Here is a 49,986-nt window from a genome sequence, read left to right as displayed (position 1 = left end):
CGCTGCAGCTGCGCCTGAAGGCCGGCAGCCTGCCGCCCGCCGAGCTGGCGGCGCAGTTGCGCGCGGCGGTGCGTGCGGCGCGCGAGGTGCCGGGCGCGCAGCTCTTCATCAACGACCACTGGCGCGAGGCGCTCGACCTGGGCGCCTACGGCCTGCACCTCGGCCAGGAGGACATCGCCACGGCCGATCTCGGTGCGATCCAGGCAGGGGGGCTGCGCCTGGGCGTCAGCTCGCACACGCCGTTGGAGATGTGCCGCGCGCAAGCGCTGCGGCCGTCGTACATCGCGATCGGGCCGGTCTACCCGACGACACTGAAGGCGATGGCCTACGAGCCGGTGGGGGTGGAGCGGCTGGCACAGTGGGTGTCGTGGCTGAAGCCGGAACATCCGGTGGTCGCGATCGGCGGCATCAGCCTGGAACGCGCGCCGCAGGTGGCGGCCACCGGCGTCGATTCGATCGCGGTGGTCAGTGCGCTGACGCAGGCGGCAGATCCGCAAGCGGTGGCCGCGTCATTCGTAGCCCGGATGCCAATCCGGGTGCGGCCGTGATGTGACGAACCATCCCCGGATTGGCATCCGGGCTACGGCTTCGGTTCCGCGACGAAGCCGATGCGGTTCAGCCCGGCCTTCTGCACGGCGCCGATCAGCTCGGCGACACGGCCATACGGCACCGTGCGGTCGGCGCGCAGCTGCACCTCGGTCGCAGGGTTCTTCTGCGCCGCCTGGGCCACCTGGTCGGCGAAGGCGACGGCATCGACCGGCTTGTCGCCGACGAACAACTGGCCCTGCGCGTCGATCGCGACCGCGATGAAATCCGGCGCCTCGTTCGGCGTCGCGGCCTCGGCGCGCGGCAGGTCGAGCTTGAGGCTGCTGCTCATCAGCGGTGCGGTGATCATGAAGATCACCAGCAGCACCAGCATCACGTCGATCAGCGGCGTCATGTTGATGTCGCTCATCGGTGTCGGCCCGGCCGTGCGTTCGAGGCGACCGAAGGCCATGGCCTGTCCTCCGCTCAGGCCTGCGCGGCTGCAACGGCCACAACAGCGTCGCGGCTGTGGTCGATCATCATCTCGCGCAGGTCGTGCGCGAAGCCTTCGAGCTCGGCCTCGCACGCGCCGACGCGCTTGCCGAACACGTTGTAGGCCAGCACCGCGGGGATCGCGACCGCCAGGCCCGCGGCCGTCATCACCAGCGCCTCGCCGACCGGGCCCGACACCTTCTCGATCGTGATCGAGCCGCCCGCCGAGATGCTCAGCAACGCGTGGTAGATGCCCCAGACCGTGCCGAACAGCCCGATGAACGGCGCGGTGCTGCCGATCGATGCGAGCAGCACCTGGCCGAACTGCAGCTGCGCGAGCACCGCGTGCAGTGCGTCGCGCAGGCGGCGCGTGAGCTGCGATTCGAGCCGGCCGAGGCCTTCGAGCGTGCCGGCCGGCGGCGTGGCGATCGCGGCATCGAGCAGCGGGCGCAGCACGGCTTCGCGGTCGAATGCGGCCAGCTGCTCGCGGCCGCCATCGAGCGTGGGCGYGGCCCAGAACGCCGGCACCGCGCGGGCGATGTCGAGCCGCGCGCGGCGCAGCAGCCAGCCCTTCCAGAAGATCAGCACCCAGGCGCTGACCGACATCAGCAACAGCAGCGCCGCGACGCTGCGCGTGATCAGGTCGCCCTGCAGCCAGAAGTGTTCGATGCTCGTCATGCGGTGTTCAGAGGCCCAGCACGTCGTTCATCGAGAACAGCCCGCTCGATCGCGACGCGAGGAAGCGGGCCGCCCGCAGGCTGCCCTGCGCGTAGGTGACGCGGCTGGAGCTCTTGTGCGTGATCTCGATGCGCTCGCCGGTGCCGGCGAACAGCACGGTGTGGTCGCCGACGATGTCGCCGCCGCGCACCGTCGCGAAGCCGATCGTCGACGGATCGCGCTCGCCGGTGACGCCTTCGCGGCCGTAGACCGCGCAATCCTTCAGGTTGCGGCCCAGCGCCTTGGCCACCACCTCGCCCATCGCCAGCGCGGTGCCGCTCGGTGCATCGACCTTGTGGCGGTGGTGGGCCTCGATGACCTCGATGTCGTAGCCCTCGTTCAGCGCGCGGGCGGCCAGGTCGAGCAGCTTGAACGCGACGTTGACGCCGACGCTCATGTTCGGCGACATCATGATCGCGAGGTGCTTGGCGTGGTCGGCGATCGCGGCCTTCTGGTCGTCACTGAAACCGGTGGTGCCGATCACCGCCTTGACGCCCAGCTCGCGGCACACCGCCAGGTGGGCGAGCGTGCCTTCGGGGCGGGTGAAGTCGATCAGCAGCTGGGCGTTCGCGAGGCCGGCGCGCAGGTCGTCGGTGATGGTGACGCCGCTGGTGCGGCCGAGCCAGGCGGTGGCGTCGTGGCCGAGGGCCGGGGTGCCGGCGCGATCGAGCGCACCGGCCAGCACGACGTCGTCGGCCGCCGTGACGGCCTCGATCAGCATGCGGCCCATGCGGCCGCTCGCGCCTGCAACGGCAATGCGCAAGGGACTGGCGCTCATGAACGCTCGAGCGGCGGGTAGCTGCGGATCGGGCCCTCGGGTGCCGATGCGGCGGGCTCGGGCGGCTTCGGCGGCACCGGCAGCGCCTTCAGCTGCTCGTCGGTGAGCGCGAGCGGCGGTGCGTTGCGCGAGGTCTTGAAGGTGTCGATCGATTGCACGAACTCGCGTTCGCCTGGCAGTTCGGGCGCGTTGATGCTGGCCATCTTGTCGCCGTCGAACAGCACGACGACGCTGCGCTGTTGCGGCTCGGCGCCCTGGCGCTTGATCGTGAAGACGTAGTCCCAGCGGTTCGCGTGGAAGGTGTCGGTCAGCAGCGGCGAGCCGAGCACGTCGCGCACCTGGGCGCGGGTCAGGCCCGGCTTCACCAGCGCCACCTGCTCCTTGGTCAGCACGTTGCCCTGCACGACCTCGACGCGGTAGGGGGTGATGACGCCCAGGAAGTTGTCGGAGGATTGCAGGGAGCTGCAGCCGGTGAGCGAGCCTGCAGACAGCGCGGCGCCAGCGGCGGCCAGCGCCAGGAACGGGAAAGAACGCATGGTGATGTGCGTGCGCGCCGGGAAGCGGGCATCAACCTCGATATGATTCGGCGATTCTAGCGGGTGGCTCCGGCCGCCCTGCCCTTGCAGCGCCACCGAGATTTGCCATGTCCAATGCCGACGAACTCAAGAGCAGCGGCCTGAAGGCCACGCTGCCGCGCATCAAGATCCTCGATGTGTTCCAGAACACCACGCAGCGGCACATGACCGCCGAGGATGTCTACAAGGCCCTGCTGCTCGAAGGGGCCGACATCGGGTTGGCGACGGTGTACCGCGTGCTGATGCAGTTCGAGCAGGCCGGCATCCTGTCGCGCAACCATTTCGAGTCGGGCAAGGCGGTGTTCGAGCTCAACGAGGGCAAGCACCACGACCACCTGGTGTGCCTGGACTGCGGCAAGGTCGAGGAGTTCTACGACGCCGAGATCGAGAAGCGGCAGAAGAACATCGCGCACACGCGGGGGTTCGAGTTGCAGGACCATGCGCTGGCCCTGTACGCGGTTTGCACCAAGAAGCACTGCGAGAACAAGAAGTAGATCTTTCCTGCCCGGGGGGGTGTTCACTGCGTGAGGCTGCTGCCGGGTCTCGCCCCGGCGGGCGAGTCACTTTCATTTGAGCCCAAATGAAAGTAACCAAAGCAAAGGGCTTTGAAAACCATACGGTTCGTTCAGTCTGGCTGCGGACAACACGGCCGCTTCGGCTGCACATCCACGTTCATTGGGATTGTTGCTCTCCCGCTCCCCCCGACTCGCTCGCTTCGCGTCGCATCGTCTTGCACCGGCGGTCGCCGCAGCCACTGCGTCATCCCGGCGATGCGCAGCGAGCTGGGTGGAGAAGAACGGCCAACAATCCCAATGAACGTGGAGCCCCAGCCGAAGTGGCAGTGTTGTCCGCAGCGGGACAGAACGAACCGTATGGTGTTGTATTGAAGCGCCTTTGCTTTGGTTACTTTCATTTGGCAAGACAAATGAAAGTGACTCGCCCGCCGGGGCGAGACCCGGCCCCCCCGCCCGGGCAGGGCGATCTCACTCAAGTTCTGGGTTCTGCATCGCCCGCTGATGCCTCTCGATGAACTCGCGATACGTATCGATGCCACGCAACTGCAGGATCGTGTTGCGCACCGCCGCCTCGACCAGCACCGCCAGGTTGCGCCCCGCATCCACCGCAATCACCACCTTGCGCACCGGCACGTTGAGGATGTCCTCGTTCAGCGGCTCATAGGGCAGGCGCTCGAAGTCGCGGTCCAGCGTCTCCTTGCGCACCAGGTGCACGATCAGCTTCAGCCGCATCTTCCGGCGCACCGCGGTCTCGCCGAAGATCGCCTTGATGTCCAACAGGCCGATGCCACGCACCTCCAGCAGGTTCATCAGCAGCTCCGGACACCGCCCTTCCAGCGCCGTCTGCGAAATGCGGAACAGGTCGACCGCATCGTCGGCCACCAACCCGTGCCCGCGCGAGATCAGCTCCAGGCCCAGCTCGCTCTTGCCCAGGCCCGATTCACCCGTCAGCAGCACGCCGACACCCAGGATGTCCATGAACACGCCGTGCCGCGTCGTGCGCTCGGCAAACAGCTGGCTCAGGTAGCCGCGCACCACGTCGATCACATGGCCTGCCGATTCGTCGGTGACGAACAGCGGGATGTCGGCGCGGTCGCACAGCGCCACCAGCCGGTTCGGCGGCACCTGCTTGTCGGCAACGATCACCACCGGCGGCTCCAGCGTCACGATGCGCTGGATGCGGCGCTCCTGGTCCTCGGGCGATGCATCCTGCAGGTAGGCGACCTCGCGGCGGCCGACGATCTGCACGCGGTACGGGTGGATGTAGTTCAGGTAGCCGACCAGGTCGGCCGCCGATTGCGCGTTGCGCACCGCCGCCTCGTCGAAGCGGCGCTCCGGGTGGGCGTGGCCGGCGATCCATTCCCAGCGCAGCGCCGGACGGTGCTCCTCGAACAGCGCCTCCGCACTGATGACCGACGGTTTCACGCGCCGGCCCCGTCGCAGCCCGCAGACGGGGTCATGCCACCGACTTCAGCGGTTCCCAATTGGAGATCAGCTCGTGCACGCGCGCAGCCGGGGCCTCGCTCTTCAGGCGCTCGCGCAACTCGCGCTCGCTGAGCATCTCGGCGATCTCGGAGAGGATCTCGAGATGGCGCTGCGTGGCCGCCTCGGGCACCAGCAGGAAGATCAGCAGGCTGACCGGCTCGTCATCGGGCGCGTCGAACGGAATCGGCTGCTGCACGCGCACGACGGCGGCCAGCGGATTCTTCAGGCCCTTGATGCGGCCGTGCGGGATCGCGACCCCATGGCCCAAGCCGGTGGAACCCAGGCGCTCGCGGGCGAACAGGTTGTCGGTGACCGTGGCACGCGCAATGGCGTGCTGGTTTTCGAACAGCAGGCCCGCATGCTCGAACGCACGCTTCTTGCTGGTGGCCTCCACGTCGATCAGGACGTTGGTCACGGGGAGAATGGCGGCGAGTCGATTCATCGGCGGGTCACTTCTGGCCTCGGATGGAGGCATTCATTCGGCGATGTGCCACAGCGGTATGCCGTGTCAGTCTTAACGGGAAATTATAGAAACCGGGTTGACGGCGCAAGGTCGGACGGCCCCGCCGAAGGCCAAATTCTGCACGCGACGCTGCATTGCAGCAACGTAAGGGCCCGGTTCGAGGGGGTCGACGCACCAAGTGCGGGCGAAACCTTGCCGAAACCCAACCGGAATCTGCGCCGGCCGAAAGAAAAAGCGGCCCGCAGGCCGCTCGACGGTCGCATCCGCGGATCGCACCGCGGGTGGCGGATTCACAAGGTCGCATCGATCCGCTTGGCAGCCACATGGTGGTGGTCCTGCAGCTTGTCCTTGTGGCGGCAGACCTGCCGGTCCAGCTTGTCCATCAACTGGTCGATGGCAGCGTAGAGGTCTTCGTGGCAGTTCTCGACGAAGATGTCCTTTCCCTTCACATGCAGCGTGACTTCAGCCTTTTGCCTGCGTTCCTTCTCCTTCAGCTTCTCGACGGATAGCAGTACGTTGATATCCACCACCTGGTCAAAATGGCGCGTGATCCGATCCAGCTTGGTGAGAACGTACTCACGGAGTGCTGGCGTCACCTCGAGGTGGTGTCCGCTGATCGTCAAATTCATGAGATCTCCTTTCGCAGGGGTGGGGGGAAGCCGGGAGGGGGTCGCCGTGAACGGCATGGGGCGATGCGTGAGGAGAGGGTGGACCGGGAGGTCGTTGAAAACAGTGTGCACCTGCCCGGGGGGTGTGACAAGCTAAAGACACCCGCAAAACCCTGGTATCGGGTGCTCCCGCTGGACGCGGCGCGGCAGGCGTGAGAAGGTCGACGTTTTCAGCGATGTGATAATCCGCCGTTGACCTGAACGACTGCCGGAGCCCTTGCATGCTGAATGTGTTCACGCTGGTCAACGGCCGGCTGTTTCAGGAAGAGATCGCGAGCGCCGACACGCTGGCCCACGTGACGCCGGTGTGGGTCGATCTCGAAGCGCCCACCCCCGAGGAAAAGAGCTGGATCGCCGAGCATTTCGGCGTCACCATCCCCGAGGACGTGGTCGACGACGACCTGGAGGAATCGGCCCGCTTCTACGAAGAAGACAACGGCGAGCTGCACATCCGCTCCGACTTCCTGATCGATGACGACGAGACCCCGCGCAACGTGCGGGTCGCCTTCATCCTGCACAACAAGGTGCTGTTCTCGATCCACGGCGAAGACCTGCCGGTGTTCCGGTTGCTGCGCCTGCGGGCGCGCCGCATCCCGGCCCTGATCGAGGACGCGAAGGACGTGCTGCTGAAGCTCTACGACGCCGATGCCGAGTACAGCGCCGATGCGCTCGAGGGCATCTACGACAGCCTGGAGGCGGTCGGCGCGCGCGTGCTGAAGAAGGAGATCACCGACAGCGACGCCGCGCTGGTGCTGGCCGCGATCGCACGCGAGGAAGACCTGAACGGCCGCATCCGCCGCAACGTGATGGACACGCGGCGCGCGGTGAGCTTCATGATGCGCAGCCGCATGCTGAACGCCGAGCAGTTCGAGGAGTCGCGCCAGATCCTGCGCGACATCGATTCGCTGGACAGCCACACCGCGTTCCTGTTCGACAAGATCAACTTCCTGATGGACGCGACGGTCGGCTTCATCAACATCAACCAGAACAAGATCATCAAGCTGTTCTCGGTGGCGAGCGTCGCGCTGCTGCCGCCGACGCTGATCGCGAGCATCTACGGGATGAACTTCAAGGCGATGCCGGAGCTGGACTGGTCGCTCGGCTACCCGTACGCGCTGGTGCTGATGGCGCTCAGCGTCATCGCCCCCTTCTGGTACTTCAGGCGCAAGGGCTGGCTCTGAGGGTGGACTCGCCTGTCGGCTGAGACCGTCGACCAGCGCGGCCAGGGCCGCGGGCCCTGGCCGGGAATAAAAACCGCTGCACAGCGCCCCGCGGCGAAGGAGGGAGGGAGGAGGGAGGAGGAGAACCGCCTCGGGATTTCAGCCTGCGGAGCAGGCCGGCTGTGCAACGCAAGAACCGGATCCAGAGACGTGCTGCAGGCATTCGCCCCGGCGCGTCTCTGGAGGGATGAGACGCCCAGTGTCCGCGTGAGTTCCGTCATTCATCGAAAAAAAACATGTCCCGATGTGACCCGCCACCGGGCGTGGCCGGTGGCGGTGACATCGAGGCGGCGTGCCGGGCCCATCACTTCGCGCCGAGCTGGCGTTCGATCTCGCGCACGAAGGCCGCGTCGTCCGGCTCGACCGTGCTGGCGAAGCTCTGCACCGCGTTGCCGTCGCGCGAGACCACGTACTTGTGGAAGTTCCACTTCGGCACCGCGCCGGTCCGCCTGCGCAGTTCCACGTACAGCGGATCGACCGGCGCGCCGCCAGACTCGGCCACGCGGGTCTTCGTGAACATCGGAAATTTCACGCCGAAGGTGTTTTCGCAGAAGTCGGCGATGTCCTTGCTTGAGCCCGGCTCCTGCGCGCCGAAATCATTGGAGGGGAATCCCAGCACGACCAGCCCGCGGTCGCGGTAGCGCTGGTACAGCGCCTCCAGGCCCTTGTATTGAGGCGTGAAGCCGCAGAAGCTCGCGGTGTTGACGATCACGACGACCTGGCCGGCGTACTGGCACAGGTTCTGCGGCTTCTCGTCCTGCAGGCGCAGCGCTTGCCGGTCCAGCAAGGCCGGGCAGGCCGGGGCCGCCGAAGCGGCCACGGGTGCCAGCAGCGCGCCGGCGAGCACGGCCCAGGCCAGGGCGCGGGGGAGTCGGAAGTGGTGGAAGTGGCTCATGAGGTGGGCTCGTTCAAGTCAGGATGGGTGTCGATGTCAACGAATCGCTCAATTTTGTCGTCATTGTCCGGGTTTGCCCTGGACAATGTTGAACTGCCCGGGCCGCTTGTCAACCCGGGCGCGCCACGATGAAAGGCCCCACGCTGTCGATCGCCGCCGTCGAACGCGACACCGGGCTCAGCAAGGACACCTTGCGGGTCTGGGAGCGCCGCTACGGCTTTCCGCTGCCGCAGCGCGATGCGCTCGGCGAGCGCTCGTATCCGCTCGACCAGGTCGAGAAGCTGCGCATCGTGCGCCGGCTGATGGATGGCGGGCACCGGCCGGGCCGGGTCGTCGGGATGCCGATCGACGAGTTGCGCCGGCTCAGCGAGAGCAGCCCCGAACCGGTGCGCCGCGCCGCCGCGGCCCGGCCCGTCGAGCCGGTCGCACCGGCCTTGCTCCAGTACCTCGAACTCGTTCGTGCCCATGACCTGGCCGCGTTGCGACGCCTGCTGACGCAGGCCCAGCTGAGCCTGGGCCTGGCCCGCTTCGTGGTGGAAGTGGTGGTGCCCCTCAATACGCTGGTCGGCGACGCCTGGATGCGCGGGCAGCTGGAGATTTACCAGGAGCACGCCTGCACCGAGGTGCTGCACGGCGTGATGCGCCAGGCGCTGTACCTGCTGCCGCCGCCGCCGGCCGAGGCACGCCCGAACGTGCTGCTGACCACCTTCCCGGGCGAGCCGCACGGGCTGGGCCTGCTGCTGGCCGAGGTGCTGCTGGGTGTGGACGGCGCGCACTGCACCTCGCTCGGGCTGCAGACGCCGCTGTGGGACACGGTGCTGGCGGCCAGGGCGTTCCGGTCCGACATCGTCGTGCTGGCCTTCAGCGGCGCCACCAACCCGCAGCAGGTCACCGACAGCCTGGCCGAGCTGCGGACGAAGCTCGCGCCGGAAGTCGAGGTCTGGGTGGGTGGTGCGGCACCGGTGCTGCACCGGCGCACGCCGGCCGGCATCACCGCGCTGGCGACGCTCGGCGACCTGCAGGGGGCACTGAGGCGCTGGCGCGAACCAGCGCCGCGATAACCTTCATGTCGTCTGTCATGTGACTGACTGTCACGATGGCCCGTCTAGAATGCCGCCGGACTTCCACAGGCCCTACCATGCTTTACCCCGAACTGTTCAAGCAACTCGAGGCTGTCCGCTGGAACATGGACACCGACATTCCCTGGGATCAGTTCGATGGCAGCCAGCTCAGCGAAGAGCAAGCCCAGACCATCAAGATGAACGCGATCACCGAGTGGGCGGCGCTGCCGGCCACCGAGATGTTCCTGCGCGACAACCGCGATGACAGCGATTTCTCCGCCTTCATGAGCGTCTGGTTCTTCGAGGAGCAGAAGCACTCGCTGGTGTTGATGGAGTACCTGCGACGCTTCCGGCCCGACCTGGTGCCGAGCGAAGACGAGCTGCATGCGGTGCGCTTCGAGTTCGACCCGGCACCGGCGCTCGAGACGCTGATGCTGCACTTCTGCGGCGAGATCCGCCTGAACCACTGGTACCGCCGCGCCGCCGAATGGCACAGCGAGCCGGTGATCAAGGCCATCTACGAGACGCTCGCGCGCGACGAGGCCCGCCACGGCGGCGCCTACCTGCGCTACATGAAGCGCGCGATGCAGAAGTTCGGCGACGAGGCGCGTGCCGCGTTTGCGAAGGTCGGCGTGCTGATGGCCAGCGCCCGCCGCACCGCGCAGGCGCTGCACCCGACCAACCTGCACGTGAACGTCAAGCTGTTCCCGCGCGACACCATCCAGAGCCGCCTGCCCAACCCCGAGTGGCTGGAGCAGTGGCTGGACCGCCAGATCCAGTTCGACGCGGTCTGGGAGACCAAGGTCGTCGAGCGCATCCTGCACAACATGAGCCTGCTGATGGAACGCAGCTTCGCGAGCGTGCAGGAGCTGAACCGCTTCCGCAAGGAAATGACCGCCGCGCTGACCGCCGCCGCCAAGGGCGGGCCGGGGACCCAGCCGGCGTGATGGGCCACGGCCTGCAGCGCGACCGGGTGGCGTCCTTTCTCGACAAGCTGTGCCCGCGCGAGCAGCTCGCGGCACGGCTGGCCGCGCTGCCGCGCCCGCTGGTGTTCACGAACGGCGTGTTCGACATCCTGCACCGCGGCCACGTCAGCTACCTCGCGCAGGCGCGCAAACTGGGCGGCAGCCTGGTGATCGGGCTGAACAGCGATGCGTCGGCGCGCCTGCTCGGCAAGGGCCCCGACCGGCCGCTGAACGCCGAGACCGACCGCGCCTGCGTGCTCGCCGCGCTGGAGAGCGTCAGCCTGGTGACCCTGTTCGATGAGAAGACGCCGGTGGCGCTGCTCGGCGAGGTGCGGGCCGACCTGTACGTGAAGGGTGGCGACTACGACATGGAGACACTCGAAGAGACGCGGCTCGTGCGCAGCTGGGGCGGCCAGGCGCTGGCGATTCCGTTCGTCGACGGCTACTCGACGACGGCGCTCGTGAAGCGCATCCGCGCCTGAACGCCTGATCAGGCCTTCGCGGGCCGGTTCACCACCGCGATCCCGATCGCGACACCGGCCAGCGCCACCACCAGTCGCGCGGTGATCGGCTCGCCGAGCAGCCACAGCCCGAGCAGCAGCCCGAACACCGGCGTCAGCAGCGTGAACGCGGCCAGCCGCGTCGCGGGGTAGTGGCGCACCAGCCAGAACCACATCAGGTAGCTGGCCGACGTGACGACCACCACCTGGAACGCGAGCGAGCCCCAGGCGAGCGGCGACAACGCGTGCGGCAGCGGCTGCCCGCCGGCGAGCGCGACCAGCGTCAGCAGCACGCCCGACACGCCGAGCTGGTACAGCAGCGTCTTCTCGGCCGAGGCGCCCGACAGCCGGGTGCCGCGGATCGCCAGCGTGGTCGCGCCCCACAGCACGCCGGCCGTCACACCGAGCGCGTCGCCGATCCACTGCTGCGCGCCGACGGCCGGCTGCGAGAAGCCCTCGGCGAAGGCCCACGCGACGCCGGCGAACGCGGCCACCAGCCCCCCCACCTGCACGCCCGACAGCCGCTCCGATTTCGCGATGAACGGCATGCCGAGCGCGACGACGAACGGCGACAGGTAGATGAACACCACCATGCGCGACGCGCTGGTGAACTGCAGCCCGAGGAAGATGCAGACGAACTCGGCGGCGAACAGCGCGCCGGCAAGCAGGCCGCCGGCCAGCGTGCCGTCGCGTTCGAACAGCCGGATGCCGCGCCAGCGCGACCACAGGAACACCAGCAGCGCGCCGCCCGCCGAGCGCAGCGCCGCCTGCTGCAGCGGCGGCACCTCCGGCAGCGCGGCCTTCGCGGCGACCTGGTTCAGCCCCCACAGGAAGCACAGCCCGATCAGCGAGGTGACGGCCAGCGTATCGAGCGCGCTCTTTCGTTCAGTCATCGAATCCGGTTCCGGCAGGACGGCGCTGCAGGCCCGCGGCGGCCAGCGCGCAGGCGACGCCGACGACCAGCCCGCAGGCATGCGCAATGGGGGCGACGCCGATGTCCCAGCCGGCCGTGTGCTGCACCGGCCCGAGCCACGGCGACTCGCTGAACACCTTCGCGCACAGGCCCGCGAGGACCGCGCCGCCGATCCAGCGGTGAGGGCGCGGCACGCGCAGTGCCGTCAGCAGGTGCACCGCGACGATCGCCACCGCCGCATGCAGCACGCCCGACAGCCCGCCGTAGTGGCGCAGCGCCGGCTGCAGCAGCAGCGCGAGGTGAGTCAATGGCCAGGCCGCGAACCAGGCCGCGCTCATCGGCCACGGCACGCGCGCCGACAGGCCGAGCGCCGCGACCAGCACCAGGCCGAGCAGGTTGGCGCCGAGGTGCAGCAGGCTGAAGTGCACGAACAGCGCCGTCCACCAGCGCCACGGTTCGGTGGCGGCGAGCCCGGGCTGCCAGTCGAGCACCGCCTTCGGCACCGCCTGGGCCGCGAGCGTCGCGAGGAAGATCGAGGCCGACAGCAACCCCCACGCCCGCCCGGGCTGTCGCAATGCGCGGGGACCTTGGGTGATCAAGCGCCGGCCGACGCGGGGAACACGGCGGCGCACAGCGCGAGCACCGCATCGCGGTACGCAGCCAGCGGCGCCGGGTCGAACTGGGTCGGCTGCTCGTCGAGCCGCGCCCGGTGCTGCGCACGGCGCAGCTCGCGGTAGGCATCGGCCGCCGCGCTGCCGACGCCGGCTGGCAGCAGCCCGCAGACCTCGGCGCGCTGCAGCAGCGCGATGTTGCCGACGTTGTCGAGCAGCTCGGGATGCGCCGCACCATGCGCCAGCACCAGCGTCTGCACCGCGAACTCGGCGTCCATCATGCCGCCCGCGCTGTGCTTGACATCGAACAACGCGCCGCGCACCGGATGGGCGCTGCGCACCTTCTCGCGCATCGCCTGCACCTCGGTGCGCAGCGCGGCGGGGTCGCGCGGCGCGCACAGCACCGCGCGGCGCACCGCCTCGAAGCGCGGCGCCAGTTCGGCGTCGCCGGCGCAGAAGCGCGCCCGCGTCACGGCCTGGTGCTCCCAGGTCCACGCGGTGTTGCTGCCGCGGCCGCGCTGGTAGTTCTCGAACGAGGCGAGCGAGGTGACGAGCAGGCCCGAGCTGCCGTTCGGCCGCAGCGCGGTGTCGATGTCGAACAGCTCGCCGGCCGCGGTGCGCAGCGTGAGCCAGGTGATCAGCTTGCGCACGAAGGCGGCATAGACCTCGGCGGCGCGGTCGGTATCGGGCTCGTCGCTGTCGTCGTAGAGGAACACCACGTCGAGGTCGCTGCCGTAGCCGAGCTCCTTGCCGCCCAGCTTGCCGTAGGCGATCACCGCGAAGCGCGGCGCCGGCCGATGCCGCAGCTTCAGGTGGCCCCAGGCCCAGTTCAGCGCGCACTGCAGCGTGGCATCGGCCAGCGCCGACAGGTCGTCGGCCACCTGCTCCACCGTGATGTGGCCTTCGACGTCGCGCACCAGCGTGCGGAACACCTCGGCATGGTGGGCGCGGCGCAGCGTGTCGAGCAGCGATTCTTCGTCGGCCTGGCCGGAGCGCTCCCAGGCCTCGTGGCGGGCCTCCAGGTCGGCGATGAACTCGGTGGCGTCGAAGCGGCCGTGCAGCAGGCGCTCGTCGGCCAGCTCGTCGATCACGCCCGGGTGCTGCATCAGGTAGCGCATCGGCCAGCGCGCCAGGCCGAGCAGGCGCAGCAGCCGGTTGTGCACCTCGGGCCGCTCGACCAGCAGCGCGAGGTAGCTCTCGCGGCGCAGCAGCGGCTCGACCCAGTCGACGAAGCGCGCCGCGGCGTCCATCGTGCAGCGCCGGTCGCCGACGGCCTCGACCGTGCGCGTGATCAGGCGCGCCAGCCGCACCTTGCTGTCATCGCGCAGCGCGCGGATCTTCGGCTGGCCGCACCAGCTGCGCACGCGGCTGGCGATCTCCGGTGGCAGCTTCTCGATGAATTCCTCGCTGTCGACCGGCTGCGGCGGCGGGCCGCAGGTCTTGCAGCTGCCGGCCTTCTTGCCGGGCGGGCAGGCGCCGGGCGCCTGGCCTTCGTGCAGCAGCGCGTCGAACTCGAGCGCGACCATCTCGCGCGCCGCGCCCAGCAGCTCGAGCAGCTCGCACGAGACCTTGCCGCAGTGCAGGCCCATGCTGCGCGCGATCCAGTTCAGGTCTTCGTCGGCGGTCGGCAGCAGGTGCGTCTGCTGGTCGTCGAGGAACTGGATGCGGTGCTCGATGCGGCGCAGGAAGGTGTAGGCCTCGGCCAGCCGGTCGGCGCTGGCCGGCTTCATCAGGCCGCCGGCGGTCAGCTTGGCCAGCGCCTTCAGCGTCGAGCGGGTACGGATCTCGGGGRACTGCCCGCCGCGCACCACCAGCAGCAGCTGCACGATGAACTCGATCTCGCGGATGCCACCACGCGACAGCTTCACGTCGTTCGCGCGCTCCGGCCGGCCGGCGGCGCGGCGCTGCGCCTCGTCGCGCACCTTGCGGTGCAACTGGCGCAGCCCCTCGAACACGCCGTAGTCGAGGTAGCGGCGGTAGACGAAGCTGGTCACGGTGGAGCGCAGCGCGAGCGCGCGGCCGTTGCGCACGCTCTCGCGCGGTGCGACGACGCGGCTCTTCAGCCACGCGAAGCGCTCCCACTCGCGGCCCTGCACCAGGAAGTACTCCTCGAGCATCGCGAGGCTGACGACCGGCGGGCCGGAGTTGCCGTTCGGCCGCAGCGCGAGGTCGACGCGGAACACGAAACCGTCGTCGGTGGTGTCGCCGATCAGCGCGTACAGGCCGCGCGCGAGCTGCGAGAAGTATTCGTGCGCGGTGACCTGCTGCGGCCCGGTGGTCTCGCCGTCTTCTTCATAGACGTAGACCAGGTCGATGTCGGACGAGACGTTCAGCTCGCGCGCCCCCAGCTTGCCCATGCCGACGACCCAGAAGTCGATGCGCCGGCCGTCGGCGTTCAGCGGCGCGCCGTAGCGCTGGTCCTGCTCGTGCTGCGCCTGCGCGATCGCGCGGTCGAGCGTGGTCTCGGCCAGCTCGGTCATCGCTCGGGTGATGTCCTCCATCGCCGCGCCCTGCTCGATGTCGAGCACGGCCAGGCGTTCCAGCACCAGGTGGCGGGCGACGCGCAGCGCGCTCGGCAGCGTGCGCTCGGTGGCCAGCAGCGCGTCGATCAGCGCCTCGATCGGCTCGCGGGTCGGCAGGCCGGGCGCCAGCAGCGACAGCTCGGCGCCAAAGCGGCGGCGGATCCGCTGCACGAAGCGGCTGTGCTCGGCGAGTGCCGGGCCGGGCGTCGCGGGTGCGGCCGTCGCGGCATGGGAGGCCGGCGCGCCGAGGGTGGAAGACTCGAGAGCCATGAGACGTTGCTGCCCGTGTCAAGGAAGGCGGTCGGATTCTGCCCCAGCTGCTATTCCTGTGACGGGCGCAGGCCCGGAGTCCGACGTAAGCTGTGGCGTTCCGGCCTTCACGGCGTGAGGAAGGCCACATTCTTCAGGGAAACCCCGATGCTGATCGCCGCACTTCAAACGGTCTCGACGCCGCGCGTCGACGAGAACCTGGACCATGCCCGCCGGCTCATCGCGCAGGCGGCCGCGGCCGGTGCCCGGCTGGTCGGGCTGCCGGAGTACTTCTGCCTGATGGGCCACAGCGACCGCGACAAGCTCGCGCTGGCCGAGGCGCCGGGCGACGGGCCGATCCAGGCGATGCTGTCCGAGGCGGCGCGCAGCCACGGGATCTGGATCATCGGCGGCACGCTTCCGCTGCGGACCGGCAGCCCCGAGCTCGCGCTCAACGCGAGCTGCGTGTTCGCCCCCGACGGCACGCTCGCGGCGCGCTACGACAAGATGCACCTGTTCCGCTACGACAACGGCCGCGAGAACTTCGACGAGGGCCGCGTGCTGCAGGCCGGCAGCGAGCCGGTGACCTTCGACGCCGACGGGCTGCGCGTGGGCCTGAGCATCTGCTACGACCTGCGCTTCCCCGAGCTGTACCGCGCGATGATGTCGCCGCCGTGCGACCTGCTGGCGGTGCCGGCCGCCTTCACGCACACCACCGGCCGCGCGCACTGGGAGCTGCTGCTGCGGGCGCGCGCGGTCGAGAACCAGTGCTACGTGATCGCACCGGCGCAGGGCGGGCTGCACGAGAACGGTCGCCGCACCTTCGGCCACAGCCTGATCGCCGATCCGTGGGGCGAGGTGCTCGCGATGCGCGAAGAGGGCGAAGGGGTCGTGATGGCGACGCTCGATCCGGCGCGGATCGCGCAGGTGCGGATGCAGTTGCCGGCACTGACGCACCGGCAGCCGAGGTGGATTCCGGCCTGACGAAGCAGGCCGCGCAGCGGGTCACGGAGCCAGCGGAAGCTCGCTGCGCAGACGATACGAGCCGGTCACCGCCGGCACGCCGCTGCAGGAGAACTCGAAGTCGACGGCCAGCCGCTCGAGTCTCAGCAGGTCCAGTCCGGAGGACGTCGTGCCCAGCGCGACGTCGAGCAGCGTGAAGCGTCCCGTCAGGTCGTCGCACGCGGGCATCGGCCACCAGAGGTCCATCGACGCCGTCGAGCTTCGCTTGAAGATGTTGACCGGCGCATCGTAGGTGCCCGGCGCCAGCGGCACGCCGGGCGGCAGCGTCAGCACCAGCGTGCCCTGGAAGCTGGCGGCTGCTTTCGCGAACTCCGTTCCGACCGGCGGGATGCGGGTCCGCAGCACGTCGGTCGGGACGCCCGCCGTCATCATCTCGGCCGTGGCCATGTCGGCCGGCAATGCGACGAGACCGTCCGCGCCGCGCGCCAGCCAGTCGGCGGAGCGGGCCTTCACCTGCATCAGCATGGCGCCGGCGGCGGAAGGCACGACCTGCAATCGCACGCGGTCGGTGTCGACCACGCCCGCGGCCGTCGTGATCGTCACCAGCATGTCGGCTTCGAACGCCGCCGCGCCGGGTTGGGGCGCGACGTCGACACTGGCGTGCGCGGCGTCGGGTGTCACGTTCAAGGGCGCGCCGTTCAACTGCCGCCATGCGTACGACAGCACCGGGTCGGCCCCGCTCGACAGGCTCGCGCCGGCCTCGAGGCTCACCGGCCTGCCGGCGAGCACGACGCGGCCGGTCGGGGCCGACACGCTGGCGACGGCTGCGTTGTCGACGACCAGCCGGAATCCCGTACCGGCCAGGACCTGCCCGCGGGTGCCCGCCAGCGGGGCCTGCGGCGGAAGCTGCACCAGGTACTCGCGCCCCGGCTGCAACTGCGTCGGCAGGTGCAGGACCAGGCTGGATTCGACGGTCTCGGCGCGGGCGGTCACGATCGCATCGCCCCAGTCGTAGTCGCCCTCCTTCGGCTCGCGCACCAGGCTGACGTCGAACGATGCCGGCGTCAATGCGTGCGAGAAGTGCAGCGATGCCTCGCGCCGCTGTGGCGCGACGGGCACGGACGCCGCGCCCATCGCCCAGAGGGTGTCGAACTGGATGTCCTTGACGTTGCCATAGGCGCCCGGCAGGTCGCCCGCATGCCACCACGGGAAGCCGGTGACCATCCGGAACCACGGCATGGCCTCGTTCAAGCCCCAGGAACCACGCAGCGTCGCCAGCTGCCGGCCGTCCTCGGCACTCACGCCGAGCGACGTCGATCGCGCCCCTGTGACCATGAGCTGGCCCTCCGAGGGGTAAGTGTCGAAGTAGGCGAACAGCGCCTGCGGGGTCGACAGCTGGACCTGGCCCTGCAGCAGCCCGCTGGACAAGGTCATCTGCATCGTGGTCGCGATGCCCGAGCGCTGGATCAGCTCCTCCCTGGAGACGAGCATGCCGGTGATCCGGTCGACCGTGGGCGTTCCGCCGCTCGTCCCCGCGAACTCGAGCGGAACGGCATCGTCGGAGCGTTCCGAAAATCCCTGGCGCAGGCCGTCGCTCCAGGACTCATGGTGGAGGGCCCCCGTCCACGAGAACGTGAAGGTGCCCGAGGTGTGCTGCAACCCGCTTCCAGTCAGCTCGACGAACGCAGCGGCCTGCTTGCCGGCAGGCGGCGCTTGCAGGCTCAGGCGCGCAGTTCCGGTGAAGACCGCGGCCGTGGCCGGCAGCAGGCAGTGGTACAGCGTGACCTCGATCGTGTCGCCGGCATCGACGGTGCGGTTGGCGTTCGCATCGCTCCAGTGCAGCGTCCGCTGGCCGCCGCCCATGCAGCTCACCTGCGTCTCCTCGCCGACGGGTTCCTTCAGCCAGCGGTCGACCTCGTAGCCGAGGGTCAACAGGGATTCCGCATAGCTGACGGGCAGTTCGATGGCCGCGGAGGCCTGCGCCTGCTTCTCCAGCGCCAACGGCGTCATCCACTGGTTGCCGGACGAACCGACGTCGGCGCCGCCACCACCGCCGCCGCAGGCGGCCAGGATCGCCACGGACATGGCGGCGAGCCAACGGCTCGCAGGGCGAGCGCGTCGCAGGATCTGGATCATGAGGCCCCTCCTCCGGGCTGGTTTGCCGCGTATTGTCGCGGAGCCCGGGGCCGGATTCAGTTCAGCTCGTTGCGCCGCGGCAGGTCTGCGCCGCGCCGCGAGCAGGTGATGGCCGCCGCGCGCGCCGCGAAGTTCAGCGCATCGGCCAGCTGATCGCTGCCCAGCGCCGCGATCGCCTGGCCCGACAGCGCAGCCCGCTCGGCCAGCCAGGTCAGCAGCGCCGCCTGGAAGGTGTCGCCGGCGCCGACCGTGTCGATCACCGTCACCACCACCGGCTGCGCCTCGGCCTGCGCGCCGGCCGTCCAGCCGATCGCGCCCTTCGCGCCGCGCGTCACCACCACCAGCGTCACGCCGGCCGCGAGCCACTGACGGGCCAGCGCCTCGTGCGCGACGCCCGGGTACAGCAGCGCGAGATCCTCGTCGCTGACCTTCAGCAGGTGCGTGCGCGGCAGCATCCACTGCAGCTGCTCGCGCCAGCGCGCGACCTCGGGCTCGACGTTCAGCCGGATGTTCGGGTCGTACGAGATCAGGCAGCGCCCGTGCTCGCGCTCCACCAGCGCCCGCAGCGTGCCCGCCACCGGCTCGACGATGGTGTTGAACGAGCCGACGTGGATCACCTTCGCATCGCCCGGCACGCGCTGCAGCGCCTCGAGCGGCACCTCGCGGTCCGCCGCGCCGTGGCCATAGAACGCATACGACGGCACGCCGGCCGCATCGAGCCCGACCAGGCCGAGCGTGGTCGGCGCGCTGCTGACGTGCAGCGCCCGCGTGTCGACACGCTCCGCCTGCATCGCCGCCACCAGCCGCTCGCCCAGGAAGCCGCTCGACACCCCGCCGAAGAATGCGACCGGCTGCTCGAGCCGCGCCAGCCCGACCGCGACGTTGAACGGCGAGCCGCCGATGCGTGCATCCATGCTCACGCCGGTCGGCGTGCTGCCGGTCGAGAACACATCCATCAAGGCTTCGCCACACACCACGAACATCGGACTCTCCAGAAAAAGGGGCCCGCAAAGGGCGCGCCAGCTTGCCCCCGGCGGGCCGCGGAGGCTACAGGGTTTTCCATTAATCAATCAACTTGATTTATTAAACGCCGCTGCCCATACTCTGCTGCGCGCTGCCGATACGCGCTTCCGCATTCCAGACCCTCACAACATCCCGGAGACAAGACATGCGCCTCAAGACCCTGCCGATCCTGTCGTCGATCGCCGCCGCTGCCCTGTTCGCGGCCGGCTCCGCGTCGGTCCACGCTGCCGACCAGCCGATCATCGGCCTGATCACGAAGACCGAGACCAACCCCTTCTTCGTGAAGATGAAGGAAGGCGCCAGCGAGGCCGCCAAGGCCAAGGGCGCGAAGCTGCTGAGCGGCGCCGGCAAGGCCGATGGCGACAACGCCGGCCAGGTGACCGCGATGGAGAACATGATCGCCGCCGGCGCCAAGACCATCCTGATCACGCCGAGCGACTCGAAGGCGATCGTGCCGGCCATCAAGAAGGCGCGCGACAAGGGCGTGCTGGTGATCGCGCTCGACAGCCCGACCGACCCGACCGAGGGCACCGACGCGCTGTTCGCGACCGACAACTACCAGGCCGGCGTGCTGATCGGCCAGTACGCGAAGGCGGCAACGGCGGGCAAGCCGGTGAAGATCGTCACGCTCGACCTGTTCCCCGGCCACCCGGTCGGCGCACAGCGCCACAACGGCTTCCTGAAGGGCTTCGGGCTGGCCGCGCCCGATGCGAAGAGCAACGAACTCGGCAAGGCCGCCGAAGTCGTCTGCATGGCCGACAGCTACGGCGACCAGGCCAAGGCGCAGACCGCAATGGAGAACTGCCTGCAGAAGAGCCCCGAGGTGACGCTGGTCTACACGATCAACGAGCCGGCCGCCGCCGGTGCGTACAAGGCGCTGAAGTCGGCCGGCAAGGAAAAGGGCGTCACCATCGTCTCGGTCGACGGCGGCTGCCAGGGCATCAAGGACGTCGGCGCCGGCATCATCGCGGCGACCTCGCAGCAGTACCCGCTGAAGATGGCGGCGATGGGCGTCGAGGCCGGCATCGAGTACGCGAAGACCGGCAAGAAGCCGAGCGGCTACACCGACACCGGCGTCACGCTGATCGCCGCCAAGCCGGTGGCCGGCGTCGACAGCAAGGACGTGAAGACCGGCACGGACCTGTGCTGGGGCAAGAAGTGATGAAGGGGCGGCTGCCCCCGCTCGCGACGCTCGGCCCCTTCATCGCGCTGCTGCTCGCCTGCGGTTTCTTCGCGACGCAGAACGAACGCTTCCTGACCGGCGGCAACCTGTCGCTGGTGCTGCAGCAGGTGATGGTGGTCGGCGTCATCGCGATCGGCCAGACGCTGATCATCCTGACCGCCGGCATCGACCTGTCCTGCGGCATGGTGATGGCGCTGGGCGGCATCGTGATGACGAAGTTCGCGACCGAGCTGGGCGTGCCGCCGCTGCTGGCCGTGCTGTGCGGCATCGGCGTGACGACGCTGTTCGGGCTGGTCAACGGGCTGCTCGTCACGCGCATCAAGCTGCCGCCCTTCATCGTCACGCTGGGCACGCTGAACATCGCGTTCGCGATCACGCAGCTGTACTCGAACTCGCAGACGGTGACCGACGTGCCCGACGCGATGACGGTGCTGGGCAACACCTTCGCGCTCGGCGGCACCACCAACGTCGCGTACGGCGTGGTGCTGATGCTCGCGCTGTACGGCCTGGCCTGGTTCGCGCTGCGCGAGACGGCCTCGGGCCGCCACGTCTACGCGGTGGGCAACAACCCCGAGGCGACGCGGCTGACCGGCATCCCGACGCAGCGCGTGCTGCTCTCGGTCTACGTGCTGGCTGGCGTGTTCTACGGCATCGCGTCGCTGCTGTCGGTGGCGCGCACCGGCGTCGGCGACCCGAACGCCGGGCAGACCGAGAACCTGGACGCGATCACCGCGGTGGTGCTTGGCGGCACCAGCCTGTTCGGCGGGCGCGGCGTGATCCTCGGCTCGCTGGTGGGAGCGCTGATCGTCGGCGTGTTCCGCAACGGGCTGACGCTGATGGGCGTGTCGTCGATCTACCAGGTGCTGGTGACCGGCGTGCTGGTGATCCTGGCGGTGGCCACCGACCAACTCTCGCGCAAGGGAGCCCGCTGATGTCGATCAATACACAAGCCCCCCTCGTGATGGAGGCCCGCGGCCTCGTGAAGCACTACGGCCAGGTGGTCGCGCTCGACGGTGCCGATTTCGAGCTGCGCGCCGGCGAGATCCTCGCGGTGATCGGCGACAACGGCGCCGGCAAGTCCTCATTGATCAAGGCCTTGTCGGGCGCGACCATTCCCGACGAAGGCGAGATCAAGCTCGACGGCAAGATCATCCATTTCAAGAGCCCGATCGACGCGCGGCGCGCCGGCATCGAGACCGTCTACCAGGATCTTGCGGTGGCGCCGGCGATGAGCATCGCCGAGAACCTGTTCCTCGGCCGCGAGCTGCGCCGCCCCGGGTTCATGGGCAGCGTGCTGCGCATGCTCGACAAGAAGAAGATGCTGGAGGAGAGCGTCACGCGGATGAACGAGCTGAAAGTCGGTATCCGATCGATGACGCAGGCGGTCGAGACGCTGTCTGGCGGGCAGCGCCAGTGCGTCGCGGTGGGCCGCGCGGCGGCGTTCGCGCGGCACGTGGTCATCATGGACGAACCCACCGCGGCGCTCGGCGTCAAGGAGGGCAACATGGTGCTCGAGCTGATCCGCCGCGTGCGCGACAAGGGCCTGCCGGTGATCCTGATCAGCCACAACATGCCGCATGTGTTCGAGATCGCCGACCGCATCCACATCGCGCGCCTCGGCAAGCGCGCGGCGGTGGTCAACCCGAAGAAGATCAGCATGAGCGACACGGTGGCGGTGATGACCGGCGCGAAGCGGGTCGACGAGCTGCCGGCCGACTGCCTGGCCTGAACCCCGGTACCCACGACCCATGCTGAAGAACATCGACCCCGTGCTGACGCCGGCCCTGCTGAAGCTGCTGTGCGAGATGGGGCACGGCGACGAGGTGGTGCTGGCCGACGCCAATTTCACCGCCGAATCGCTGGCCGGCGGCCAGCCGGTGCTGCGGCTGCCGGGTATCGGCATGGCACGGGCCTGCGCGGCCGTGCTGTCGGTGTTCCCGCTCGACGAAGCCGTGCCGCGGCCGGTGGCCTTCATGCAGGTGAGCGGCACGGCCGAGGGCTACCGCTCGGCACTGCAGCGCGAGATCCTCGACCCGCTCGGCGCGCAGTGCGAGGCCGTCGAGCGCTTCGCGTTCTACGAGCGCGTGCGCGGCGCCTACGCGATCGTGCAGACTGGCGAGATGCAACCGTTCGCCAACATCCTCTTCAAGAAGGGCGTCATCGCCGACGCCCTTCGGCCCTGACCGAATGACCGAATGACCGAGCTTCAGGCGAGCCGGCTGCGGCCGCGCGGCTCCAACCACGTGGGCATGCGCCAGTTCAACGAGCGCGTGGTGCTGCAGGCGATCCGGCTGCACGGCGCGCTGCCGAAGGCCGAGATCGCCCGCCTCACGCACCTGACGCCGCAGACGGTGCAGCTGATCATCGGCCGGCTCGAGGGCGACGGGCTGGTCGTCAAGCAGGCGCCGGTGCGCGGCAAGGTCGGCCAGCCGTCGGTGCCGATGGCGCTGAACCCGGACGGCGCGTTCTCGATCGGCATCAAGATCGGCCGGCGCGGCATGGACATGCTGCTGGTCGACTTCACCGGCCAGGTGCGCGAGCGGCTGGTGCGGGCCTATGCCTTCCCCGATCCGCACCGCCTGTTCGACGAGATCGCCGAGGGCCTCGCCGAGTTGCGCGGGCGGCTCGGCCCCGAGCGCGCGCGCGTGCTGCACGGCGTGGGCGTGGCGGCACCGCTGTCGCTGGGCGGATGGGAATCGCTGCTCGGCGTGTCGGCCGAGGCGGCGCAGGCCTGGGCGCTGATCGACATCCGCGCCCGCGTGGCCGCGCTGACCGAGCTGCCGGTGGTGTTCGTGAAGGACACCGCGGCCGCCTGCGTGGCCGAGCTGGTGGCCGGCCGCGGGCGCAGCATGCGCAGCTACCTCTACGTCTTCATCGACACCTTCATCGGCGGCGGGCTGGTGCTGGACAGCCACCTGCGCGGCGGCGTCAGCGGCAACGCCGGCGCGGTCGGCTCGCTGGCGCTGGGCGCGAGCGACGGCCACGGGCTGCCGCGGCAGTTGCTGAGCGTGGCTTCGCTGTTCGACCTGGAGGCGCGCTGGCGCGAGGCCGGGCTGGCCGAGCAGGCCTGGCTGGACGAGCGCGCATTGACGGCGCCGTGGCTGCCGATCACCGAGGCCTGGCTGCGCGACGCCTGCCCCGGCATCGCGCTGGCCGTGCACACGGCGGCCTGCCTGCTCGACCTGGAGGGCGTGATCATCGACGGCTCGTTCGGCCGCGGGCTGCTGGCCGCGCTGCTGCGCGAGCTGTCGACCGCGCTGGACGGCTACAGCTGGGAAGGCGTCGCGCGGCCGGAGGTGCTGCCGGGCACGATCGGCTCGGATGCACGGGCGATGGGGGGCGCGTTGCTGCCGCTGTATGCGAACTTCGCGCCGGACCGGGACCTGTTCCTGAAGCTGGAGCCCTGACGGGTTTCAGCGTGAACCGAACATCATCTGCCGCGCCAGCGCCGACTTGACCGGCTTCAACGCCTGCAACGCCGCCATCCCGAGCCCCCGCGCCGCCCCCGCCCCCGGCAGCTTCCACGTGAAGCTGCGCGCCAGGAAATCGGTCGCGGCGATCATCGCCCAGCGGTCCGGCCCGCGCTGCCACTCCAGGCGCCGCAGCACCTGCGCCACGTCCGCGTTGCGCGACAAGGCCTGCACCAGCTCGAACGCATCGCGCAGGCCGAGGTTCAGCCCCTGCCCCGCCACCGGGTGCAGCGTCTGCGCCGCGTTGCCGATGCGCACCGTGCGCCCGTCGGTCAGCGTGCGCTCGGCGCTCAGCCCGAGCGCGAACCGCTTCAGCGGCGACACCGCGGTGATCGCGCCGACCTCGGCATCGAACATCGTGTTCAGCACCGCCAGCCGCTGCGCGTCGCTCAGCGGCTCGACCGGGTCGTCGGCGGCCGGCACGCACCACACCAGCGAGGCCTGCCCGTTCTTCAGCGGCAGCAGCGCCGCCGGCCCGTGGCGCGTGAAGCGCTCGTAGGCCACCCCTGGCCGGGCGTTCGCGAGCGTCACGGTGCCGACCCAGGCGGTCTGGTGATAGTCGCGGTGCAGCGGCTCGCGCACGCCGCCCAGGCGCTCGCGCGGCAGCTGGCTGAACACGCCGCCCTCGGCCACCACCGCGATGTCGAAGCGCTCGGCAATGCCGGCATCGACCTCGACCCCACCCTCCACCGGCTTCAGCCCCTGCACCGGCTGGCCGAAGCGGCTGAGCAGGCGCTGCGGCTCGCGCTCGCAGGCCGCGAGCCATGCGCGCTGCAGCGGCGCGACGATGCCGCCATAGCTCAGCACCGCGCCGAGCATCGGCACCGCCTCCTCGAGCGCGCTGATGCGCACCGTCGGCTCGCCGACCCAGGCAGCCAGCGCGGCACCGAGCGACGGCGGCTGCTGCGAGACATGCACCTCGACGATCGGCTGCGCCGCATCGGCCTGCCAGGCTTCGAGCCGCTGCAGCAGTTGCACGCTGCCGAGCGACAGCGCGAGCGTGCGCGGATCGCCGGACACGTCCTTGTCGAGCGGCCGGGCATCGAACACGCTGACCTGCGCCCGCGGCAGCGACTGCGCGGCCAGCAGCGCGAGAGCCAGGCCCACCGGCCCGGCGCCGACCACGGCGAGGGTCAGCGGCTTCTCGGATGACGCAGGAGCAGGGCGGGGAGCGGTCATCGGGCACCTCGTGAGCGGCGGTGTGGCGGAAAAGCGGCATTGTCGCGCTGCCGCACGAGGCCATCGCGAAAGGCCTCGGCGTGACATTTCGCACCGATTCGCCACCGACGACCGGCCCGCCGCTGTCCTACCCCCGACTCAGGGCATGGCCGCTTTGGATGCGCGGGGGTACGGTGCCGGCTGCCCCCCTAATTTGCAGCCCCCCAGATGCCCGCCTCCGCAGTACTCGCGCGCCTTTTCCTGCTCCCCGCCATCGCCGCCGCAGGGGCGCTTCTCGGCGCCTGCAGCCCGCAGGCCGGCGCCTCCACCGAACAGGCCGCTTTCAGGATCAACGGCGAGCCGGTCAGCGAGCACCAGCTCGAACTCGTGCTGCCGCGCGCCGCGATCGGCGAAAGCAACGCGCAGACCCAGGCCGCGGGCCGCCTGGCGGTGGCCGACCTGGTGCAGGAATCGCTCGCCGCGCAGGCCGCGCGCAAGGCCGGGCTGGACCGCGACCCGCGCACCGTGCAGATGATCGAGGCCGCGCAGCGCGAGGTGCTGGCCCGGGCCTACGAAGAGCGCCTGGCGGGCACCGCCGTCGAACCCTCCAGCGACGAGATCGACCAGTTCTACGAAGCGCACCCCGCGTGGTTCGCGCAGCGCCGGCTGATGTGGCTGCAGGAGGCGGTGCTGCCGCTGCCGGCCGCGCGCCTCGAGGCGTTGAAGGCCCGGCTGCAGGCCGCGGCGACGCCCGACAAGACGATGGAGGCGCTGCGCGTCGAAGGCGTGCCGCTGAACGCGCGCCAGTTCGCGCTGCAGCCCGAGGAGACGCCGCAGGCGCTGCTCGACGCCCTGGCGCCGCTGCGCGTCGGCCAGTCGCTGGTGCTGCCGCAGGACGGCGGCGTGCGCGTGCTGACGGTGCTGCAGACGCAATCCACCGCGGTGTCGCGCTCGGCGGCCGTCAAGCAGATCGCGGCGGTGATCCGCACCGAACGGCGCCGCAAGGCGGTCGAGCGCGGGCTCGCCGCACTGCAGCAGCAGGCCCGGGTCGAATACCTCGGCCGTTCGATGCAGTGGAGCGCCGCGGCGTCGGCGCCGATCCAGCGCTAGCCGATCCGCCCAGGGGCCGCGCCGCGCGGTTCACCAAAAAGGGGGAGACGAGCGGCCGATGCCGGGGCGTATTATTCGCCGCACTCCGATCCCGGAGCCGGTCGTTTTGCAGGAGCTTCGCGCCATGGGCCTGATGGATTTCATCAAGAAACAGTTCATCGACATCCTCGAGTGGACCGAGTCCGGCGACGGCGTGCTGGCCTGGCGCTACCCGATGGCCGACAACGAGATCCAGTACGGCGGCTCGCTCACCGTGCGCGAATCGCAGATGGCGGTGTTCGTCAACGAAGGCAAGGTGGCCGATGTGTTCGGCCCCGGCACCTACAAGCTGACGACGCAGACGCTGCCGGTGCTCACCTACCTGAAGAACTGGGACAAGCTGTTCCAGAGCCCGTTCAAGAGCGACGTCTACTTCTTCAGCACCCGCCAGCAGATCGACCAGCGCTGGGGCACGACCCAGCCGGTGACGATCCGCGACAAGGACTTCGGCGCGGTGCGCCTGCGCGGCTTCGGCAACTACAGCTACCGCATCGCCGACCCGAAGCTGTTCCACACCGAGATCTCGGGCACGCGCGCGAGCTACACCACCGCCGAACTCGACGGCCAGCTGCGCGCGCTGATGCTGCAGCACATCTCCGACGCGGTGGCCGGGAGCGGCATCGCCTTCCTCGACCTCGCAGCCAACCAGGTCGAATTCGCGAAGGCGCTGCAGGAGGCGACGCAGCCGTCGTTCAACAAGTTCGGCCTGTTGCTCGAGAGCGTCACGCTGCAGAACATCTCGCTGCCCGAGGAGCTGCAGAAGATCCTCGACCAGAAGATCGGCATGGGCATGGTCGGCAACGACATGGGCAAGTTCATGCAGTACCAGACGGCGCAGGCGCTGCCGAAGTTCGCCGAGGGCGGCGGTGGCGGTGGTGGCATCGCCGGCGATGCGATGGGCCTGGGCGCGGGTGTCGCGCTCGGCCAGGTGCTGGCGCAGCAGCTCAGCCACGGGCTGCAGCAGCCGGCGGCAGCGCCGGTCGCGGCAGCCGCCGCGGCCGCTGCGACACCCCTCCGCCCCGACGAAGTGATGGCCACGCTCGAGAAGCTCGGCGACCTGAAGGCCAAGGGCATCCTGACGCAGGACGAGTTCGACGCCAAGAAGGCCGAGTTGCTGAAGAAGCTGGTCTAAGGTCGCCGCTCTTTCTTGGCGACCGAACCCAGCCCACAGCGCGCCTACCGCGCGCCCTGCCCCAACTGCGGCGCCGAGGTCGAGTTCCGCTCGGCCGCGTCGGCGTTCGCGGTCTGCAGCTTCTGCCGCAGCACCATCGTGCGCGACGGCGACGCGCTGCGCAGGATCGGCCAGAGCGCCGAGCTGTTCGACGACCATTCACCGCTGCAGCTCGGTGCGAGCGGGCGCGTGCAGGGCGCCGGCTTCACGCTGGTGGGCCGGCTGCAGTACCGCTACGCCGAGGGCACGTGGAACGAATGGCATGCGCTGTTCGACAACGGGCGCAGCGGCTGGCTGTCGGAGGACAACGGCCGCTACGTGCTCGCGTTCGACCAGCCGCTGCAGGCCGCGGTGCCGGAGGCGGCCAGCCTGCGGCCCGGGCAGCAGCAGATCGTCAACGGCCAGCCGTGGTCGGTCGCGTCGGTCTCGGCCGCGAAGCTGATCGCGGCGCAGGGCGAGCTGCCGGTCAAGCCGAACACGGAGCGCGGCTTCGTCGTCAGCGACCTGCGCAGCACGCGCGACGAGGTCGGCACGCTCGACTACAGCGACCCGGCGGCGCCGAAGTGGTCGGTCGGCCGCTCGGTCGCGATCAGCGAGCTCGCGATGACGGGCCTCGCCGAGCAGGCGCAGAAGACGCTGAAGGCGCGCAGCGTCGAATGCCCGAACTGCGGCACCTCGCTGGAGGTGAAGCTGGCGACGACGCAATCGATCGTCTGCCACCAGTGCCATTCGGTGGTCGACGTGTCGCAAGGCGTCGGCGGCGACCTCGCGCACTACGTGCAGGACAACGGCAGCGAGCCGCAGATCGCGCTCGGCAGCGTCGGCACGCTGGCGCTCGGCGGCAAGGCGCCGCTGCCGTGGCAGGTGGTCGGCTATGTCGAGCGCTGCGAGCTGCCCGACGGCTCCGACGACGAGCAGACCTTCTGGCGCGAGTACCTGCTGTACCACCGCACCGAGGGCTTCGCGTTCATCGTCGACGCGGAAGACGGCTGGAGCTGGACGGCGCCGATCACCGGCGTGCCGCAGCTGCGCGGGGACAGTGCGGTGTACCAGGGCGCGACCTACCGCAAGCTCTACACCTACACCGGGCAGGTCACCTACGTGCTCGGCGAGTTCTACTGGCAGCTCACGCGCGCGCAGCGCACGCTCAACACCGACTACCAGTCCGGCAGCAAGCGGCTGAACCGTGAGCAGACCGGCGACGAGATCGTCTGGTCGGCGGGCGACGCGATGAGCGCCGACGACGTGATGAAGGCGTTCCGGCTCGCTGGCGACCGGCGCGCGGCGCTGCAGCGGGATGCGCTGCCGTCATCGGGCTCGGGCGGGCTGCTGGCCAAGCTCTTCGTCGCGATGTTCGTGATCGCGGTGCTGCTGATGCTGTTCCGCTGCAGCAGCAGCTCGGCCGATTGCAGCGGCCTGCGCAGCACCTACGGCGAGAATTCGCAGGAGTACGCCAGCTGCCTGAACAGCAACCGCAGCGGCGGCGGCAGCGGCTTTCGCACCGGCGGCGGCTCGTTCGGCGGCTTCTCGAGCGGCGGCGGCCACAAGTGAAGACAACCCCACACAGGAGGCTCTCATGATGGGAATCGAATGGATGAAGCCCGGCATCTTTGTCGGCTCCATCCTGTTTGCACTGATCGGCGTGCTGGTCTTCTGGATCAGCTTCATCATCGTCGACAAGATCACGCCCTATGACCTGTGGGCCGAGATCGTCGAGAAGAAGAACGTGGCGCTGGCGATCGTCGTCGGCTCGATGTGCATCGCGATCGGGATGATCGTCTCCGCCGCGATCCACGGCTGAAGGCAGTCTCTCGTCCGTGAGCGACGCAGCGGCCGATCCCCCGCCCCCCACGCCCCCCTCGCCCGGCATCCGCCCGGCCGAGGTGGCGCTGCTCGCGTCCGTCTTCGTCGTCGCCGCCTGCGGGCTCGTCTACGAGCTCGCGGCCGGCACGCTGGCGAGCTACCTGCTGGGCGATTCGATCCTGCAGTTCTCGACCATCATCGGCAGCTACCTGTTCGCGATGGGCATCGGCTCGTACCTGTCGCGCTTCTTCGAGCGGCAGATCATTGCGCACTTCCTGCGCATCGAGCTGCTGGTGGGCCTGGTCGGCGGGTTGATGCCGCTCGCGCTGTTCGCGCTGCAGACGCTGGCCGCGCCGTCGTTCCGCTTCGCGCTGTACGCACTGGTGCTGCTGGTGGGCACGCTGGTCGGGCTGGAGATCCCGCTGGTGATGCGCATCCTGAAGCGGCACTTCCGCGCACGCTACGCCCTCAAGGACCTGGTCTCGCAGGTGCTGACCTTCGACTACCTGGGCGCGCTGGTCGTCGCGATCGCGTTCCCGCTGCTGTTCGTGCCGCAGCTCGGGTTGATCCGCACCGGCGCGTTCTTCGGGCTGCTGAATGCCGCGGTCGCGGTGTGGGCGCTGTGGCTGTTCAGGGGCGAGCTGCGGCGCTGGGGGCTGCATGCGATCGCCTGCGGCGGCGTCATCGCCGCGCTGCTGGCGGCCTTCGCCGGCGCGGAGCGCGTCAGCAGCTGGGCCGAGGACCGCTTCTACGCCGACCGCATCGTCTACAGCGCATCGAGCGCCTACCAGCGCATCGTCGTCACCTCGAGCAGCGTCGGCGTGCGGCTGTTCCTGAACGGCAACCTGCAGTTCCATTCGCGCGACGAGTACCGCTACCACGAGGCGCTGGTGCACCCGGCGATGGCCGGCCACGGCGCGCCGCGCCAGGTGCTGGTGCTGGGCGGCGGCGACGGCATGGCGGTGCGCGAGATCCTGAAGTACCCCGGCGTCGAGCAGGTCACGCTGGTCGAGCTCGACCCGCACATGACGACGCTGTTCGCGCAGTCGCCGATGCTGCGCGCGCTGAACGCCGATTCGCTGCACTCGCCGAAGCTGCGCATCGTCAACGCCGATGCCTTCGCGTGGCTGGAGCAGAACCCGGGTGCGTTCGACGTGATCGTCATCGACTTCCCCGACCCGACCAATTTCTCGATCGGCAAGCTCTACACCACCGGCTTCTACCGGCTGGTCGAGCAGCACCTGAACGCGAGCGGCTATGCGGTGGTACAGACCACCTCGCCGCTGATCGCGCGCAAGAGCTTCTGGACGGTGGCGACCACGCTGGAAGCCGCCGGCCTGCAGGTGACGCCGTACCACGCGCACGTGCCGAGCTTCGGCGAATGGGGGTTCATCCTCGCGAGCCGCCGGCCCTACCGCATGCCGACGCAGCTGCCCGAGGGGCTGCGCTTCATCAGCCTCGGCGGGTTGCCGGCGCTGTTCGATTTCCCCATCGACATGGCGCGCGTGCCGGCCGAGGTGAACCGGCTGTCGAACCAGGTGCTGGTGCAGACCTTCGAAGATGAATGGGGCAAGGTGCACCAGTGAGCGGGCTCCCCGACCTCGACCGGCGCACGCTGCTCGCCGCAACAGCGGCCACGCTCGCCGGCCTGAGCGGCTGCGATGCGAAGCGGCCGGCGGCCTACGGCGGCGAATGGATCGGCGCGCAGCACGAGCGCGGCCACCGGCTGCGCGACGGCGGCCGCACGCTCGCCGAGCCGACGGTGCACAAGCGCGCCGGCGTGATCGTCGTCGGCGCGGGCATCGCCGGGCTGTCGTGCGCGCGTCGGCTCGGCCTGGCCGGCATCGACGACGTGCACGTGTTCGACCTGGAGGACGGCGCCGGCGGCAACAGCCGCGCGCACCGCATGGGCGGCATGGCCTGCCCGCTCGGCGCGCACTACCTGCCGGTGCCGGGCGACGACGCGGTGGAGCTGATCGGCCTGCTCGAATCGCTGGGGCTGCGCCGCAGCGAGGGCGGGCGCGCGGTGTGGGACGAGCGCCACCTGTGCCACAGCCCGCAGGAGCGGCTCTTCATCGACGGCCACTGGCACGACGGCTTGCTGCCGCCGATCGCGGCGCTGCCCGAATCGCAGCGCGACGCGACGCTGGCGCAGTACCGCCGCTTCGCCGAGCTGGTGTCGCTGGCCGGCCCGGCCGGCAGCTTCGCACTGCCGACGGCGCGCACCGCGTGGACGCCGGCGATGCGGGCGCTGGACGGCGTGACCTTCGCGCGCTGGCTCGACGACCAGGGCATCACCGCACCGCCGTTGCGCTGGTACCTGGACTACTGCTGCCGCGACGACTACGGTGCCGGTGCCGCGCAGGTGTCGGCCTGGGCCGGGCTGCATTACTTCGCGAGCCGGCACGGCTTCCATGCGCCGGGGGATGACACGCGCGACGTGCGGGCGCGCGACGACGGCGTGCTGACCTGGCCCGAAGGCAACGCCTGGCTCGCGCAGCGGCTGGCGACGCCGCTGAGCGGCCGGCTGCACGACGGCTGCGTCGCGCTGGCGCTCGAGGAGGGGAAGCGCGAGGTGACGCTGGACCTGTGGAACGCGAAGGCGCAGCGCACCGAACGCTGGACCGCGGCGCACGCGGTGCTCGCGACGCCGCTGTTCATCTCGGCCCGCGTGCTGCGCACGCCGCCGGCGGCGCTGCAGGCGGCGGTGGCCGGGATGCGGCATGCGCCGTGGCTGGTCGCGAACCTGCAGCTGTCGGACGCGCTGGTCGACCAGCCCGGCGCGCCGCCCTCGTGGGACAACGTGCTGTACGGCAGCAGCACGCTCGGGTATGTCGACGCGATGCACCAGGCGACGCGGCCCTACCCCGGGCCGACCGTGCTGACGGTCTACTGGGCGCTGGGCGGCGACAACGAGGCGCAGCTGATCGCGCAGCGCAAGCGCCTGCTGGAGCAGCCGTGGCAGGCCTGGTCGCAGGCGGTCGTGCAGACGCTGGTCGGCGCCCACCCTGACCTGCCCGACAAGCTGGTGCGCATGGACCTGATGCGCTACGGCCACGCGATGAGCATTCCGCTGCCCGGCGTGCGCGGCAGCCCCGCGCTGGCGGCACTGGCCTCAGGCAGCGGCCGGGTGCAGTTCGCGCATGCGGACCTGTCGGGGTACTCGGTATTCGAGGAGGCGTTCTTTCACGGCAACGCGGCGGCGCGGCGCATTGCAGCGCGCCTGAAGGCCGCGTGAAAGGCTAGACCAGCAGCCCCGGCACCTGCGGCACCAGCGCCTGCCGCTGCGCCGTGGCGCTGCCGAGCAGCGCGAAGCCGAGCAGCTGCCCGTCGCCGCTGTGGAAGCGCGCATCGCAGCCCTCGTCGCTGAGCGTCACCGTCCACGCGCCCGAGGCATCGAGCGGCGGCGGGCACACGACGGTCGGGCAGGCCGGCGTCTTCACGATCACCGGCATCGCCGGGTAGACGACAGGCGTCGGCTTGCCGGCGAGCGTCGCGGCCAGTGCGCGGGCCTGCTGCATGATCGGCATCACATAGGGCAGCGTGTGGCCGTCGACCTCGGCGCAGTCGCCCAGCGCATGCACGTTCGGCACGCTGGTCGCGAGCAGCCGGTTCGTCACGATGCCGCGGTTGGTGGTGATGCCAGCGGCGTGCGCGAGCCCCGTGCGCGGGCGCAGGCCCACGGCCGACAGCACCAGGTCGGCGGCGAGCGTGCCGCCATCCTTCAGCGTCAGCGTGAAGCCCTTGCCATCGCGCTGCACCGCCGCGACCGAGGTGTTGAAGCGAAAGCCCACGCCGGCCGTCTCCAGCTTCTCGCGCAGCCGCGTGCTGGCCTGCTCCGGCAGCAGGCGCGGCAGCGCGCGCGGTGCCAGATCGATCACCGTCGGCGCGATGCCGCGCGCGAGCAGGTCGTTCGCGAACTCGCAGCCGATCAGCCCGGCGCCCAGGATCGCGACGCGCTGCACGCCGTCGAGCCGGTCGGCGAAGCGGGCGTAGTCGTCGAGGTCGTTGACCGACAGCACGTCGTCGGCGCCATCGCCGCCGAGCGGCACGCGGATCGGATCGGCACCGAGCGCGAGCACCAGGTCGCGGTACGCGATGCTCTCGCCGCCATCGAGCTCGACCACCTGCGCCGCGGTGTCGATGCGTGCGACGACCGCGTTCGCGCGCAGCGTCGCGTTGAGCTCGGCCGCCATCTTCTCGGCCGGCTTCATCACCAGCGACGCGGCGGTCTTCTTGCCGGCCAGCGCGTTCGACAGCATCGGCTTCGAATAGAAGCCGGCCTGGTCGCGGCTGACGATGACGAGCGGGGTCGTGGTGTCGAGCTTGCGCAGTTCGCGCGCGAGCGTGAAGCCGGCGAGGCCGGTGCCGAGGATGACGATGGGATGTGACATGGGGCGCGGGCCGTGAAAAGCGGTCGCCACTGTAGCAGTGGGGCCGGCGGTTACCTTTGGAGGCAAGCTCCCGCCGCACACTCGCATTGAAATGCCGGAGCCCGGCTCCACGTGGGAATCTCCACCGACAAGGACACACCGGACCATGCTGACCCTCATCATCGTCGTGTGCCTCGTCGGCGCCTTCATCGCCTGGCTGATCGGCGAACCGTCGTGGATCGAGCTGCGCCGCCGCCGGGTGCGCGCCCGCCCGTTCCCGGCCGAATGGCGACAGATCCTGCGCCGGCATGTGCCCTATGTGCGCGGCATGCCGGCCGACCTGCAGTTGCAGCTGAAGAAGCACATGCAGGTGTTCCTCGCCGAGAAGGTGTTCATCGGCTGCGGCGGCCTCGAGGTGACCGAGGCGATGCGCGTGACGATCGCCGCGCAGGCCTGCCTGCTGCTGCTGAACAAGCGCCGGCCGGGCTACTTCCCGAGCCTGAGCCAGGTGCTGGTCTACCCGGGCGCCTTCGTCGTCGACAAGGTGCACACCGGCCCGGCCGGCGTGCTGCAGGAGCAGCGCCAGGTGCTGGCCGGAGAATCGTGGTCGCAGGGCCAGGTGATCCTGTCGTGGCACGACGCGCTGGAAGGCGCCGCCGAGGCGGACGACGGCCGCAACGTCGTGATCCACGAGTTCGCGCACCAGCTCGACCAGGAGAACGGCGACGCGAACGGCGCCCCGTGGATCGGCCGCCGCCACCGCGCGCGCTGGGCGCAGGTGTTCGGCAGCGAATTCGCGCTGCTGCAGCAGCAGGCCGAGCGCGGCGAAGAATCGCTGCTGAGCCACTACGGCGCCACCAACCCGGCCGAGTTCTTCGCGGTCGCGAGCGAGGTGTTCTTCGAGCAGGCGCCGCAGATGGCCGCGCAGCATCCGGCGCTGTTCGCCGAGCTGAGCCGGTTCTACCGCGTCAATCCGCTCAGCTGGTAAGGATTCAGCTGACGGCCGACGCGGCGCGCGCCGCGTCGATCTTGCCGAGCAGCCATTGCAAGCCGGCCAGGTGCTGCTGGTCGTGGCTCGCGAGGTAGTGCACCAGGCTGCGCAGCGTCAGCGCGCCATAGCCTTCGAACACGGCAGTGCGCTCCCACTGGGGCGGCTCGATGCGCCGCAGCAGCGCCATCGTCTGCTCGCGGGCCAGGCGGAACGCCGCCAGCACCTGCGCCGCATCGGCATGCGCATAGCCGCGCTCGATCGCGAGCGCATCGGTGTCGATCGACGCGAGCAGCGGCCGGTCTTCGTCCAGCGTGCGCTGCAACCTCACGTGGTAGCCGTCGATCTCGATGTCGCGCACGTGGCACAGCTGCGCGAGCGGCGACAAGGCCTCGCTCGGCACGCCGTCCCAGCTGTCGGGCACGAAGGTCTCGTACCCGCGGGGAACCTCGGCGTAGAAGGCCGCGAGCTGGTCGGGGAAACTGGCGAGTGCGTTCAGGGTGGCTGCATGCATCTCGCCAGTATGCCGATCAGCTGATCCAGTGCGTGATGAGAATCCCGAACCCGAGGCCGTTGATCAGCATCCCGATCGCGAGGCGGACGGTCTTCATCGTGCACCCCCTTCGGCCAGCTTGCGGGCCACCGCGGCGCCGTAGGCCGGATCGGCCTTCGTGAAGTGCCCGATCTGCCGCTGGCGGATCTCGTCCGACGGCACGCCGCGCATCGCGTTCGCGATGTTGCTCGTCAGGCGCTCCTGCTCGTCGGCCGGCAGCAGGCGGAACAGGTTGCCGGCCTGCGTGAAGTCGTCCGACTCGCCGCGTTCGTCGTAGCGACCGGCCGTGCCATCCAGCGGCCAGCCGGCGTCACCGTGCCCGAAGCCCTGCGGCGCGCTGCCGCCCGCCTGCACCGGCTCGTAGTTCTGCGCGGCGCTGCTGCCGTTCGGGTCGCCCGCGCTGCCGGCCATGCTGCCGTCGCGCTGCTGGTGGTGCACCGGGCAGCGCGGCCGGTTCACCGGCAGGTGCTGGTGGTTGGTGCCGACGCGGTACAGCTGCGCATCGTGGTACGCGAACAGCCGGCCCTGCAGCATCTTGTCGGGGCTGAAGCCCAGGCCCGGCACGATGTTGGCCGGCGACAGCGCGGCCTGCTCCACCTCGGCGTGGTAGTTCACCGGGTTGCGGTTCAGCTCCAGCACGCCCACCGGAATGCGCGGGAAATCCTTGTGCGGCCACACCTTGGTCAGGTCGAACGGGTTCCAGCCGGTGCGCGCCTCCCACGTCGCGGCCTCGGCCTCGGTCATCACCTGGATGAAGACGTTCCACTTCGGGAAGTCGCCCGCCGCGATCGCGCCGAACAGGTCGCGCTGCGCATGGTCGGGGTCGCTGCCGGCCAGCCGCGCCGCGTCCTCGGGCAGCAGGTTCTTGATGCCCTGCTGCGTCTTCAGGTGCCACTTGACCCACACCCGCTCGCCGCCCGCGTTGACCAGGCTGAAGGTGTGGCTGCCGAAGCCGTCCATGTGGCGGTAGCCGTCGGGCGTGCCGCGGTCGCTGAACAGCATCGTGACCTGGTGCAGGCTCTCCGGCGCCTTGCTCCAGAAGTCCCACATCATCGTCGCCGACTTCAGGTTCGTCTGCGGGTCGCGCTTCTGCGTGTGGACGAAGTCGGGGAACTTGATCGCGTCCTTGATGAAGAACATCGGCGTGTTGTTGCCGACCAGGTCCCAGTTGCCGTCTTCGGTGTAGAAGCGCAGCGCGAAGCCGCGCGGGTCGCGCTCGGTGTCGGCGCTGCCCTTCTCGCCGCCGACGGTCGAGAAGCGCACGAAGGTCTCGGTCTGCTTGCCGATCGCGCTGAACAGCTTCGCATGGGTGTAGCGGCTGATGTCGTGCGTGACGGTGAAGCTGCCGTAGGCGCCCGAGCCCTTCGCGTGCACGACCCGCTCCGGGATGCGCTCGCGGTTGAAGTGCTGCAGCTTCTCGATCAGGTGGAAATCCTGCAGCAGCACCGGGCCGCGCGGGCCGGCGGTGATCGAGTTCTGGTTGTCGACCACCGGAATGCCGGAGGCGGTGGTGAGGCGGGAGGGGGTTTGGCTCATGCGAGGGCTCCTGGGTTCGGTGCCTCAGTGTCGGAAAGCCAGGCCTCGCCGTAAATTCAATTGATCAAAGATCAACGATAGCGAATCACAATCGCCCTCACCCACCACCCGCACGCGGGATCAGCCAGCCCGCCAGCAGCGAGAAGCTGGCGAAGGCCAGCACGGTGCTGGCCAGGATGATGCGGGCGATGCGCCCGTTGTCGGCCCGGTAGCGCTCGGCCAGCAGCGAGACGTTGCTGGCGCTCGGCAGCGCGGCCGCCAGCGTCAGCACGGCCAGCCCGAAATCGCTGACCGCGAGGCCGGCCCGGCGCGCCGCCAGCCCGAGGCCGAACACCAGCAGCGGGTGCACGAACAGCTTGATCAGCGCGACCGGCAGGTAGTGCCCGAGCGGCGTGCGGCTGTGCGCATGCTGGCCGGCGCGCCACAGCACCGCGCCGATCGTGAACAGTGCGACCGGCGTCGCCGCATCGCCCAGCATCCGCACGATCTGCGCGAGCGGCCCCGGCAGCTCGCGGCCGCTGGCGGCCAGCAGCGCGCCGAGCCCGATCGCCCAGGGCAGCGGGTTGCCGAGCGCGCCCCGCAGCGAGCGGCGCAGCGAGACGCCGAGGTCGTCGTGCGGCGTGCCGTCGTGCCGGCGCGATTGCGCGAGCGCCACGCACAGCGAGCTGGTGAGCAGCAGGTCGACCAGCACGGTGCCGATCACCGGACCGGCGGCACGCTCGCCGAGCAGCGCGGCCAGCAGCGGCACGCCCATGAAGCCGGTGTTCGGGAACGCGGCGACCAGCGCGCCGAAGGCGGCGTTCTTCAGGTCGACGCCGCGCCGCATCGTCAGCGCGACCGTCAGCGCCACCACCAGCAGCGCGCAGGCGGCGTAGACGCCGATCAGCGCCGGATCGATCAGCTGCGCGAACGGCATGCTGGCGCCGAAGCGGAACAGCATGCAGGGCAGCGCGAAGAACAGCACGAAGGCGTTGAGGCCGGGGATCGCGGCTTCGGGCAGCACGTGCTGGCGGGCGGCGACGTAGCCGCACAGCACCAGCGCGAAGAAGGGAATCGTGACGGCAAGAATGGACTGCACGGGGCGGGAGTATCGCGCCTGTGCAGCCTCCTCAGGGTGACGACGCCGGCGCGGCCGTGTGCGCCGCGGCGCCCTGCCGGCGCCGGATCTCCGCGATCAACTCGTCGTACTGCTTGCCGGTCTCCGATTTGATCAGCGACGGCCCGATGCCCGGTGGCACCCAGCGGTTCGGCACGTACTCGCCGTGGAAGGTGATCACCGTGTGCCCGCTGTCCGAGGCCGTGAGGCGGGTCGTCGCCTCGTAGCTCTTGAAATCGCCGCTGACCAGGTGCGAGCGGATCTCCTGCGGCGCGACCAGCTCGACCGAGCGCACGCTGTGGAATGCGAAGTGCAGCAGGCCGTGGCGCGCCTCGCCGCTCTGCTCGACCTGCAACGCGTTGTTGTCATGGCCGATCACCGCACTGGATTTGAGGTTGGAGACGAAACCCGCCATGTGCTCGTAGTCGGTCAGCACCGCCCACACCTGCTCGCGCTCGGCGGCCACGCTCGCGGTGACGTCGAGCACCACCTTGCCGTCCTGCAACGCGACCTGCACGTCGACCGGCTGGGCCTGCACCGAGGTGCCCAGCAGCGACAGCAGCAACACGGCAGGTGCGAGGGCATGGCGCAGATCCATCGCACGATGCTAAGACAGCCGGCCGTTCGCTGCACGCGGGACTGTTTTGCCTACACTGCCGCATGGCCGCCCCCCTGCTCAAGCTCTTCATCGCCAACAAGAACTACTCGTCCTGGTCGCTGCGCCCCTGGGTGCTGATGCGAACGCTGCAGATCCCGTTCGACGAGCAACTGGTGCCGTTCGGCGCCGGCTCGCAGGCCGAGGTCTTCGGTGGCTTCTCGCCCTCGGGCAAGGTGCCGTGCCTGGTCGATGGCGAGACGGTGGTCTGGGATTCGCTGGCGATCATCGAGTACCTCGCCGAGGCGCATCCGCAGGCCTGGCCGGCGGACCGCGGTGCACGCGCCTGGTCGCGCAGCGCGGCCGCCGAGATGCATTCCGGCTTCTTCAACGTGCGCAACCTGTGTTCGATGAACTGCGGCGTGCGGGTGCGGATCGAGCCGGTGCCACCGGCGCTGCAGGCGGAGTGGGACCGGCTGTCGGCGTTGTGGGATGAAGGGCTCGCCCGCTTCGGCGGGCCGTTCCTGGCAGGCTCGCAGTTCACGGCCGTGGATGCGTTCTTCGCACCGCTGGCGTTCCGGGCCCAGACCTATTCGCCTGCGCTCTCGGCGCGTTCGAACGAATATCTCGCGCGCCTGCTGGCCTTGCCGGCGATGCAGGCGTGGTACGCCGAGGCGCTGGCCGAACCGTGGCGTCACGAAGGCCACGAGGAAGAAGTTCGCGCTTCCGGCAGCTTGCTGCAGGACCTGCGCACCCAGTAGCCCGGATGCCAATCCGGGACGGCGCTTTGCAAATACCCCCGGATTGGCATCCGGGCTACGACGTCAATGTCGCTGGCCGGCGGCGATCGACGGAAAGTCGCGCGCATAGCGGTCGATCCATTCGGTCGCCGCTTCCTCCGCGCTGAGCTGCCGGCCCTCGATGCGGCTGACCGACTGCCGGTAGTCCTCGATGTGGCACACCTGCTCGACCATGCGTGCGAGGAACGCGACCTCGGCATCGAGGAAGGTCACGCCCACCTCGTAGCCGTCGATCTCGCTCGGCTCGCACCAGGCCACCCGGGCATCGGCCTCGAAGGCCGGTTGCACATAGGGAATGCAGATGTGCACATGCTCGCCCGGCGCCACCGCCCGGTCGACATGCACCGCCAGCCCGCCCGCGCTGATGTCATGCGCATGGGCCGCTGCCGCCGGGCCGTGCAGGTTGCCGGTACCGATCTCGACCGGCAGGTCGACAGGGTGGCGGATGAACTGTCTCATGGTGTGGCGCAAGTATTCGCCATCTGCGCGCGCAACGCCAATAACCCATTTGAAGGGGTGGGTTGGCCCGCTTTCGTCATCCGACCTGCGCGCCCGCCCGCCCCGCCTCGACGCCATAGCGCGCCGCGGTGCGGATGCTCGCGTTGGGATCGTTTGCATCGCTGACCACGCGCAGCGCGGCCTCGAGGCGCTGCGGGTTCAGCCGGAAGCTCATGTAGCCGCGCTCCTCGCTGCGCGCATAGCGGATGTGCGGGTTCAGCGGCAGCGCCGCATCGAGCCGGTCCTGCGCCATGCCGTGGCTCGTGATCGAGGTGCCGCAGAACTCGGTGGCGAGCGGCGCCGCGTCGCCGGGGCGGCGCTTCAGGTCGGCGATGTAGTTGCAATGCACGTCGCCGCTCAGCACCACCGGGTTGGCGGCGCCGCGCTCGGCCAGCGTGTCGAGCAGCCGCTCGCGCGCGACCGGGTAGCCGGCCCAGCCGTCGGTCCAGAAGCGGCCTTCCTTCGTCCAGGTGAACGGCGCCATCAGCGTCTGCTGCGCGAGCAGGTTCCAGCGCGCATCGGTTCTTGCGTCGGTGCGCGCCAGGCCCTCGCCGAGCCAGCGCTCCTGCGCCACGCCGAGCAGCGTGCGCCCGGGCTTCATCAGCTCGGGGCAGGCGGCCAGGTCGATGGTGCTCGAGCCGCCGCGGCCCGGCTTCGGGCAGGCCTGGTGGTCGCGGTACTGGCGGTCGTCGAGCACGTGGAAGCGCGCCAGCGCGCCCCAGTCGTAGCGGTCGAACACCTGCGCATTCGCGCGCACCGGCCGCGCCGACAGCGGCAGCGGCATGTGCTCCCACCAGGCCTGGTAGGCCGCGGCCCGGCGTTCGAGGAAGTTCGGCGCCAGGTCCTGGCCCTGGTCGTTCGCGTAGTCGTTCGCGACCTCGTGGTCGTCCCAGGTCACGATCCACGGCGCCACGGCATGGATGCGCTGCAGGTCGGCATCGCCCTTGTACTGCGCGTAGCGGGCCCGGTACTGCGCGAGCGTCGTCGCGTCGCCGCTGCCCTCGTGCAGGCGCACGCGGCCGGCGACCGGCCCGTACTCGTAGATGTAGTCGCCAAGGAAGACGACCAGGTCGGGCGATTCGTCGGCGAGGTGGCGCCACGCGGCGAAGTGGCCGTGGTCCCAGCGCTGGCACGACGCGATCGCGAAGGCCAGCGATTCGCTCGCGCCGGCCGGCGGCGCGGTGCGGGTGCGGCCGGTCGCGCTGCGCGCGCCGAGCGCGGTGAAGCGGTAGAAGTAGCTGCGCGACGGCGCGAGCTCGCGCGGCTGCGCATGCACGCTGTGGCCCCAGGCGGCCTCGGCGGTCTCGGTGCCGCGCGCGACGACCTGGGTGAAGGCCTCGTCGCGCGCCAGCTCCCACTGCACCGGCACGCGCGGCGGCAGGTCGGCGCCCATCAGGCGTGTCCACAGCACGACGCTGTCGGCGCGCGGCGAACCGGAGGCGATGCCGAGCGGGAAACGGTCGATGTCGGCGGCGCGCGCGGCGCGCACGAACAGCGGCGCACCGGCACTGGCCGCGGCCCATTGCAGCAGGCGGCGGCGGTCGAAGGAAGTGGGGCTCATGGAAGGATCGGCAAGAAAGCTCGGAGGGGTTCGCGATTGTTCTATCACAGTCACGCGGCCTCGCTGCGACGGACGCTCGCCTATGATCGATGCGAGTTTGCTTCCGAGCCGTTCCCCCGTGTCCTCCTCCCCCGATTCCGTCTCCACGCTGAACAACGCCCAGATGGAGGCGGTGCAGCACCTGTCCGGCCCGTGCCTCGTGCTGGCCGGCGCCGGCTCCGGCAAGACGCGGGTGATCACGCACAAGATCGCGCGGCTGCTGCAGGCCGGCTATGCGCCGGGGCAGATCGCCGCGATCACCTTCACCAACAAGGCCGCGCAGGAGATGCGCGAGCGCGCCAAGTCGCTGATCGGCGCGCGCGCCGCCAAGCACCTGGTCGTCAGCACCTTCCACTCGCTGGGCGTGCGCATCCTGCGCGCCGAGGGCGAGCGGCTGGGCCTGAAGGAGAAGTTCAGCATCCTCGACAGCGACGACGTGCTCGGCATCCTGAAGGACGCCGGCGGCACCACCGACATCGCGATGGCACGCCGCTGGCAGTGGACCATCAGCCTGTGGAAGAACGAGGGCCTGGGCAGCGACGACGTGAAGCCCGAGACCGACGACGACGTGGTCGCGCAGAAGGTGATGAAGCGCTATGAAGAGCGCCTCGCGGCCTACCAGGCGGTCGACTTCGACGACCTGATCGGCCTGCCGTACCGGTTGCTCAAGCGCGATGCCGAGGCGCGCGCCACCTGGCAGAACACGCTGCGCTACGTGCTCGTCGACGAATACCAGGACACCAACGCGATCCAGTACGAACTGCTGAAGAACATCGTCGGCGAACGCGGCATGTTCACCGCGGTGGGCGACGACGACCAGAGCATCTACGGCTGGCGCGGCGCCACCATCGAGAACCTGCGCCGCCTGCCGCAGGAGTACGCCGACCTGAAAGTGATCCCGCTGGAGCAGAACTACCGCTCCACCGGCTACATCCTGCGCGCGGCCAACGCCGTGATCGGCAACAACCCGAAGCTGTTCGAGAAGAAGCTGTGGAGCGCGTTCGGCGACGGCGAGCCGGTGCAGCTGGTCGAGTGCGACAACGAGGAGCACGAGGCCGAGCGCGCGGTGGCGCGCATCCAGGCGATCCGCGCGAACGGCGCGGCCGACGGCGTGCAGTTCAAGGATTTCGCGATCCTGTACCGCGCCAACCACCAGGCGCGGGTGATCGAGAAGGCCTTGCGCAAGGCCGAGCTGCCGTACAAGGTGTCGGGCGGCCAGAGCTTCTTCGACCGTGCCGAGATCCGCGACCTGTGCGCCTGGCTGCGGCTGCTGGTGAACAACGACGACGACCCGGCCTTCCTGCGCGCGGTCACCACGCCCAAGCGCGGCATCGGCCACCAGACGCTCGGCAGCCTGGGCGAGTTCGCCGGCAAGTGGAAGACCAGCCTGTACGAGGCGCTGTTCGCCGAGAGCCTGGGCACGGCGATCCCGGCGCGCGCGATCGGCTCGCTGCACGAGTTCGGCCGCTACGTCAGCGATTTCGAGTACCGCGCGCGCCACACCACCGGCGCCGAGGACGCGAAGGCGCTGCTGATGGGCTGGCTGAAGGACATCGACTACGAGAAGCACCTCTACGACGGCGAGGACAGCGAGAAGCTCGCCGCGTCGCGCTGGTCGAACGTGATCGACTTCATCGACTGGATCGCCAAGCGCTGCGGCGGCGAGATCGAGAACGACGGCGGCATGAGCATCGAGACCGAGCGCACCAGCGTGCTCGACGTCGCGCAGACCATCTCGGTGATCATGAGCCTGGCCGAACGCGGCGAGGAGCAGGACGTGATCACGCTGTCGACGCTGCACGCGTCGAAGGGCCTCGAATGGCCGCACGTGGTGCTGGCCGGCGTCAACGAAGGGCTGCTGCCGTTCCGCAGCGACGACGAGGAGATGACGCCACAGCGGCTCGAGGAGGAGCGCCGGCTGATGTACGTCGGCATCACGCGGGCCCGCACGACGCTGGCGGTGAGCACGCTGCGCCGGCGCAAGCGCGGGCGCGATTTCGTGCAGGGCATCCCGAGCCGCTTCATCGGCGAGATGAAGCTGCACGAGGCCGGCCCGAAGGAAGACCCGCGCGAGAAGCTGAAGGCGCTGCGCGCCGCGGCGCAGGCGCGGGCCGAACTGGCCAAGGCGGCAGCACCGGCGGCGGGGGCGGAATGAAGCCGATCACCTGGATGGCGTGGACGGGGGCCATCGTCGCAAGCGCGGCGCTGGCCATCGCGTCGGGCGACGGCTGGATCGCGGCGCACTGGCTGTTCGTGTTCAAGCCGTTGACCACGCTGCTGATCATCGCGTTCGCATGGTCTCGCGGGGCCGATGCGCCGGCGCGGCGGCGCTGGGTGCGGGCGGGGCTGCTGCTGTCACTGGCCGGGGATGTCGCGCTGCTGTGGCCGGTGCAGGGCTTCCTGCCGGGGCTGGTGGCCTTCCTGCTGGCGCACCTGGCGTACATCGTGGCGTTCACGCGCGGCGTGCGCTTCGCGGCGCGGCCGCTGGCGTTCGCGGCGTATGCGGTGGTGGCGGGTGCGATCCTGTGGGCCTTGTGGCCGGGCGTTCCGGCGGCGTTGCGCGTGCCGGTGCTGGCCTATGTGGTGTGCCTCGCGACGATGGCGGCGCAGGCGGCGGCGGTGGGCCGCGTCGCGGCGCTGGGCGGCGCGCTGTTCGTCGTTTCGGATGCGCTGCTGGCCACCCACAAGTTCGCAGCGCCGCTGCCGCTGTCGGCGCTGTGGATCCTGGCCACCTACTGGGCGGCGCAGACGCTGATCGCCATGTCGTTGCGGCGCGTCACATCCCCTTGAACAATCCGGTGAAGCTGCGAGACACCTCGAGCTTCTCGTTGTGCCCCTTCACGCTGACCAGCTGGCGCCCGCGCAGGTCGCGCGTCACGCCCGAGATCGCCTGCGTGTTGACGAGCGTCGAGCGGTGGATCTGCCAGAACTGGTTCGGGTCCAGCTCGTCCAGCAGCTCCTTGATCGGCTTGCGGATCAGCGCCTCGATCGTCGCCGTCTGCACTCGCGTGTACTTCTCGTCGGAGATGAAGAACAGCACGTCGTCGACCGGGATCATCTGGATGCTCTGCCCGACCGTCGCCTGGATCCAGCGCAGCCGCTGCGGCGCGCTGCCCGGGTTCAGCTGCTGCGCGAGCTTCTGCAGCAGCTGCTGCATCTCGGGCCCGGCCACCGGCGGCGCCTCGTGCGAGGCCGCGCGCTGCGCGAGCCGCTTGCGGATGCGCTCCACCGTCAGCGCGAGCCGCTCGCGCTCGGCCGGCTTCAGCACGTAGTCGACGACGCCCTGCTCGAAGGCCTCGACCGCGTACTGGTCGTAGGCGGTGATGAAGACGATCTCGCAGCCGTCCCAGTCGTCGTCGCCGGCGGCGAGCTGGCCGATCTGGCGCGCCGCCTCGACACCGGTCATGCCCGGCATCCGGATGTCGAGGAAGACCAGGTCGGGCCGGTGCTGCGTGGTCAGCTCCACCGCCTCGATGCCGTTCTTCGCCTCGGCAACGATCTCCAGCTCGGGCCACACCTCGGCGAGTCGCGCGCGAAGCTGCTCGCGCATCAGCCGCTCGTCGTCGGCAATCACAGCTCGGATGTTCATGCCCGGATCGTAGCCTCAGCCGGGGCCTGGGGCGTGTTCGTCGCTTTCGGCTTGCGCTCCAGCACGCGCCACGCGAGCCACAGCAGCCCGGCCACCAGCAGCACCGGCGACAGCAGCAGCCCCGCGGCGATCAGCGCCACCGCGACGGCGATGCCGACGGCCAGCGCGGCGAACAGCAGCGGCACGCCCAGGCCCACCATCAGCGTGAACGGCACGACGATCGCCACCACCAGCGCGGCCACCAGCAGGCAGGCGGTGAGCACCAGCCACTGGCCGGCCTGCAGCGACGGCAGCATCCACGACTCGCCGTCGATGCTCACGTGGATGCCGTCGGCCGGCAGGCTGTGGATCAGCGCCGCGGCGGCGAGGCCGGCCATCACGAGGGCGCTGAGGCCGAGGCACAGGAAGAGCTTGAGGACGCGTTTCATGCAGGGGCTCCTTCGGACGTCTTGGCGCGGTAGGGCACGGTGATCGTCACCCGCGTGCCGCCGCCGGGGTTCTCGGACACGGTCAGGCTGGCCGCGCTGCCGTACAGCAGCTGCAGGCGTTCGCGGATGTTCGCGAGGCCGATGCCGGTGCCGGCGGTCGCGGCCTTGCCGAAGCCGAGGCCGGTGTCGGCCACCGACACCGCGAGCTTGCCGTGCACGATCTCGGCGGCCACCGTCAGCGAGCCGCCCTCGGCCTTCGGCTCCAGCCCGTGCTTGATCGCGTTCTCGACCAGGCTCTGCAGCATCATCGGCGGGAACTCGGCCGACAGCAGGCCGTCGCTCACGCGCACCTCGGTCTGCAGGCGCTCCTCCATCCGCACCTTCAGGATCTCCAGGTAGGGCCGGATCACCGCGAGCTCGCGGCCCAGGTCGCGCGTGGCCTGCGCATTGGCCTCGCGCATCGTCGGCATGCTGGCGCGCAGCAGCGCGATCAGGTTCTTCTGCATCCGGCTGGCGCGCGGCGGGTCGGTCTCGATCAGGTGGTCGATGCTCGCCAGCGTGTTGAACAGGAAGTGCGGCTCCACCTGCGCCTGCATCGCGGCCATGCGGGCCTCGATCACCTGGCGCTTCAGCGCCTCGGACTCGGCCATCTCGGTGGCCACCACCGCCTGCGCCTCGGCCTTGAAGCGGCCGGCGGCCATGATCTTGATCACCATCGAGATGAAGATCAGCAGGAAGGTGAAACCGGGCAGGTGGTCGCCGGGGCGGAAGCCCTTGATCGTGATGGTCTCCACCTCGTTGTCTTCGTCGGCGGCCATCTTCTCGAGCACGCGGTCGGCGGCCTCGCGCTGGGCCTCGGCCGCGGCCTCCTGCGCGTCGGCGATCGCCCGCTGGATGTCGGCCTTGGCCTCCTCGACCGCGGCACGCACCTCCTCGGTGTCGGCGTTCTTCGGCAGCTTGACCTCGATGGCCGGCACCGAGATCGTGATGCCGGCGGCCGCCGATGCGGCAGCCGACGCGGCCGGTGCCGCCGGGCCGATGCGCACGCCGCGATCGTCGATCGTCACGCCACCGGCGCGCACGCCCTTGTCATCGATCTCCAGCGGCCCGATGCGCACGCCCTTGTCGTCGATCGTGACCTCGAACGGCTTGCCGGCGATGGTCACGTTGGCACGCTTGGCCGGCTCGGCCGAGGCGGCGCTGGCGGGCGCGGCCGGCGCGGTCGGTGCGGCGGGTGCAGTGATCGCCGGCGCCTTGCGCTTCTTCGGGCCCTTCACGACGACGCGGTCGTCGGTCCAGCGCAGGTTGAACGGCGGCAGGTCCGACAGGATGCCGGCGGCGATCAGCGCCAGCACCGACAGCAGGACGAAGCGCTTCCAGCTGATGCTGTCCAGCCAGCGGGCATAGGCRCTGAAGGTGCGGCGGGCGGCCGGCAGCATCGAGCCGGTGAAGCCGGGGGCGGCGGGCGGGGTGGGAGTCGAGACCATGCAGCCACTGTAAGCGGCGGCACGGGGGCGGCGCGACAGCCGGGCGACGGTCCGGCCGATCGGCCGGACAGGCTGCAGCCATCCGCGACAGAGCGGTTACAGGAACCCGAGCTTCCTGGTCGCGAAGTTCTTCAGGTTCGGCAGCACGGTCGCGAGCTGCGTGTCGGTGGCGCCGAACCAGCCGAGCATCGTGGCCGCGTACTGGTCGACCGAGGTGGTCGGGATCCAGCGGCCCTGCAGCTCCCAGCTGTCCTTGCCGACGTCGTCCGGCCCGCCCGGCGTCAGCGTCGGGAAGGTGCCGTAGCTCGCGCCGCCCTTCACCGCGCCGCCCACCACCAGGTGGTTGCTGCCCCAGGCGTGGTCGGTGCCGTTGCTGTTGTTCGGCGTGAAGGTGCGGCCGAAGTCGCTTTGCGTGAAGGCCGTCACGGCATCGGCCATGCCGAGGTTCTTCATCGCCGCGTAGAACGCACCCAGCGCGTCGCCGACTTCCTTCAGCAGGTCGGCATGGGCGCCGGTGGTGGGCCCGCCGGTGATCTGGTTCGCATGCGTGTCGAAACTGTCGATCGACGCGAAGAAGATCTGCCGGTTGCCCTGCACCGTGCCGTTGGCGGCGATCAGCTTGGCCACCTGGTAGAGCTGCTTGGCCAGCCCCGTCTTCAGCGTGCTGCCGGAGATCAGCGGCGCGAAGGCGCTGTCGATCGCCGCCAGCGCGCCGGTGCCGCCGGGCGTCACCGCCACGGTCGCGGCGAGCCGGTCCGACACGGCGAAGGCGTTGCGCTGCGCCGCCGCATAGGCATCGGCGAGCGCGGCATCCTGCGCCTGCGCGTACAGCGCATCGATCGCCTTCTTGCGCGCGGTGTTCGACGCGTTGTTGGTCAGGTCCTTCGGCTGCAGGTTGTAGGCGCCGAACGTGGCGCCCGGGTCGGGCAGCACCAGCGGGGTCTGGGCTGACGACAGGCCGAAGCGCGTCGAGCCGGCGACCGAGATCACCGGGTTCGCGGTGCCCAGCGCCTCGGAGGCGCGGCCGCCCCAGCCGGTGCGGGTCAGCGAATCGGAGGTGCCGGTCTCCCACAGGATCTGCTGGTCGGAGTGCGAGAACAGGTTGTCGGGCAGCAGGTCGGAGCTGCTCGCCGCGGCGCGGTACTGGTCTTTCGTGAGCGGCGAGTTCAGCGTGCCGAGGTTCAGCACCGGCGCGAGCTTGCCGTCGGCCCAGGCGGTGGAGAGCGCCGCGAGCGACGGGTGCAGCCCGTAGTTGATGCCGGCCAGGTTCACGAGGTTGGCCTTCGGGATCGCGAGGCCCTTGCGCACGGCGGCGTACTGGTCGTAGCGGGTGTCGGTCGGCACGATGGTGTTGAAGCCGTCGTTGCCACCGTACATGAAGAGGCAGACCAGCGCCTTGTAGTCGGCCGCGTAGGCCGGGCGGGCGCCGAGCAGCAGGTTGGACAGCGTGCCGGTGCCGAGCGCGCCGGCCAGCGTGGCGCCGGAGCCGAGCAGCCAGCGGCGGCGGTCCATCGAAGCGGGAGCGTGGTGATGGTGTGTCATGTCGGGCTCCTTTATCGCTGGACTTGGTAGTTCGGGGAGCCGAACACGAGGTAGGCGGCCATCTTCACGCGGTTGAGCTTCTGCGCATCGGTGCTCGATCCGGACACCGACACCGCGGCGATCACGTCGGTGCGCGGCCCGGCCGGCAGCGTCTGGCCGATCGCGAGCATCGACAGCCGGTCGACCAGCTTGGCGGCATCGGTCGCGTCGGCGGTGAAGGCCGACAGGTCGACGAGCGTGCCCACCGGGTTCGGCGCGCCGCTGTCGGCCGGCTTGGTGCCGCCCCAGTCGAACAGGTAGGTCAGGAAATTGAGCCGCTCGAGCGCCGAGTTGGCGTTGTGGATGCCGAAGGCCGGGCCGACCAGCGCGGTGCCGGGCACCGGGTAGTCGGGCGGGTAGTAGTTGAAGACCGAGGGCGGGCGGAACACGTGCTGGCGCAGGCTGTCGCCCCACCACCAGCTCAGCGAGTCGCCATCGGTGTTGCCGTTCAGCGCGCGCAGCGTGCCGGTGAACATCAGCGTGGGCTCGCGCAGCTTGCCGCTGTTGCGCGTGGCGGTTTCGGCACGCGCCTCGCTGTCGAGCAGCACGGCCGCGACGGTGGCGGCCAGGTCGCCGTTCCTGCCGCTGCCCCAGCTCTTGTCGAAGTACGTGAACTTGCCGCTGCTGAACGCGGCCGACACGCGGGCCACGTACTGCGGCGTCGGGTTGCTGGTGACGAGCTGCTGGATCAGCTGCTTGCCGATGAAGGGCGCGGTGTTGGGGTGCGCCATCAGGCTGTCGAGCACGGTCTCGAGCGCGGCCGGGGCCTTGGTGCCGGCCGCGAGCTGGGCGCCACCCAGCAGGTCGCGCGCCGTGGTGTCATGGAACTTGTCGACCGCGATCATGTCGCCGCCGTAGTAGCGGCAGTTCATGCCGGTCGGGTAGCAGCCGTACGAGGTGGCGCCGCCGGCGGGGTAGGTCCAGCCGGTCAGCGCGAAGGCGTAGGCGCGCACGGTGTCGTTGCTGTAGGTCGGCACGCACTTGCCGCTCTTCAGCGAGCCATCGGTATTCAGCTCGCAGGTGCCGATGCTGAACAGCTGCAGCAGTTCGCGCGCGTAGTTCTCGTTCGGCGCGGCCTTGTCGTTGTTCGCGTTGTTCAGGAAGTCGCCCATCACCGGCGACAGCGTCACCTTCTTCAGCACGTCGCGGTAGTTGCCGAACGCGTTGTCGAGCAGGTTGTTGTAGTAGACGCGGAAGCCGTAGTTGCCGCTGACCTCGAGGCTGTTGACGACGACCACCTGCTGCAGCGCGAACGCGACGCGCTGGCGCAGCTGGTCGGGCTGCTTCACCGCATTGCGGTAGAAATCCCACAGCAGCGGCTCGGTCGAGAACCAGTCGCGCCAGCAGTCGGGCTCGTTGACGTGGGCCGGCAGCTCGCAGAACTCGGTGGCGCTGGTGTTCTGGTGGATCTCGCCGGTCTTGCCGCTGGTGTAGCGCGAGCCGTTGAGCGCCATCTGCGCGCTGATCCACGCGGCGGCGCCCTTGGACTTGATGTCGGTGACGAGGGCCTCGCTCGGGCCGAACGTGGCCTGGTCGGCGAGGCGGACGGCGTCGCGCTGGGTGGCGGTGGCCGGGGCCGTGGGGGTGGGTGCCGGCGCTGGCGCAGGGGCAGGGGCAGGCGCCGGAGCGGGAGCCGGCGATGGCGCGGGAGC

At 70.0% G+C, this 49,986-nt stretch carries 48 protein-coding genes; 22 read left to right on the top strand and 26 right to left on the bottom strand.

Features of this window, described 5'->3' with window-relative positions; genetic code table 11:
* A partial coding sequence (locus tag AC1DXV_RS04480) for a thiamine phosphate synthase (RefSeq protein ID WP_477932641.1) occupies positions 1-548 on the top strand: 548 nt, incomplete at its 5' end.
* Between the two features lie 32 nt (positions 549-580).
* Here the strand turns inward: AC1DXV_RS04480 and AC1DXV_RS04475 are convergent.
* Genes AC1DXV_RS04475 through AC1DXV_RS04460 form a run of 4 tightly spaced genes read right to left on the bottom strand, consistent with a single transcriptional unit; the run spans position 581 to position 3,048 of the window.
* Positions 581-997, bottom strand: coding sequence for an ExbD/TolR family protein (locus AC1DXV_RS04475; RefSeq protein ID WP_477864590.1), 417 nt, complete (start codon positions 995-997; stop codon positions 581-583).
* 14 nt (positions 998-1,011) lie between these two features.
* Positions 1,012-1,695 (bottom strand): MotA/TolQ/ExbB proton channel family protein, encoded by a 684-nt coding sequence (locus AC1DXV_RS04470; RefSeq protein ID WP_477932639.1) that lies wholly within the window; start codon positions 1,693-1,695, stop codon positions 1,012-1,014.
* A 7-nt stretch (positions 1,696-1,702) separates the two neighbouring features.
* Entirely contained in the window at positions 1,703-2,512 is an 810-nt protein-coding gene (gene dapB / locus AC1DXV_RS04465) for a 4-hydroxy-tetrahydrodipicolinate reductase (RefSeq protein WP_477864588.1), read from the bottom strand.
* Positions 2,509-3,048 carry an outer membrane protein assembly factor BamE gene (locus AC1DXV_RS04460; RefSeq protein WP_477864587.1) on the bottom strand — a complete coding sequence of 180 codons (540 nt, stop codon included), beginning with the start codon at positions 3,046-3,048 and terminating at the stop codon, positions 2,509-2,511. Before AC1DXV_RS04460 ends, dapB begins: the two co-directional genes overlap by 4 nt.
* Positions 3,049-3,155: 107 nt before the next feature.
* Here AC1DXV_RS04460 and fur point away from each other — a divergent pair, with 107 nt between their 5' ends.
* Positions 3,156-3,581 (top strand): ferric iron uptake transcriptional regulator, encoded by a 426-nt coding sequence (gene fur, locus AC1DXV_RS04455; RefSeq protein WP_477864586.1) that lies wholly within the window; start codon positions 3,156-3,158, stop codon positions 3,579-3,581.
* Positions 3,582-4,070: 489 nt separating this feature from the next.
* On the opposite strand, the gene hprK is transcribed toward fur, so the two are convergent.
* From hprK to hpf, 3 genes are all read right to left on the bottom strand, one after another.
* Positions 4,071-5,027: an HPr(Ser) kinase/phosphatase gene (gene hprK, locus AC1DXV_RS04450; RefSeq protein WP_477864585.1), complete on the bottom strand. Its 957-nt coding sequence runs from the start codon at positions 5,025-5,027 to the stop codon at positions 4,071-4,073.
* 31 nt (positions 5,028-5,058) lie between these two features.
* Positions 5,059-5,529, bottom strand: coding sequence for a PTS sugar transporter subunit IIA (locus tag AC1DXV_RS04445; RefSeq protein WP_047501831.1), 471 nt, complete (start codon positions 5,527-5,529; stop codon positions 5,059-5,061).
* 311 nt (positions 5,530-5,840) lie between these two features.
* A complete protein-coding gene (gene hpf / locus AC1DXV_RS04440; protein ID WP_047501829.1) occupies positions 5,841-6,179 on the bottom strand; it encodes a ribosome hibernation-promoting factor, HPF/YfiA family in 339 nt (112 codons plus the stop codon).
* 260 nt (positions 6,180-6,439) lie between these two features.
* Here hpf and corA point away from each other — a divergent pair, with 260 nt between their 5' ends.
* On the top strand, positions 6,440-7,399 hold the full coding sequence (gene corA, locus AC1DXV_RS04435) for a magnesium/cobalt transporter CorA (protein ID WP_073462410.1): 960 nt from the start codon (positions 6,440-6,442) through the stop codon (positions 7,397-7,399).
* A gap of 343 nt (positions 7,400-7,742) precedes the next feature.
* On the opposite strand, the gene AC1DXV_RS04430 is transcribed toward corA, so the two are convergent.
* The gene (locus tag AC1DXV_RS04430; RefSeq protein ID WP_477864584.1) at positions 7,743-8,333 is read right to left on the bottom strand and encodes a glutathione peroxidase; all 591 of its coding nucleotides are present in this window, start codon (positions 8,331-8,333) and stop codon (positions 7,743-7,745) included.
* Positions 8,334-8,461: 128 nt separating this feature from the next.
* Here AC1DXV_RS04430 and AC1DXV_RS04425 point away from each other — a divergent pair, with 128 nt between their 5' ends.
* The 3 genes from AC1DXV_RS04425 to rfaE2 all read left to right on the top strand — a co-directional run bounded on the left by AC1DXV_RS04425 (position 8,462) and on the right by rfaE2 (position 10,841).
* Positions 8,462-9,394, top strand: a complete 933-nt coding sequence (locus AC1DXV_RS04425) for a MerR family transcriptional regulator (protein ID WP_477864583.1) — start codon at positions 8,462-8,464, stop codon at positions 9,392-9,394.
* Positions 9,395-9,471: 77 nt separating this feature from the next.
* Complete coding sequence (locus AC1DXV_RS04420) at positions 9,472-10,341, top strand: ferritin family protein (RefSeq protein WP_477864582.1); 870 nt, start codon at positions 9,472-9,474, stop codon at positions 10,339-10,341.
* Positions 10,341-10,841 carry a D-glycero-beta-D-manno-heptose 1-phosphate adenylyltransferase gene (rfaE2, locus tag AC1DXV_RS04415; protein WP_477864581.1) on the top strand — a complete coding sequence of 167 codons (501 nt, stop codon included), beginning with the start codon at positions 10,341-10,343 and terminating at the stop codon, positions 10,839-10,841. The genes AC1DXV_RS04420 and rfaE2 overlap by 1 nt, the downstream gene beginning before the upstream one ends.
* Before the next feature lie 8 nt (positions 10,842-10,849).
* On the opposite strand, the gene AC1DXV_RS04410 is transcribed toward rfaE2, so the two are convergent.
* From AC1DXV_RS04410 to glnE, 3 genes are read right to left on the bottom strand one after another with little or no spacing between them, the layout of a single operon-like run.
* A complete protein-coding gene (locus AC1DXV_RS04410; protein ID WP_477864580.1) occupies positions 10,850-11,752 on the bottom strand; it encodes a DMT family transporter in 903 nt (300 codons plus the stop codon).
* On the bottom strand, positions 11,745-12,347 hold the full coding sequence (rrtA, locus tag AC1DXV_RS04405) for a rhombosortase (RefSeq protein ID WP_477864579.1): 603 nt from the start codon (positions 12,345-12,347) through the stop codon (positions 11,745-11,747). Before rrtA ends, AC1DXV_RS04410 begins: the two co-directional genes overlap by 8 nt.
* Positions 12,348-12,367: 20 nt before the next feature.
* On the bottom strand, positions 12,368-15,175 hold the full coding sequence (glnE, locus tag AC1DXV_RS04400; protein WP_477932636.1) for a bifunctional [glutamate--ammonia ligase]-adenylyl-L-tyrosine phosphorylase/[glutamate--ammonia-ligase] adenylyltransferase: 2,808 nt from the start codon (positions 15,173-15,175) through the stop codon (positions 12,368-12,370).
* A gap of 147 nt (positions 15,176-15,322) precedes the next feature.
* Between glnE and AC1DXV_RS04395 the strand changes: the two genes are divergently transcribed.
* Positions 15,323-16,138, top strand: coding sequence for a carbon-nitrogen hydrolase family protein (locus AC1DXV_RS04395; protein WP_477932634.1), 816 nt, complete (start codon positions 15,323-15,325; stop codon positions 16,136-16,138).
* A 21-nt stretch (positions 16,139-16,159) separates the two neighbouring features.
* Here the strand turns inward: AC1DXV_RS04395 and AC1DXV_RS04390 are convergent, their stop codons facing one another.
* Together AC1DXV_RS04390 and AC1DXV_RS04385 are read right to left on the bottom strand one after the other, a co-directional pair.
* Positions 16,160-18,202, bottom strand: a complete 2,043-nt coding sequence (locus AC1DXV_RS04390; protein ID WP_477932632.1) for a hypothetical protein — start codon at positions 18,200-18,202, stop codon at positions 16,160-16,162.
* A gap of 107 nt (positions 18,203-18,309) precedes the next feature.
* Positions 18,310-19,236 (bottom strand): carbohydrate kinase family protein, encoded by a 927-nt coding sequence (locus AC1DXV_RS04385; RefSeq protein WP_477864978.1) that lies wholly within the window; start codon positions 19,234-19,236, stop codon positions 18,310-18,312.
* A 185-nt stretch (positions 19,237-19,421) separates the two neighbouring features.
* On the opposite strand from AC1DXV_RS04385, the gene AC1DXV_RS04380 reads away from it, so the two are divergent.
* From AC1DXV_RS04380 to AC1DXV_RS04360, 5 genes are read left to right on the top strand one after another with little or no spacing between them, the layout of a single operon-like run.
* On the top strand, positions 19,422-20,438 hold the full coding sequence (locus AC1DXV_RS04380; RefSeq protein WP_477864979.1) for a sugar ABC transporter substrate-binding protein: 1,017 nt from the start codon (positions 19,422-19,424) through the stop codon (positions 20,436-20,438).
* The gene (locus tag AC1DXV_RS04375; RefSeq protein WP_477864989.1) at positions 20,438-21,391 is read left to right on the top strand and encodes an ABC transporter permease; all 954 of its coding nucleotides are present in this window, start codon (positions 20,438-20,440) and stop codon (positions 21,389-21,391) included. Before AC1DXV_RS04380 ends, AC1DXV_RS04375 begins: the two co-directional genes overlap by 1 nt.
* Positions 21,391-22,188 carry an ATP-binding cassette domain-containing protein gene (locus tag AC1DXV_RS04370; RefSeq protein WP_477864980.1) on the top strand — a complete coding sequence of 266 codons (798 nt, stop codon included), beginning with the start codon at positions 21,391-21,393 and terminating at the stop codon, positions 22,186-22,188. The genes AC1DXV_RS04375 and AC1DXV_RS04370 overlap by 1 nt, the downstream gene beginning before the upstream one ends.
* A gap of 19 nt (positions 22,189-22,207) precedes the next feature.
* Positions 22,208-22,642, top strand: coding sequence for an RbsD/FucU family protein (locus AC1DXV_RS04365; protein ID WP_477864981.1), 435 nt, complete (start codon positions 22,208-22,210; stop codon positions 22,640-22,642).
* A gap of 12 nt (positions 22,643-22,654) precedes the next feature.
* Positions 22,655-23,866 carry an ROK family transcriptional regulator gene (locus tag AC1DXV_RS04360; protein ID WP_477864982.1) on the top strand — a complete coding sequence of 404 codons (1,212 nt, stop codon included), beginning with the start codon at positions 22,655-22,657 and terminating at the stop codon, positions 23,864-23,866.
* Positions 23,867-23,872: 6 nt separating this feature from the next.
* On the opposite strand, the gene AC1DXV_RS04355 is transcribed toward AC1DXV_RS04360, so the two are convergent.
* On the bottom strand, positions 23,873-25,108 hold the full coding sequence (locus AC1DXV_RS04355) for an FAD-dependent monooxygenase (RefSeq protein ID WP_477864983.1): 1,236 nt from the start codon (positions 25,106-25,108) through the stop codon (positions 23,873-23,875).
* Between the two features lie 207 nt (positions 25,109-25,315).
* Here AC1DXV_RS04355 and AC1DXV_RS04350 point away from each other — a divergent pair, with 207 nt between their 5' ends.
* From AC1DXV_RS04350 to AC1DXV_RS04325, 6 genes are all read left to right on the top strand, one after another.
* Positions 25,316-26,197 (top strand): EpsD family peptidyl-prolyl cis-trans isomerase, encoded by an 882-nt coding sequence (locus tag AC1DXV_RS04350; RefSeq protein ID WP_477864984.1) that lies wholly within the window; start codon positions 25,316-25,318, stop codon positions 26,195-26,197.
* Between the two features lie 124 nt (positions 26,198-26,321).
* Positions 26,322-27,368: an SPFH domain-containing protein gene (locus tag AC1DXV_RS04345; protein ID WP_477932630.1), complete on the top strand. Its 1,047-nt coding sequence runs from the start codon at positions 26,322-26,324 to the stop codon at positions 27,366-27,368.
* Positions 27,369-27,383: 15 nt separating this feature from the next.
* A complete protein-coding gene (locus AC1DXV_RS04340; protein ID WP_477864986.1) occupies positions 27,384-28,958 on the top strand; it encodes a DUF4178 domain-containing protein in 1,575 nt (524 codons plus the stop codon).
* Positions 28,959-28,986: 28 nt separating this feature from the next.
* Positions 28,987-29,208 carry a DUF350 domain-containing protein gene (locus tag AC1DXV_RS04335; protein ID WP_047593230.1) on the top strand — a complete coding sequence of 74 codons (222 nt, stop codon included), beginning with the start codon at positions 28,987-28,989 and terminating at the stop codon, positions 29,206-29,208.
* Between the two features lie 16 nt (positions 29,209-29,224).
* Positions 29,225-30,796, top strand: coding sequence for a polyamine aminopropyltransferase (locus AC1DXV_RS04330; protein ID WP_477864987.1), 1,572 nt, complete (start codon positions 29,225-29,227; stop codon positions 30,794-30,796).
* Positions 30,793-32,448 (top strand): FAD-dependent oxidoreductase, encoded by a 1,656-nt coding sequence (locus tag AC1DXV_RS04325; protein ID WP_477932628.1) that lies wholly within the window; start codon positions 30,793-30,795, stop codon positions 32,446-32,448. The genes AC1DXV_RS04330 and AC1DXV_RS04325 overlap by 4 nt, the downstream gene beginning before the upstream one ends.
* 4 nt (positions 32,449-32,452) lie before the next feature.
* On the opposite strand, the gene AC1DXV_RS04320 is transcribed toward AC1DXV_RS04325, so the two are convergent.
* Positions 32,453-33,604, bottom strand: a complete 1,152-nt coding sequence (locus AC1DXV_RS04320; protein WP_477932626.1) for an NAD(P)/FAD-dependent oxidoreductase — start codon at positions 33,602-33,604, stop codon at positions 32,453-32,455.
* Between the two features lie 145 nt (positions 33,605-33,749).
* Here AC1DXV_RS04320 and AC1DXV_RS04315 point away from each other — a divergent pair, with 145 nt between their 5' ends.
* On the top strand, positions 33,750-34,571 hold the full coding sequence (locus AC1DXV_RS04315) for a M90 family metallopeptidase (RefSeq protein ID WP_477868918.1): 822 nt from the start codon (positions 33,750-33,752) through the stop codon (positions 34,569-34,571).
* Between the two features lie 4 nt (positions 34,572-34,575).
* Here AC1DXV_RS04315 and AC1DXV_RS04310 read toward each other — a convergent pair whose 3' ends face one another.
* The 4 genes from AC1DXV_RS04310 to AC1DXV_RS04295 form a co-directional block, all read right to left on the bottom strand.
* Positions 34,576-35,085: a DinB family protein gene (locus AC1DXV_RS04310; RefSeq protein WP_477868916.1), complete on the bottom strand. Its 510-nt coding sequence runs from the start codon at positions 35,083-35,085 to the stop codon at positions 34,576-34,578.
* 93 nt (positions 35,086-35,178) lie between these two features.
* Positions 35,179-36,660 (bottom strand): catalase, encoded by a 1,482-nt coding sequence (locus AC1DXV_RS04305; protein WP_477932624.1) that lies wholly within the window; start codon positions 36,658-36,660, stop codon positions 35,179-35,181.
* Between the two features lie 97 nt (positions 36,661-36,757).
* Entirely contained in the window at positions 36,758-37,738 is a 981-nt protein-coding gene (locus tag AC1DXV_RS04300) for an AEC family transporter (RefSeq protein ID WP_477865769.1), read from the bottom strand.
* Positions 37,739-37,769: 31 nt separating this feature from the next.
* A complete protein-coding gene (locus AC1DXV_RS04295) occupies positions 37,770-38,354 on the bottom strand; it encodes an SRPBCC family protein (protein ID WP_477865768.1) in 585 nt (194 codons plus the stop codon).
* A gap of 62 nt (positions 38,355-38,416) precedes the next feature.
* Between AC1DXV_RS04295 and AC1DXV_RS04290 the strand changes: the two genes are divergently transcribed.
* The gene (locus AC1DXV_RS04290) at positions 38,417-39,112 is read left to right on the top strand and encodes a glutathione S-transferase N-terminal domain-containing protein (protein WP_477865767.1); all 696 of its coding nucleotides are present in this window, start codon (positions 38,417-38,419) and stop codon (positions 39,110-39,112) included.
* A 63-nt stretch (positions 39,113-39,175) separates the two neighbouring features.
* Here AC1DXV_RS04290 and AC1DXV_RS04285 read toward each other — a convergent pair whose 3' ends face one another.
* Together AC1DXV_RS04285 and AC1DXV_RS04280 are read right to left on the bottom strand one after the other, a co-directional pair.
* The gene (locus AC1DXV_RS04285; RefSeq protein ID WP_477865766.1) at positions 39,176-39,610 is read right to left on the bottom strand and encodes a PilZ domain-containing protein; all 435 of its coding nucleotides are present in this window, start codon (positions 39,608-39,610) and stop codon (positions 39,176-39,178) included.
* A 76-nt stretch (positions 39,611-39,686) separates the two neighbouring features.
* Positions 39,687-41,210 (bottom strand): alkaline phosphatase D family protein, encoded by a 1,524-nt coding sequence (locus AC1DXV_RS04280; RefSeq protein WP_477865765.1) that lies wholly within the window; start codon positions 41,208-41,210, stop codon positions 39,687-39,689.
* Positions 41,211-41,292: 82 nt separating this feature from the next.
* Here AC1DXV_RS04280 and AC1DXV_RS04275 point away from each other — a divergent pair, with 82 nt between their 5' ends.
* A complete protein-coding gene (locus tag AC1DXV_RS04275; RefSeq protein ID WP_477865764.1) occupies positions 41,293-43,404 on the top strand; it encodes an ATP-dependent helicase in 2,112 nt (703 codons plus the stop codon).
* Positions 43,401-44,039, top strand: coding sequence for a lysoplasmalogenase (locus tag AC1DXV_RS04270; protein ID WP_477865763.1), 639 nt, complete (start codon positions 43,401-43,403; stop codon positions 44,037-44,039). The genes AC1DXV_RS04275 and AC1DXV_RS04270 overlap by 4 nt, the downstream gene beginning before the upstream one ends.
* On the opposite strand, the gene AC1DXV_RS04265 is transcribed toward AC1DXV_RS04270, so the two are convergent.
* From AC1DXV_RS04265 to AC1DXV_RS04245, 5 genes are all read right to left on the bottom strand, one after another.
* Positions 44,026-44,838, bottom strand: a complete 813-nt coding sequence (locus tag AC1DXV_RS04265) for a LytR/AlgR family response regulator transcription factor (protein WP_477865762.1) — start codon at positions 44,836-44,838, stop codon at positions 44,026-44,028. The two genes, AC1DXV_RS04270 and AC1DXV_RS04265, sit on opposite strands and share 14 nt — an antisense overlap.
* The gene (locus tag AC1DXV_RS04260) at positions 44,835-45,266 is read right to left on the bottom strand and encodes a hypothetical protein (RefSeq protein ID WP_477865761.1); all 432 of its coding nucleotides are present in this window, start codon (positions 45,264-45,266) and stop codon (positions 44,835-44,837) included. The genes AC1DXV_RS04265 and AC1DXV_RS04260 overlap by 4 nt, the downstream gene beginning before the upstream one ends.
* The gene (locus tag AC1DXV_RS04255; protein ID WP_477865760.1) at positions 45,263-46,753 is read right to left on the bottom strand and encodes a sensor histidine kinase; all 1,491 of its coding nucleotides are present in this window, start codon (positions 46,751-46,753) and stop codon (positions 45,263-45,265) included. Before AC1DXV_RS04255 ends, AC1DXV_RS04260 begins: the two co-directional genes overlap by 4 nt.
* Positions 46,754-46,849: 96 nt before the next feature.
* Positions 46,850-48,295: a DUF1501 domain-containing protein gene (locus AC1DXV_RS04250; RefSeq protein ID WP_477932622.1), complete on the bottom strand. Its 1,446-nt coding sequence runs from the start codon at positions 48,293-48,295 to the stop codon at positions 46,850-46,852.
* A gap of 11 nt (positions 48,296-48,306) precedes the next feature.
* Positions 48,307-49,986 (bottom strand): DUF1800 domain-containing protein (locus tag AC1DXV_RS04245; protein WP_477932620.1); only part of this gene is annotated, 1,680 nt, incomplete at its 5' end.

This window comes from Rhizobacter sp. P3_C12 (assembly GCF_056402735.1).
The sequence above is the reverse complement of the archived record's forward strand: the minus strand, read 5'-3'. Positions and strand labels throughout refer to the sequence as shown.

Excerpts from the sequence above, each read along its gene's own strand:
- AC1DXV_RS04475 (WP_477864590.1), bottom strand. The coding sequence starts at position 997 with ATGGCCTTCGGTCGCCTCGAACGCACGGCCGGGCCGACACCGATGAGC.
- dapB (WP_477864588.1), bottom strand. The coding sequence starts at position 2,512 with ATGAGCGCCAGTCCCTTGCGCATTGCCGTTGCAGGCGCGAGCGGCCGC.
- AC1DXV_RS04460 (WP_477864587.1), bottom strand. The coding sequence starts at position 3,048 with ATGCGTTCTTTCCCGTTCCTGGCGCTGGCCGCCGCTGGCGCCGCGCTG.
- fur (WP_477864586.1), top strand. The coding sequence starts at position 3,156 with ATGTCCAATGCCGACGAACTCAAGAGCAGCGGCCTGAAGGCCACGCTG.
- AC1DXV_RS04445 (WP_047501831.1), bottom strand. The coding sequence starts at position 5,529 with ATGAATCGACTCGCCGCCATTCTCCCCGTGACCAACGTCCTGATCGAC.
- hpf (WP_047501829.1), bottom strand. The coding sequence starts at position 6,179 with ATGAATTTGACGATCAGCGGACACCACCTCGAGGTGACGCCAGCACTC.
- corA (WP_073462410.1), top strand. The coding sequence starts at position 6,440 with ATGCTGAATGTGTTCACGCTGGTCAACGGCCGGCTGTTTCAGGAAGAG.
- AC1DXV_RS04430 (WP_477864584.1), bottom strand. The coding sequence starts at position 8,333 with ATGAGCCACTTCCACCACTTCCGACTCCCCCGCGCCCTGGCCTGGGCC.
- AC1DXV_RS04425 (WP_477864583.1), top strand. The coding sequence starts at position 8,462 with ATGAAAGGCCCCACGCTGTCGATCGCCGCCGTCGAACGCGACACCGGG.
- AC1DXV_RS04420 (WP_477864582.1), top strand. The coding sequence starts at position 9,472 with ATGCTTTACCCCGAACTGTTCAAGCAACTCGAGGCTGTCCGCTGGAAC.
- rfaE2 (WP_477864581.1), top strand. The coding sequence starts at position 10,341 with ATGGGCCACGGCCTGCAGCGCGACCGGGTGGCGTCCTTTCTCGACAAG.
- AC1DXV_RS04410 (WP_477864580.1), bottom strand. The coding sequence starts at position 11,752 with ATGACTGAACGAAAGAGCGCGCTCGATACGCTGGCCGTCACCTCGCTG.
- AC1DXV_RS04395 (WP_477932634.1), top strand. The coding sequence starts at position 15,323 with ATGCTGATCGCCGCACTTCAAACGGTCTCGACGCCGCGCGTCGACGAG.
- AC1DXV_RS04390 (WP_477932632.1), bottom strand. The coding sequence starts at position 18,202 with ATGTCCGTGGCGATCCTGGCCGCCTGCGGCGGCGGTGGTGGCGGCGCC.
- AC1DXV_RS04385 (WP_477864978.1), bottom strand. The coding sequence starts at position 19,236 with ATGTTCGTGGTGTGTGGCGAAGCCTTGATGGATGTGTTCTCGACCGGC.
- AC1DXV_RS04380 (WP_477864979.1), top strand. The coding sequence starts at position 19,422 with ATGCGCCTCAAGACCCTGCCGATCCTGTCGTCGATCGCCGCCGCTGCC.
- AC1DXV_RS04375 (WP_477864989.1), top strand. The coding sequence starts at position 20,438 with ATGAAGGGGCGGCTGCCCCCGCTCGCGACGCTCGGCCCCTTCATCGCG.
- AC1DXV_RS04370 (WP_477864980.1), top strand. The coding sequence starts at position 21,391 with ATGTCGATCAATACACAAGCCCCCCTCGTGATGGAGGCCCGCGGCCTC.
- AC1DXV_RS04365 (WP_477864981.1), top strand. The coding sequence starts at position 22,208 with ATGCTGAAGAACATCGACCCCGTGCTGACGCCGGCCCTGCTGAAGCTG.
- AC1DXV_RS04360 (WP_477864982.1), top strand. The coding sequence starts at position 22,655 with ATGACCGAGCTTCAGGCGAGCCGGCTGCGGCCGCGCGGCTCCAACCAC.
- AC1DXV_RS04355 (WP_477864983.1), bottom strand. The coding sequence starts at position 25,108 with ATGACCGCTCCCCGCCCTGCTCCTGCGTCATCCGAGAAGCCGCTGACC.
- AC1DXV_RS04350 (WP_477864984.1), top strand. The coding sequence starts at position 25,316 with ATGCCCGCCTCCGCAGTACTCGCGCGCCTTTTCCTGCTCCCCGCCATC.
- AC1DXV_RS04345 (WP_477932630.1), top strand. The coding sequence starts at position 26,322 with ATGGGCCTGATGGATTTCATCAAGAAACAGTTCATCGACATCCTCGAG.
- AC1DXV_RS04335 (WP_047593230.1), top strand. The coding sequence starts at position 28,987 with ATGGGAATCGAATGGATGAAGCCCGGCATCTTTGTCGGCTCCATCCTG.
- AC1DXV_RS04320 (WP_477932626.1), bottom strand. The coding sequence starts at position 33,604 with ATGTCACATCCCATCGTCATCCTCGGCACCGGCCTCGCCGGCTTCACG.
- AC1DXV_RS04315 (WP_477868918.1), top strand. The coding sequence starts at position 33,750 with ATGCTGACCCTCATCATCGTCGTGTGCCTCGTCGGCGCCTTCATCGCC.
- AC1DXV_RS04310 (WP_477868916.1), bottom strand. The coding sequence starts at position 35,085 with ATGCATGCAGCCACCCTGAACGCACTCGCCAGTTTCCCCGACCAGCTC.
- AC1DXV_RS04305 (WP_477932624.1), bottom strand. The coding sequence starts at position 36,660 with ATGAGCCAAACCCCCTCCCGCCTCACCACCGCCTCCGGCATTCCGGTG.
- AC1DXV_RS04295 (WP_477865768.1), bottom strand. The coding sequence starts at position 38,354 with ATGGATCTGCGCCATGCCCTCGCACCTGCCGTGTTGCTGCTGTCGCTG.
- AC1DXV_RS04290 (WP_477865767.1), top strand. The coding sequence starts at position 38,417 with ATGGCCGCCCCCCTGCTCAAGCTCTTCATCGCCAACAAGAACTACTCG.
- AC1DXV_RS04285 (WP_477865766.1), bottom strand. The coding sequence starts at position 39,610 with ATGAGACAGTTCATCCGCCACCCTGTCGACCTGCCGGTCGAGATCGGT.
- AC1DXV_RS04280 (WP_477865765.1), bottom strand. The coding sequence starts at position 41,210 with ATGAGCCCCACTTCCTTCGACCGCCGCCGCCTGCTGCAATGGGCCGCG.
- AC1DXV_RS04275 (WP_477865764.1), top strand. The coding sequence starts at position 41,293 with ATGATCGATGCGAGTTTGCTTCCGAGCCGTTCCCCCGTGTCCTCCTCC.
- AC1DXV_RS04270 (WP_477865763.1), top strand. The coding sequence starts at position 43,401 with ATGAAGCCGATCACCTGGATGGCGTGGACGGGGGCCATCGTCGCAAGC.
- AC1DXV_RS04265 (WP_477865762.1), bottom strand. The coding sequence starts at position 44,838 with ATGAACATCCGAGCTGTGATTGCCGACGACGAGCGGCTGATGCGCGAG.
- AC1DXV_RS04260 (WP_477865761.1), bottom strand. The coding sequence starts at position 45,266 with ATGAAACGCGTCCTCAAGCTCTTCCTGTGCCTCGGCCTCAGCGCCCTC.
- AC1DXV_RS04250 (WP_477932622.1), bottom strand. The coding sequence starts at position 48,295 with ATGACACACCATCACCACGCTCCCGCTTCGATGGACCGCCGCCGCTGG.